We start from the raw sequence: 57,671 nt of genomic DNA, 5'->3' as shown, positions 1-57,671 counted from the left end.
ATCGACAGAATTCACAGAACGGGCAGAACCCCTTGCTAAGGGAGTAGGGAGTAGGGAGTAGGGAGTAGGGGCAGAATTTTCCCCACTCCCCACTCCCGATTCCCCACTCCCCTCTGTACTTAACAAAATAGTCGGGCGACCTGTTTCTTGTGCTACTTGTCCAGCAACTAAGCCCAATACACCCGCAGGCCATTGGGCATCTTCTAAGACGATGACGCTGGTGGTTGATAAGTCTAATTGAGTAAGTTTTTGTGCCACTTGCGCTTGCACATCTTTTTGCAAAGATTTGCGGCGGGTGTTTGCGAGTTCTGTAACTTCGGCTAGTTCGTTACAACGTTTGGCATTGCGACTAGTTAATAGTTCAACGCAAAAACTGGCATCGCCTTGAATGCGGCTGACGGCGTTAATTCTTGGCCCCAAACCAAAGGAAATATCTGTGGGGCGATCGCCACTTTTTTGGCACAATTCTAATAATCGCCCCACTCCCGGACGGCGACGCGCTGCTGCTGGCTGTTGAAAATCTGCTTGCAGTCGTTGAATTCCCATCTGTGCTAAATAGCGACAATCTCCACTTAACTGCACTAAGTCGGCAATTAACCCTACTGCTACTAAATCTAATAAATCTTCTAATGGATGTTTTGCAACATTAGGCAGGGTTTGATACAGTGCTTCCACTAACTTATAAGCCACCGCTACCCCAGAAAGATTGAACAGCTGATGTTCTTTTGGCAAATAACGAGGATTAATAATTGCTGCGACTGGTGGGCGTTCGGCGGGTAAGGTGTGATGATCTGTAACTATTACATCTATGCCTAGTTGTTTAGCGTAGATAATTTCCTCAATGTTTGTGCTCCCTGTGTCGCAAGTAACAATTAATTTGCAACCTTGTTTTGTTAAGTTATCAATCCCTTGATTATTGAGTCCGTGAGATTCTTTCAGGCGATTGGGAATATAGTAAATTAGCTGAGTATTTTGTGTAAAAAATTGCCCTAATCCATCCCAAAGTACAGATGTGGCGGTAATACCATCAGCATCAAAGTCTCCCCAGATAGCAATTTTTTCTGTGGCGTTATATGCTTGTTGCAACCGTGCGATCGCTAAGTGCATTTCTTGCCCAAACTCAAACGGACTCGCTGGTTGATAAGCTTTATGGTTGATAAAAGCTATTAATTGTTGATGATCTTTAATTCCGCGTTGCCACAACAATTGTGCTGCATATATTCCACTTGATGCGGGTGTATGCTGTTTCACCACCTGGATGAACCAATCCGGGGGTTGTTCGGTTGCTGCTATAGTCCATTGCTGTTGTTCTGGCATTGTTAAATAATTCGTAATTCGTAATTCGTAATTCGTAATTAAGTTTTGAAATAGACATCTCCGAAAAAGATTTAGAAACCTTAAAGTCAGGCGCAGACCTAACCCCCCTACCCGCCTTCCCTGCAAGGGAAGGGGGAATTAAAGCCTCTCTCCGCTTCGGGGAGAGGTTTGGAGAGGGGTCATGCAATTAATTTTCGGAGATGTTTAATAGGGAATTAGACTGCACCACAAAACTTGCTGCTTGATAGAAAGGGGGGACATAAACCCACGGAACTTGTTAAATCGGAGATTGATCCTCGGTTGTTTGAGATTCACCTGCTAGGGGATTAAGGACTACTTTATTGGCAACGCTATCGGGTTTCCGGGCGCGAATTGCTGGACGCGTAGGCGTAGCCCGTCGTAGACAGCGCTTGTAGCCTGCTCTTTCAGCTTTTTGGTGTTCGTAATCAATCAATCTGCCATAATATTCATGCTTGCTTAAATTCATCGATAAGAAAATATGCTGGCGAATATTACCAAAACCTTTGCGATTAAAAAACTTTAATGCTGAAGTATTGGTCGGATCAGTGTCTACCAACATAAACCGCGCCCCATCTTCAATCATGCGGGCGACGACTTTATCAACCAACTTGTCTGCTACTCCCCGACGCTGGAACTTCGGACTAACTCCCAACCATAAAATGTAACCGTAAGTCCAGGATGCTTTGGTGATGATGGTTCCCAAAATGAATCCTGCTAATTCCCCGGCTGTTTCGGCCACAAGACAGTATTCTGGATCGGTATTGTAAAGTCCAATCACCTCCCATTCATCCCAGGTACGGTATAAATAAGGATACAAATCGCTGGTAAATAACTCTTCTCCCAAGTGGTAAATAGGAGCAATGTCATCAATTCCTAATTCACGTACATAAATGGTTTCAGTTTCGTCAAAGCTTGACATAAATTTAGAAGTTATAATTTTTTATACCCTTATTGGGCTTGACAAAAATCCTCTACAGGACTCATATTTGATTTTTGAAAAAATTCAGGATAACTCAAAGAGGCTTATTGCCTATTGCCTTCTTAGGCAAATAATTTCAGAAATCAAAGACGCTCGATGACTCGCTACCGCTTCGCTATCGGATCGCTATACTGTATAGAGTTGAGTGATACTTCTTGAATGCTGTCAAAATCTGGCAATGAGTCTTTCACTGCTTCTTCAGGAGCTTGTGTGCGATCGCACCGTTTGGCAAACTGACAATAATCACAGGTTTTGCTACCCTCCACCACTTGAGGAAACTGCTGGTTATTTTGGTAATATTCCAGCCAATTAGTTAACTGGCTTAAAAGTTGATTAAGTTTCTTTGCTATTTGTTTGTGTTGAACAGTATTGTAATTAAATTTAATATTTTGCGGTTTGCCCTCAGATTGGACAAACCAGTAAGTCATCGAAATATTTTCTGGCAAATAGTCGCTAGTTTCTGCCAATACATACAGATAAAGGCGTGTTTGCCAGTTGGATTCTAACTTGCGTTTATTGGGTGGTTTAGGGTAAGTTTTCCAGTCGAGAATTTGTGCTTGTTGGTTATCTGCAATCAATAAATCATAGACAACCGTCAGCAAATAATCCTGAACTTGCAGAGTGCGGTAGTGTTCACTCTCACGGAAAGTTTGATTATCAGATGCAGCCGTTAAAATTTCTGGGGCTGCATCGGCAAAAGCTAGCATCCAGCTTTGCAGTTTGGCATCTGCTTGCAGGAAACTATCAATTGGCAAACCCATTTCTCGCTGTTGCATTAGCAGGTGAAAACGACTACCCAAAGTTTGCCGTTCTTCTTGTTCTGGGTTTGAGGGTGAATTGAGTTGTTCTAGATAAGTATGTTGGAATTTACGCGGACAAGCTTCTAGTAAGTTCAGTTGTCCTTGAGATAGTCGCAGTAGTTGAGTGGGAGTTGACAGCATTCTTCTATTTTAGAAGCAAATTCTAATCTGTAACTCACCATTGGCAGGCTATCTGTAAAAAACAGGTATTTTTTCCTGCATTCACAGATATAGCAATCCTAAATCCTCGTAAAAAAATCTATTGCCTATTGCCTATTGCCTATTGCCTATTCCCTTGCTGCAAATAAAATCTCAGCTTTGAAGCCCCTTTAAAATTAAGTAAATCATCTCATCTAAATCTTCACTCTCAAATAAAGCTCTATTTTCTGACTCCTCTAATTTATTGTTCATGCCCTGTAAACCTGTATCATGAAAAGTCTTAATTAAAGCATTATAATCAATAGCTGAATGAAGAGAACCTAGACGAGAACGCTGGTTATAAAACTCAACTGTCTCAGCATAAGTCTGGCTTTGGGCAGCTTGCTCTTCCCATGTCAATACCAGTGGAGTAGCTCCCAGTAAAGCTTCTCCTACGGCCTTAGCACAGCCACCAAATGCACCTAATACAAACAAAGGCTTATGATTGCTTAGTGTTAGCGCTGCTTCTTCAGCAATACCGGGAAATACTCCCTTATATTTAGTAACCTGACCTCCAAGAATAATTCTTGCATCAATTTGTTTTGCCATTTGTTCTCGCATTGCTGTAAGAGAACGCATCCAAACATAGCAATTTTCTTTGCCTTCTGGGTTCAGGAAAATCTGATCATTAATTTTAAAAGGTTGCTGCTTGATATCTTCTGGAAGAGGAATTACTTTAATTGAAACTTCATTCCTATATTGTGCCTGCCAAGGAAGGTCTGCTTTTAAATGTAGTGGCCAAGCAAGAAAGTTGAGTATCTTCTTTTCAGGCTTATTATTTTCCTGCTGATTGTAGGCTTTGACCATCTCAATCAAATCTTGGGTAAAACCATCTGGGCGAAGATCGCCACCGTATGCTATGCTTGCCCCTTGAGCAAGGAGATGACGACTAATTTCGAGCAAAGCGCGTTTAAGATGATAATCACTAAAACCAAGCCTTTCCAAATCGGGACTATTGGAAACAGAAATCCCAACAACTTTGCCTGAAAGTGGCTTTTTAAAATCATCTGTAGCAATTGAAATTACAGGCTGGGAAGGTGTCCAAGCTTTTATATTTGAATTTACCAAGTTTAGTACGTTTATTTCATTATCCCCTAAAGGAGGGTCAGGATATATTATTAACGTATCCTCTCGTTGTGTATTTTCCTGCCAATATTGTACTAAATTCAAAAGTTCAGGAGCAAAAGGTAAAACGATTATCTCTTCTGGAATATTGCGAAATTTTTGCAAGTTATTCACATATTTTGGAAAATATTGATGCCGCAATACTTCAAGTAATATTTTTCTAATTATTAAAGATATTTGAGATTCTTGCCAAATAAGAGTAGGAACATTTCCTAAATACGGAAAGCTGCGATCTTCTCCTGTTTTGATAGCATTAATTATCAAAATAGGAATTTTATATTTTTTAGCTGTCAAAACTTCCCAATGACACCAATAACGCGAAGCATAGGCATCAGTCTGAAAGACGAGCATAGCACAATACTTTAAAACCTTCTCAATCTCTTGGACAAAATTCTGTCCTGAATGAATATCTTTGGTATCTAAAAAAGTGCTTAGAATCTGATCCTTATCAATCCACTCATGAACTTTTTTTGTAATTTCACGTCCATCATGCCTAGTATAGCTAAGGAATAGTTTCACGGGTGGTGTTAGATCATTATCTACGAAATTATTTTCCTCAAATTGTTTTATTTGTTTGATTTGTCTACAACATATATGTAGAACATTTCTCAGTAATTTTTCTTGTTGATCAACATCACTTTCCCCGTGAATTCCTTCTATAAATTGAATTTTATTAAGTTTTGAACTCAAATTATAGAAATATTCTGTAAACGCTACAGGATAAATCCTATGGTATGGATTTTTTAAATCTTCGTTATCACAAAGTTGCTCAATGTATGTTCGCCAATTGTCGCAAACTACCATATTATTATCTACAAATATGAAAATAGCAGAATTGAGACATTCTTTTATGTTGATTGGCTTGGGTAGAGTAGTTTCGTCTGTAAATGGTACTGAACAAAAGTGAACCGGAATTCCAAGACCCTGTACGAAAGGATGCTCTGGGTCTCCACAGATGTTGCCAAAAAGATATTTTGCAAGCTTCTGACCATTTAAAAAGTTTGGATGCCAAACAATGTATACTCGGAAATACGGCAAATAATTAATATTACTAGACATTATTGTAATCTCCTATCAAATGAGACTTTTAAATATTATCAGAGTTTTGCTTTGGACGCTTTGGTACGGTCGTAAACCAATTTGAACACCCAAAATTTTGAATCTAAACTGAATTTACTACAACTTGGGGAAGGAGGAGCAACCATTAGCTACTCCTCCCTTTAAAAACGATTATTATTATTAAGTAAATTTAAAGAGCCTGAATTACTGGGAGCATCCACTTTCGGCGGATCTACTTTTTTAGATGAACCATATAGTAGGGTTTTCGGAGTATCAGAATTATGTTTCTTCCAAAAGTGGATGCTCCCGAATTACTTGAGTAAGTCTGAGCGAATCCAACCAGCTTTATTGTTAACTTCGACTTGATACCAAGTTTCTTTATTAGAATTTGCTTTTTCACTCAGGATGGTTATAGAACTACCGTCTAGTATCTTCTTGAGTAAAGTTCCTTTAACACTTGGAGTGTCCCGTAAGTTTACAAACCCAGTTGATGTTTTGGTAATTAGAGTTTTGATTGGATTAGAGATATAGCCACATTTTTTATCCTTATCCTCACCCTTGCATACATAAGCCAATCTTTCTGAAAAATTATTAGCTTGAGAAAACTGTGGTTGAATGACAGGATTACCTTGACGGTCAATATAACCCCACTTACCATTCATGTATACAGCAGCTAAACCTTCTGAAAAGTCGTGTTTATTATCTAAATGTTTACACTCAGCCTTGTTACCGATAATATCTGTGGCATCACAGTCAAATCGTCGACGGGTATCTCTAGGTTCATCAAATTGTGGTTGAATGACGATATTACCTTGACGGTTAATATAACCCCATTTATTATCCTGTTTTACAGCAGCTAAACCTTCTGAAAAGTAACTAATCTTATCAAATTTTCCTTGAATTACAGGTTCTCCATCTTTATCAATGTATATCCATTGATTATCTTTTTTTACTGGTGCTAGGCTTTCTCTAAATTGGTAAGCTTCGTCGAAAGATTGACGAATTGAAAAAGCACCAGCTTTATTGATGTACTCCCACTTCCCATCAGTTTTAACTGGGGCAAGCCCTTCAGAAAATCGACCAGCACCTGTAAATTTTCTTTCAATAACTTCGTTGCCACTAGTATTTATATATCCACAAGTAGAAACATGGCATATATATGCTTTACCTTCAGAAAACTGGCCAACCCTATTATAACCATACTGAGGTTTAATTCTGTAGTCACCTTTTTGGTCAATAAAGCCTCTATTCTCTCCATATTTCCATGCTAATGCTAAATTATCTGGTTTAGAAAAGTCTAAAGCCCCATCAAAATTTGGCTGAATTTGAGTATTACCCTCTCTGTCTATATAACCTGCCTTACCATTAATTCTGACTCTTGCGAGTCCATTATTAAAATTGCCACCGCGTTCTGTTCCTTTCTCTAGAGTAAATTTAAATTCAGGGGGAGTTATTGGCTCTTTTATAGTAGTAGCAATTGTTGTTGAATATATACTACCGAATAAAGCCATGACTGCTAATACAAATCCTCCAGATACAAAATAAGGTGTCCTTATATTGATGTCGTTCTTTAAATCATCCTCACAAGCTAATTTAATAGCTTTTTCTAATTCAGTAAAAACCCAAAGCCTCCAAAGAAACAAATGTTTACTAAGTAAATCAATTTTTATCCAATGATTTCCTTTTAAAAAATTTTGAATCTCATTAATTTTTTCTTGTACTTCATCATCATTAATGCTTTCAGATTTTCTTTCTATCCTTAAGATATTACGAACGTTTTCAGGTGATATTTTAACATCTTCAACTTTTTCGATACCTGGGAGAAGAATTGGGATTATTTTTTTACCACTCTTCACTCCTTGGGATTCTTTCACCTCTTTTTGTATATTAAATATCTCTATTGTTTGGTAGTTACCTAATCCATGTTTACTCAAAAAAATAAGACTAATTTTTGATTCAGTAATTGCTTTATTAATTTTTATTTTAAACTCATCTCCAGGAATGAGGCTGTGTTTATCTAGCCATGCGAGTACTTTTATAGATTTAAACAAATTCAAAAATAAACGTTTGTTATTAAGATGTTTATGAAATTTAATTACAAAACTTTTATCGTTGTTATTATGACATAAAAACATAGTTACTGATAGTGGTTTCATGTTTGTATAACTCCTTGAAGTTTCAGTGGTAGTGCTTACTCTCTGTACAAAGCTACAAATGTACAGAGTAGAATTCCAGAAAATATATCAATTTAATTAGATTTTTAATTGCTATTTTATACTTTGAGAAAAGAAAAATATGTCTTTGGTATGAATACATCTTTAGTCAAGAACTTCAGCTTGAAATTAGCAAGTTGCACGCGAATTGCTAATTTCAAACGCTAGGGCAGAGATGGTATTCTCTTTCTAGTGCTCAGTCACACCCAAATAGCGCTCCAGAGGGGCGAGAGAGCGATGAGCGCTAATTGAATAAGTAAACTACTCCCACTTTCCTAATGGCTAAGGTGGGGGTTTTCAGCAGCCGTAAAAGTGGCGAAAGTGTTTCTCCCCCAAAGCCGTTGCTGTTGTTGGATATGATATAGTCTGCAATGAAGAGTTATAAAGCCTTTGACTGAATGAAAGTTAGCCAAAGGCTACTTAGTAAGTTTGAGCATGAGCCTTGAATAGTAACCCTGTTCTATTAACCCCAAGACTCAATAATCATGGCGATCGCAAATAGACAGACTAGAGAAATTGCTATTCTCACAACCCATATCCAAAGACTTTTGGATAAAAGCATCGCAACTATCGTGATAGCCCCAAAAGTGTGAGACACAACAAAGGCTACTGCAAGACCCAGCAGCGCTAGCAAAAAATAGCCTATTTACAAAGTGTGAATTTTGCTAAAGCTGATTGCGTAGGCGTAGCCCGTCGTAGACATCGCCAAGACCCTACGAAGGAATGAACATCACTGGAGTAACGGGGTTAACGGCAGCGCAGTTAGTAACGCTGAAAGCTTTAGGGGCAGTGGAAGATGCAAAGCAAAAATAAAAGGTAAAAGAATGAATTTTGCCTTTTCCTTCATCCTTTTACCTTTTTTATGTACCTGATGCTTATTTCATGTTAGCCCTTGCGTCCTTCACTGCGGCAAAGAAAAATAATCCTGTGAGTGGAATGCTCAATGCCAGGATAATCGCCGTGGCTGTGAAACCAAAATCTGGTCGTCCGTAACTGAGTTCAAAAATCGAACCGACAGCCGCGATCGCACTTACACAAGAACCACCCAGAAATAAACCGCTTTTTGGAGTTAAATACACTACTAGCCCCCTATGTGATTGGTTTCACCGCTTGATACGAGAAGCCATTCTTAGATAGCTCCTGGACTAAAGTCAAGGAGTTTTCCACACGGTCTACAAATACCACGCCATTAAGGTGATCCATTTCATGCTGAATGCAGCGTCCCAGGAGGTCATTAGCCTTTAATGTCCGGGGACGACCGTATTCGTCTTTATAGGCAATTTCTACGACTTCGGGGCGCTTTACGTCTAGATATACATTGGGAATACTCAAGCATCCTTCTTGGGCAACGGAGATGTCGCGGCTGACTTGTTTAATGGTGGGGTTAATCAGCACCAAAGGTTGATTAGCTGCGTTCTCTGGTTCCAGGTCGATGACAATTAGTTGTTTGTGAATTCCCACTTGGGGTGCAGCCAAACCAATGCCATCTTTGCTATACATAGTTTGCAACATTTCGCGCACCACTTTGCGGAGTTCGTCATCCACTTTCGCAACTCGCTTTGCAGCTTGACGTAGGACGCGATCGCCTAAATAATGAAGCTCCAAAGGTGGATTTTTTAACTTTTTTTTCTCTACAGCAATTTCAGAGGGCATGAGTCTTTATGGCTAGATGGTGAAAATTCCTACTACAATTCTATCAATCTCAGTTAGAGGATGTTTAAAAAGTCCTGGAATAGACCAAAAACCCTGCTTCCATTCCTCTCTGTGCTTGCCTAACGGCACGCTGACACCAACGGGGAGAGGCTTTGGAACCCCTATTTCATTCTAAGGAAGGCTTGCTAGGGGTGGTTATGTCATTAAACAGTTACTTTTTAAGCTTCTGAGCCTACCCAATGTGGAATCGATTGTAGGTCAATTAACAGCCATTCCTTATTCACGCCTGATTGCAACTAAGATTCCTATACAATATTTTTTTCTTAGTAAAAGATTTTTTCAATCTATTTTCTATTCATGGAAACCTATGTTTAACAATATTTTCTCGCATCATCACCACATTGATCAACTAAATATATTAAACACTTAAAACGAAGACCAACGACTTGTTCATAAAAAGGGTTCAATTTGCACAAAGGGGGAATGTGAAACAGAGTCCGCCCGAAAAGTGTAACAGTTCTTTCAAAAGGGCAATTGGAAGGAATTATTTTGCACAATATTCGGGCCAGTTTAGGATTATGTATTTCTACGGACTCAAGCTGATATCGAATCTGGTTTAATAAGTTATTATCCAAATTGGCATTGTTTAAGAAGTTCATAAGTTCCATCTCTTTCAATCAATCTGTTCATGCTTTCAAATTACTACGATCCCCACAGAAAAACATCGTATAATTACTAAACTATTTTCCCCCTTTTTTGAAGGCAATTCAAAAGGACAGTAAAATTGCTGAGGAACCAGAACAGCTAGCCAATTGTGATCAATAACTGTTAAGAGCAACAGTGATTATGTCTGTAGTGAATGGCATAAATATAAGGTAAATGGCCGAGACAGCAGCAGGGCAGAGGAGCAGGAAGGAAGCAGCAATATATAAAAGCTGATATATTGGCAAAGTTTGCACGATTGACTATAAATAGTGGTGTTATTGATGCAAAGACGCAAAAGCTGAACTTAGTGCTTTGGCGTTAAGTTCAAATTTTGAGGTGATGTGTGTTTAAATCTTTTACGAAACTTGACTATCTGCTCAAAGAAACTTTCCTGGGTTTAATGCGGGGGGGGTGGATGAATTGGGCAGCGGTGAGTACTGTGACAGTGTTACTATTTTTATTTGGCTTGAGTTTGCAAACCTCTTGGCAAGTCGAAAAACTCCTCTATCAGTTTGGTAGTCAGCTAGAAGTTTCCGTTTATCTCGAACCGGATACGCAAGGCGAAAGCATTGAGTCACTAATCGCAACAATGCCAGAGGTAGCGGCGATGCAAACTATTACCAAAGAACAAGCCTGGACTAAGTTAGTTAAGGAAATGAGAATTTCTGATATTGAGGGTGTTACCCAGCAGCTAGGCGAGAATCCTTTGGTTGATGAGATGAAGGTGAAAGCGCGTAATTCTCAAGTTGTGCCAACCTTAGCAACACAGTTGGCTAAATTGCCGGGAGTTAATACGGTGCAGTATGTGGATGAAGCAGTTAAACGCATTGCCCAATTGCACCAAGGTCTGAACTGGATTACTTTAACAGTTACGATTATTCTGACTTTAACAGCGATCGCAGTTACTACTACGACAATTCGGCTGATTGTCATGGCGCGACGCCAGGAAATTGAAATTATGCAACTCGTGGGAGCAACCTCTGCTTGGATTTACCTCCCGTTTATTTTACAAGGAATTACCTTCGGTTTGGTTGGTGGTGCGATCGCTTGGAGTTTCATTTCAGTAATTCAACAGTTTCTCGGTAAGTTGCTAGCCAATCAACCTGAGTTTATTCAAGCTATCACCAACGGGGTGCAACTCACTCCAGCCGAAATTTTACTATTACCTCTGATTCTCTTAAGTTTCGGTGCAGCTGTAGGATTAATGGGAAGCTTATTCGCTGTCCGACGTTTTGCCAAAGGTTAATCATTAATCATTGGGCATGGGGCATTGGGCATTGGGCATGGGGCATGGGGCATGGGTAAAGGACAAAAACTTATGAAATCGCAATGGGAATGTTTTCTGCAAAATCTCGGTGTATGGGAAGGTTCATTTACTACTTTTTCTCCCGAAGGTAAACTTCTGAACGATACTCCTAGCCATCTTTCCCTAGAAGGTTTAAACAATAACCAGACGGTACGCCTAACTCTGAGCCGTTCAGGGGGAGATGATCTAATTAGAGAATATAGTTCTGTGGGAGGGGGTCTACTATTATTTGAAAATGGTTCATTTTCTGAAGGTTTAATTCAGCTGGGCCCATTTTCAGAATTCGGTGCAGAACTCGCTTTTGTTCATGAAAATCGCCGCTTCCGTCTGGTGCAACTGTTTGATAAAAACGGTCATCTAAATAGACTAACTCTCATTCGAGAACATCTAGCCGGAACCCCAGCAGCAGAACGTCCACCTTTGCAGATACATGACTTGTTGGGTGAATGGCAAGGCCAAGCAGTGACAATATATCGAGATTTGCGATCGCCTGATATTTACTCTACAACTTTGAAAATACAACTTGATGATACTGGGCGATTAATTCAAAGTACCTCTTTTGGCGATCGTACAATTACCTCAACTGCTACTATCAAAGGTTCCATCGTTCTTTTTGACCAAGATCCCGAAAAGCAAGTACAAGTATTATTGTTACCTGATGGCGCTTCTACAACTTCTCCCCTCAAGGTGCAATTACGTCAACCCTTATTCTTAGAAGCGGGTTGGTTAATCCAGTCAAATCTGCGCCAGAGAATGATTCGCAGCTATAACGATAAAGGCGAATGGGTTAGTCTGACATTAGTTACTGAAGAAAAAGTGTAAGGGATTTGTGAGTGCGATCGCTTATCTCAGGTAATTTAGAGTAAATATTCTTCAGATAACTGGGCTAGTTCTAACCTTAAAATCTTGATTGCGATGAATAGTAATTGACAGAATTTTATCTAATTTAGAGTTTTGATAGATATGATGACTGTCAGTAATTCTTCGCAAAACCCAACCTTTTTGCTCTACAATCTTACACAATCGAGAACTTAGCCTTCCTAATTTGTAAACAGTATGAGCAATAACAATTTTTGGCGAACTGCTTACCAGTTATTTAAACCAGAGGAACCTTTAGCGACACCTGAAGGCTTAAAAAGTTTTTACGTCCAGAGAGATAATAGTCCGGTGGATAAGCTTGTTAGCTTGCTAGAAATGGAAGATGACCCAGCTAAATTTTTACTAGCTGGTCATCGAGGTGGGGGTAAAACTACTGAACTGCGACGATTAGAACAAAAATTAGCTGATAAGTACGCAGTCGTTTGGATTGATACACAAACATCGTTAGACAGATATAACATAGGCCATGCGGAAGTTGTAGTTTTAATTGGCTTACAAATTGCACGTCAAGTTATTCAATCTAATTGGCTTTTTAAAAAGGATAAATTATTACAAGCTCTCTTGGAGAGCTTAAAAAGCGTCGTTTATCAAGAAAAAGGAAATCAAACCGAAAGTTTGGGAATGCCATAATTTATCGAAAAGGCAGGAATAATTCTCAAACGTGGTTTAACCACAGAAGTTACAAAAACTCTCAATGTCCGTCCTTTACTGAGTGAAATTATCACCATAGTCAATAATATTATCGAAGCTGCGGAAAAAGAACAAAAGCAAAAATTATTAATTATTGTTGATGGATTAGATAGACATGACCAAGTAACAGCTTTGGAAATGTTTTCTAGCTCTTTGTTAATAGAATTAAACTGTCATATTATCTATTGTATTCCTATTTCGCTGCGATATTCTCCTAGTTTTCGTCAGCCAATGGAAACCTTTCAAAAATGTTTGGATTTAAATAATCCTCCTGTTTTTGATTGTGATGATAACTTACGTCCAACTCATAATCCTAATCACAAAGGTCGGGAAATTCTAATTAATGTCATTAACAAACGGATTACCAGTTTAGGCGATAGCCACAAAGGTTTATTTAATCCTGATGCGCTAGAATTAATTTGTAAAAAAAGTGGCGGGGTGATGCGAGATTTAGTCAGATTAGCACGCACTACCTGTGAAATTGGGTTGCGGAATAAATTGACTCTTATAACTTTAGAAACAGCAGAAGAGGCAGTACGAGAAGTGCGTAAGGAATATAACTTAAATGATTACCACTACCCTGAACTTGATTTAATTCATCGGACTGGAAAATTGACCACTAAGGCACATAGCTTGCCAAGTAAGGGTGAATTTATTATTTGTGACGAACTTTTACAAAATAAATTAGTTTTAGGTTATTATAACTCAATGCAAGAGTCTTGGTTTGATATTAATCCTATTTTAATAGAAGATTTAGAACGTTGGCAAACTGCTAATCATCATCTTTAAGGCTGTGACTTCCCATCAATAGATTACTAATTATACGCTGGTGTTGTGTATGCTTTTCCAAGATAGCTACTCTCTCAGTGAAGCTGACAAAGCAGAATTAAATAAATTAGTCAGCGTATTAGAAATTTCTAGTGGTACAACAATTATCTTTGCTATTGCACCAGAGAGTAGTCCTCAGCATCCAGTTGTGAGACAGCTACAAGAATCTTTAGCAACCAGCGATGAAAAGTTTACATTTGAAAAGTTTTTTTATAGTCAAAACTCCTTCCATAATTTTCTGTATAGCTTAGATGATCATCAGCAGCGTAATCTAGAAACTGGACGCAGGTTGGTAATGGCATTTGGAATTGACCAATTACCGACACCGCGCTTGGTGAAAGAGATGAAGCAGTTAAATTTAGGAAGAGAAGAGTTATTTGGTAGAAATTTAATCTTGATTTTGTGGCTAAATAATGCAGGTTTTTTAGATGAGTTTCGTCATCGTGCGCCAGATTTTTGGGATTGGCGAGAAAAAATAGTGGAATTTGAAACGCGAAATCCTTTACTTTATCCCTATTTAGAGTGGCTCATTGCGGAAAATTCTTATCTAAAAATGAGCGGCGTGATGCAGGTAAATCGCCAAGTTGATATTTTTCTCGACCAAATTTATGTTTCTCTACAAGCACAATGGCGACAACAAGTAGCAGATACTTCTGAACGCAGTCAACGCGAACTTGAGATGCTGACTGTACGGCAAGTTCAGAGTAGTAGTAGATTGAAAGACATGGGTTTTGGTAGCGATGATTGGGATGAACCTTGCGATTACGAACCGCTACCAAAAGAATTTATATCAGCATCAGTTTCCAGCACTAAAACGGTTACACAAAAGGTAGATTTAGCTGATGCTGTGCGGGATAACTTATATAGTGTCATTCTAGGCGCTCCTAGTGCGGGGAAAACTACCCTGCTGCGTTATTTAGCACTACATTTTGCGATCGCAAAAAGAGATAATTTAGAAACAGTCATTGTTGATAATGATGCAGTTGAGGATAATCAGAAGAAAGAGTTAGGTAAAACTGTATTACCTGTTTTCTTTCGGATTGCTGATTACGCAGAAAAATTAAAACAACAACCTGAGTTAACTTTACTTGAATATCTGCGTCAGTTTTACCGCCAGTGGGAAGCTCATTTTCAAGCAGAGGGAGAAATAGAAACCGAGGTGGCGGGGTTGTTGTTGGATGCTATGCGTCAAGGAAAGTGCTTGATGCTACTTGATGGGTTAGATGAGGTATTTGACCAAGAAAGCCGCAAACAGATTGTAGAACGTATTAACAAGTTTGTTGATGAGTTCCCTAGCAACAAATTTGTGATTACCAGCCGTATTGCTGGCTACCGCGATGTGCAACTCAGCAGTCGGTTTGCAGAGTTTACTATTGAAGATATGGACAGCATACAGGTAGAGCGCTTCTTGTATCGCTGGTGTCGAACAGTTGAAAAAGCACAGCAGCCAGATGCTAGCGAGGAGCAATGGCTAAAAAAAGGTACGGAGCAAGCGCAGGATATTTTACTGGCTATTCAAGGTAATCCTGGTGTAGAGCGATTGACAGCAAATCCCTTGTTGTTAACTATCTTGGCATTAATTCACCGCAATGGCGATCAGCTACCTAACCGACGAGTCAAGCTGTATGAGTTGGCGGTGCAAACTTTGACAGAAGATTGGCAACTAAGTAAAAAGTTGCCTGATGCACCAAGGGTAGTTTTAAAAGAAACTGAGGTAGTGGAACTTTTAGCACCCCTAGCGTACTGGATGCACGAGGAGAAGCCTTCCGGTTTGGTAACGCAAAGGGAAGTGGAGGAAAAATTAGCAGAAAAGCTGGCGGAATTCAACGATACCGAACCGGAATCAGACTCCGTGCGTCAAGCCGTAGGGGAATTTTTGCGGAAGGTGCGGGAAACAACAGGTTTATTTGTGGAACGAATACCTGGTTTTTATGGCTTTATGCACCTGACCTTTGAAGAGTATTTTGCAGCGCGTTATATTGCGGATAAAGAACAAAGTGAAATTCTGGAACTAATTCAAAAACATTTGAACGAGCCACGTTGGAATGAGCCGCTTTTACTAGCTTTGGGGTATTACGGAAGTCATTTTTCAGCGCAATTTAAGAAGTTAGCCGAGAAATTGTTTATTAATTTAGACAAATATCAACCTGTGCTGCAACATGGGGAAATAAAAATTACTGCATCTAATGATGCAACTATTATTTATTTAAAGGAAGATGAATCAGCAAATAACTTAGAAAAATTAGAATTTAAGCTTAGAGATTTGTTGTTTGCAGGACAGGTAATTGCTGAAATTGAAATTAATAGTATTGTTATTAGCAAAAAACCAATTTCTAAGTTAGTTATTACCTATCTTGGCATAGATAGAGATTATGAGGATGATATTACTAAGCAACTACTGAGGCTGTTACGCAAAATTGGAATATTTTCTCAAAAAGCTGGAGTAATAAATTTATTAAAAGAAGCAGCTAATGACTTAACGTTGTCTGAAGAAATTCGGATTAAAGCAAAAACTGCTATTCTTTATGTTGCTTGCGGTGAATCAACAGGATTGGTTGATTGCGTAACAGAAATTGTCAACAATTTAGAGCCTTCATTGTTTTGCGGGATAAGGGATTTGGTTCAAGAACTGGGTGATGAAATGACACCTGCTCTTGAAAATACTCGTCAGCATTATAATACTGATGAAAGTTGCCAAACAGCGTTAAACTTTCTTACGGCTATCTCTTATCTTCGTAAAGATAAGTATGATAAATCTATTGAAATCTTGGAACTGATAACTAATAAATTAGATAGCAAGGTCAGTGTTTATATTGATTGGTGTTTTGCTATTTCTTATCGAGAAAAAGAAGTATTTGAACAAGCATTTTTTTATTATCAAGAATGTTCTGAAAAGTTTGAAAAATATAATATTGAACCATCGGCGGTTCTAATTTTTTGGAGAGATCGAGGTATTTGTCATAGATTAGATGGCAAGTATGAGCAAGCTTTAGATTATTTTCAGCAAATGCTGAGTATTAGCAAAGAAATTAATAAACTTCAAAATGAATCATTAGCTTTGTATCACATAGGCAAAACTTATCAAGATTGGGGTAAATATGAGCAAGCCATCAATTACTTCCAACAAAGCCGTGACCTTTATCAACAACTAGGAAAAGATAAAGATGTAGCTGATCTGTGGTACTGGCTAGGGAATTGCTATCGAGAATGGGGTAAATACGAGCAAGCTATTGAGTGTGCAAATCAACACTTAGCCATTTATCAGCAGTTGGATGACCAAGTAAATATTGCTGATGCTTATCGGCAATTAGGATGGATTTATCAAAAATGGGGTAAATTTGAGGAAGCCATCAATTACTTTCAACAAAGCCGCGACCTTTATCAAGAATTAGGCAAAGATAAAGATGTAGCTAATCTGTGGTACTTGCTGGGGGATTGCTATCGAGAATGGGGTAAATCAGAGCAAGCCATCAATTACTTTCAACAAAGCCGCGACCTTTATCAACAATTAGGCAAAGATAAAGATGTAGCTAAATGTTATCGACAACTTGCTTCTTGCCAATGTTTATTAGCAAATAATCATTTAGATTTAACAGAAATAGTTGATTTACTTGCAGAAGTTGAAAAAAATCTTCGCCAAGCTAGAGAAATAAATACCGTAGGTGAATATCAAGAAAACCTTGCTTACAACTATACTACTCTTGGTTTACTCTACTCACAACGTCTACGTTTATTACCTAACCAAGACACATCAATTCCAGAAAAAGCTGCTCTATTTGAAGAGTATTATTCCAGAGGCTTAACCTATCTTGATGAACTAGGGCAAACAGTAAATAAAGCTGAAGAATCTCTCGATATGGCTCGTGCTTACCTAGAGATAGAAGCCTTAGAAAACCTGAATTATAGCGAAGAAATTGCTCAAACATCTCTGCAAATTTTTCAAGAGTATAACCGTCAAAAACTAGAAGCCTCAGCACACAAGTTATTGGGCGAAATTTACCTCAAACGTACCCAAGAAAATCAACTAGGTGCAGAAACAATGGCTACCGAGTTTTTAGCCGAAAGTTTGCAAATTTATCGAGATTTAGATTTACAAGAAAAAGCTGTCGAGGTAGAAGAGTTAATAAATATTAGAAAAAAATAAGTGATAAAACATATTTATGAATTTTGATAATTGGCATAAGTGCAATCACTAATTGTCTGAGATTACAACACTCATAGCAATGCTACTTTACCGATTGTATCTTTAAGGTAGCCCAAGAAACCTCAAACTACGTTACGGTGTAGTAGGTTTGTTAGACTGCGATCGCACTTTGGTTTTAGAATGGTAATCAGGCAATTTGAAGCGTGCTAGGCTCAGGAATAGATTCACCTTCTACTTGCCAAGCTTCCAAGTACATTTCAATCACTTCTTCGCCATTGCGAATAGCTTCCTCACGAGTTTTGCCATGAGTGCAAGGCATAATAACGCGATCGGCAAACTCTGGAATTGTGACTAGGAAAAGCTGATCTTCATCAGACCATTGAAGAATCATACTATATCGATTCATAAATCCTCGTCCTCCCTTAACTCTTGGAGTTCAGTTAATAAACTTGCTAACTGTTTTTCTAGGTAGATTGGCACATCGTCTCCATCCTTACCGGGAATTGTTAGTGTTTTTTTGAGCAAAGGATGACGCCAACGCTCATGACTACCTTTACCACGCTTAGGTAGATAAATGAATCCTTCACGCGCAATCTGAGCTTTTAATTCCCGAACTTTCCTGGGCATGAATGTTATCTAGTTTTCTACCCTATTTTCTCACAACCAAACTCAGCATCACAACTTTCGACCTCTACTGCAACCGTGTTAAAAATTTTACATATTACACCAAAAAACAGCGGCATTGCAATGCTTGCTTAAGTAAGGCTTGATATTCTTCATCCTCAACCCGATAAGCCCCAAACCTCTCCAAATGCGGATTCATCATTTGGGCATCGAAAAACACAAATTTCCTCTGACGCAATCTTTCCACCAACTTGACCATTGCTACCTTTGAGCCTTCGGGAATGCGGTAAAACATCGACTCGCCAATGAAAGCACCGCCAATGACAATCCCTAAAATTCCCCCAGCTAATTCGTCACCCTGCCAAGTTTCAAAACTATAAGCATAACCATTCTGGTAAAGTAGCCAGTAAATCTTTTCCAATTCTGGTGAAATCCAAGTTGTTTCGCGGTTAGCACACCCAGCCACCACAGCTTGGAAGTCCCGATTAATGTCCACTGTAAAACGCTCTTGATTCAAGACACGCTGCAAAGACTTGGGGTAGCGAAACCGATCATCCAATGGAATGAAAGTCCGATCGTTACTTCCATACCAACTCAGGCGATCGCACTCATCAGCCATGAGAAAATAGCCTTGTGCATAACCATCAACAATAGCCGCGATATCATATTCCATAAATAAATATAAAAAAAACACCAGAGAAACGCCATTTGATCCTATAAATCATCCTCCGCGTTCCTCTGCGTTTACCTCCGCGTCCCTCTGCGTTTAAAATAAAAAAAATGACTCAACCAATTCCACCGATCACCTTACCACCGCCTGAAAATCCGCTGCTCGAAGGTGAATGGTTACGAGAGCGTTTACAGCGGTGGCTGGATACAGAATTTATCCCCGAAGCAGTCAACCAAAAGATTGCCCAACGAGCCGCACAGATTTTTGTGCGTCAACGGATGGAAGGAGAAAACGACCTTGGTTCTCTGGTAATTGCCATTGTCACAGAGATGCAGTCGTATGATTTTTCCAATAGCTTCTACGGAGAGTTTGCGATCGCTAACGCCGTCAGCGATCTACTCTTAGAAAGTCTGGGAATTGATAAATGTTGTGGTCAATAATTTTTGTCATTTGTCATTAGTCCTTTGTTATTTACCAATGACTAATGACTGTTGACTACCAACTAGACTTAACAACTCCAGGCAATAGACCTTCATGCGCCCATTCCCGCAGCACGTTCCGAGACAGTCCAAAATCGCGGTAAACACCTCTAGAACGGCCAGTCAACCAGCAACGATTGCGGTGGCGAGTGGGCGCACTATTCCGGGGTAGCTGTTGAATCTTCCGGTGAATTTCCAGTTTATCTAGGGGAGATGCTGCACTTCTGAACTCTTCCAGAAGGGCTTCCCGCTTGTCAGCATACTTTTCTATCAACCTGGTGCGCTTTTTCTCGCGCTCAATCATGCTCTTCTTTGCCATACATTTTTTAATTAATTAAAAGACAGCATTTTCCATTCTACAGTCTATCAATCAATTCTAGGGTTTTTGTGTTGCCCACTGGTCTGTCTGAGTTGAAACTGACTAGAAGAGGGAGGGGAGTAGGGAGTAGGGAGTAAGGGAGCAGGGGAAGCAGGGGAGGCAGGGGAGGCAGGGGGAGAAAAACTGGATAATGACGTTGAATGCAGGAATTGAGTAATTTAATTCTTGGATGTCCCTCAATAAATTTAGTTGCTCTGAATCCCTGTTGGCAGGGGGAACTTAACATCCTTCTCCCCTGCCCCCTGCCTTCCAAAACGATTGATTATTTTTTTAGTTGGAAGTCCCTTAGGGTAATTATTTCTCCATCAACCTAAACCTAAATGCTTTTGCAATGTTTGGCGCATCACTTCTACAGGAACAGTTTCCTGCTGCAACCAAATTTTTAATGCTGCTACCCCTTGTTGAACTAGCATTTCTAATCCATCGATCGCAATTGCACCTTGTTTTTCTGCCCGCTGTAGAAATTGCGTTGGTTTAGGGATATAGATCAAATCATAAGCGATCGCACCCTTTGGTAAATTCGCTATTTCCTCTACACTCAAAGGCGACTCATCAACCTTGGGATACATACCTATGGGGGTTGTGTTTACCAGCAGATTAGCTTGGGGAATTAGCTTTGGCAATTGTTCCCATTGATGAACTTGTAAATTTTCACTTATGGGTGAATTGCTCCAACTATTGCTAAATTCTTGTAATCTCTGCACACTACGCCCAACAACATGAATTTTGGCAAAACCTAGTTGATGACAACCTGCTACAACTGCTCTAGCTGCGCCACCATTGCCTAAAATTACTGCTACCTTTTGACTCCAATCTTGCTTATACGTTGTCTGCAAAGGAGCGATAAATCCTTCTATATCTGTGTTTGTCCCCACCCATTGATTATTTTGGCGACTAACAGTATTCACTGCGCCTATAGCTTGAGCAACAGGGGTAATTTCTGAAAGCAGAGGCATGATTGCCTGTTTGTGGGGGATTGTAACACTAAAGCCGACAACCCCAATAGCCGCGAAACCTGCGATCGCTATTTCTAAATTCTCTGGTGCTATGGGAAGGGGAAGATAAACGTAGTCTAATCCCAAATTAGCGATGTCTCCGACGAGCTTCGCTAACGCAGCATTATGCATCACTGGTGACAGCGAATGCTCCACCGGATATCCAATTACCCCTAATAGCTTAGTTTTGCCTGTAATCATTTTGTTATTTGTTATTTGTTATTTGTTATTTGTTATTTGTTATTTGTTATTTGTTATTTGTCATTTGTTATTTCTCCCTCATCTCCTCCAACTAGTACAGGTCGGCATAAATAAAGCTACCATTTTAAAACTGGCAAAAGCCTTGATATACAACAAAACTTTTGACTTTTGACTTTTAACTTTTGACTTCCGCCTTGCGGTGCTAGCCTACAATTATTAAAAGCTACTTAACAATTCTTTGAATCATGCAGGCAACTACAGCCCTCTCTACAACCCCAATTCCTGGTAAATATTGGCAGTGGCGCGGGCACAACGTTTACTATGTGCGTGCGGGAGAGAAGCAAGGGCAACGTCCGCCTTTGCTTTTAGTACATGGATTTGGTGCTTCCACAGACCACTGGCGCAAGAATATCACAGGATTGTGTCAAGATTTTGAAGTATTTGCGATCGACCTTTTGGGGTTCGGGCGATCGGCAAAACCGAAATTGCAGTATAGTGGCGACTTGTGGCGTGACCAACTCCATGATTTTATCAGTGAAGTAATTGGTCAAAAAACAGTATTAGCTGGTAATTCCCTTGGTGGCTACGCTAGCTTGTGTGTTGCAGCACAACGTCCCGACAGTGCGGCTGGTTTAGTTTTGCTCAATAGTGCAGGGCCTTTTAGTGAAAGCCAACCTACATCGGAGCCTGAAGCTTTACAATCAGAAATTGAGGCTCCCAAACAACCCACTACTTTGCAGAAACTTCTTGGTGACGGCACTAAGTGGATTTTTCAACAACCTTTAGCCCAGCTTTTGTTATTTCAATACGTGCGACAACGTTGGGTAATTCGCCAAACTCTAGAAAAAGTTTATCTTGACAAAAGTGCCATTACAGACCAATTAGTAGAAGAAATTTCTCGCCCTGCTTACGATTCTGGCGCAATGGAAGTATTTGTGTCAGTCTTTAGCAGTCCTCAAGGAGAAAAAGTTGATGTGCTACTAAAGCAATTAACATGTCCATTGTTGATGTTGTGGGGAGAAGCTGACCCTTGGATGAATGCTAGAGAACGTTCCCAGAAGTTTCGTCAATATTATCCTGAACTCAGAGAACATTTCCTAACAGCAGGTCATTGTCCTCATGATGAAATACCTGATAAAGTAAACCAACTTTTAGGCGATTGGCTTTTGTCTATTACTAAGTAATACGAACCTTTCCCTGCCTTGAACTAAAGTTAAATTTTGTCCCTCTCGCTCGTCGGAGAGGGACAAGTTTTGTGTAATAAAACCTCTGAGAGACCTCTCTTCTTCTTTGTTTATAATAATCCCTCCAATTCAGCGAATTTACGCAAGCGTGGTAGACACTGGCGCTGATAAAAACTGCTTAATGTCGGAATTGACAACCCAAATTCTTCAGATAATTCTTTCCAGCTAACTTCTGGGGGTAGGCGTTTAAGAATTAACACCTGACAATTCACATCTGGACGCCCTTTAATATAAGTACTGCACAGTTCTCCTTCAGAATCTGTCTTAACCCATATTTCCAAGTCTTCCAGAATGGGAGGTGCTTGGGGGGTAGCCGGGAGGTTATCTACAGGATCAATGGTTTCTCTTATTCCACCCGATCTAGACTGACGAACCCGAAGAGGAACTGTTGTGGCTTGTTCCCGATTCTGATGAATGTAAAAGTCTTGTAGTCTTCTTTTGAGGTAAGCATTCAGCCAAGTAATGACACTGCCATAACTGGAGTCATAGATTTGACCTGTCAAACCTTCACAAACATTGCGGCAAAAATACAACCAAGTTTGTTGTAGTGCATCTTGATAGTAGGGAGTAGTTTCCCTCCAGAGTCTATTTGCTGTCAAGCGAATAATTTGCGTGAGCAGCTTCTGACGCTGAGGACTTCCAGGTTGGTGTCCACAGGCTTCGGTCACTAAGCGGCGTAGCTGTTCATCGAATTGAACCATGACAATCTTGAGGCACAAAGCAAGAATATCTTAGTATTGCCTATAACAACACTTTAAAAAATCCCCTTTGTCAAGATGGTGTATGTTTTGTCAAAGGGATTGGGGATTAGATGAAATATTAGGGTTCAACTAATTTTTTCCAGTCCCCAGTCCCTAATCGCCTCAATTTAATCCAATCCAAGAAACTAAATTTTCCCACCAGGAATATGTCAGATTACCAACACTCAGTTTCATCTTCTTGCGAATGTCTTGAATATTCCAGTTGGTTAATCTAGCTAGAGTTTGCGCCTCTTGCTCAAAACGCTTGGGCAAAGACTGTTTGTATTTTTTACCTGCCTCACATTGAAGTTCCCCTTGAAATGGATGTTGCAAAATATAACGCCCTTGGAAAGATTCACGGTTGGCAGTTTGTAGGAAAGTCAAGTCTTCAGGGAATGTGTCACGGGTGTAGCGAACATGCAGACGCGAGATGAAGACGTTATTAGTAGGAAAGGGGCGACCAAAACTGGGGAATACTGGCCCATCACTAGGAGGGTTATCAAGTAGCCAAAATACGCCTGCTTCCTTGAGTTCCTCTGAAGTCAGGGGATCAGCAGAACAGGGATCGCAACTACCCATGTCCCAAGCGTATTCCAAAAAACCAACCCTTCTGCCTTCTTTGGTGTAAGCGGTTTGGAACAGGGATTTGTAGAATTCACCAAATTCATTTTTGATAAATATGGGAAGATTGGCGTTGGTGGGGATTTTCACCGTCCGATAGTTAGTGATTTCTGCCCCTCCTTGAGGCGAGAGAATATAGACAATTAAATCCTGCTCTGTCGTAGCATTGATCATGCCTAAACGAATTGGCAGCATGAACTTGGGCGATTGATAGGAAATTTGTAGCGGACGGAGGAACTGGTAGCCAGATTCCTCGAATTTATCCAAGTTGACTTTGGCAACAAAGAATTTCATTGAGGAACGAATATAGGGCTGAAGTAACTGTTTTGCTCCTTGAGGAATTTTGTAGCCATTGCGTGTGAGCCAAGTTTCCAGCCCGCCAGATTCTTTCGCGCTGAGGATCACGATGTCATATTCGCCCACGTTGAAACGTGCTTCCACCGTCACACCCAAACTGCGATCGCTTATCTGAGATGTGATACTATTTCCTGCTGGTGCTCTTGCAAAATTTATTGTGTTTTTGAAAAATAGTGGTAGTGGGGCACAAGGGTCTGGGTCAAAATATTCTACCAATCGCGGCGCACTAAAAGCATCTAGGCGCTCGATAATCTTGGGTTCTGCCACACGAACTTGCTCTTTTTTCAGTACCGTTGGTACAGGTACGACTATTGCAAAATCTTTGACTTCGCCTTGGTAATCGTTTGCCATTGTCAAGACAGTGCGATCGCCATTTCGTGCTATTACCACCTGAGAAGCTTTGTTATACAGTTTCGTATCAGCTTTAGCTACATAAAATCCACAAAATGCCCAGGCTGCGGGTGCAAAGCAAAACACAGCTACAACTGCCAACAGTAATGGCATTAAAAGTCGAAAAAATCTCATTTTATACCTCTACTTTTTTATTTTTTTAATGCTGATTTTTTAATACTGAGTTAGGAGTTAGGAGTTAAAAGTTCTCCCCCTGCTCCCCTATATCCTTCTTGCCAAGAAAATCGTGGGGCTGACCAGAGAACATCTAACAGAATGGTCAATGGTGCAAGGGCAAACAGCGCCCAGAAAACTGCGGTAGAAACAAAGAAGTAATTTCGCAGGATAAAAGTTAATCCGGCGATGCAAAATGCCCAAACCACCCGCCCAATTCTCGAATTGGGAATTGATCGCGGATCTGTAATCATAAATAGGGCGAACAGCAGTAAAGACCCGCTCATCAGCCGATGCCAGTAGACATCCCAAGTCCAACCCAGCCAGAGATTGCGAATCGCTTCTAGCAATGAATAGCTACCCAAAAAAGCTGCTGTGGTATCCCAGCGACCAACGCGCTGCAAAATCATGCCGCCAGTGCCGGCAAATAAGAGTGCATACCACCACTCTTCACCCCATTGTCCTGGCGAAACCCAAGCATCGGGAGTCAGAATCAAGGCGGAAATAATACCAAAATTAGCAGGGTTGAAGAAATGCTTATTACCGAATTGAAAGAGAAATTTGCTAGCGATCGCACTTGTTGCCGCTATTACCATTGTCGTCCAGTGATCAGCCCGCAACAGCAGGCTCAGTCCCAGCGAGGTAATTAAAGCACTGCGAAGATTCGTAATTTGTCCTACCCTGCGGGTTTGCCCTTGACGTTCTCGTTCGCGTAGCGTCTCCGTCAGGAGAAGAGTAGCCGCAGAAGCGTCTATGTTATTAGTTATTTGTCCGTTGTTGTTTGCCAATGACCAATGACTAATGACAAATGACAATAACGATTGGGTTATTAGACAAGTGGCGATCGTTATCCCAATCAACTCTGGTCGCAATGTCCAGTCTCGTGTACCGATTCCCACGACCAGGAACAAGCCCAGAAATGAAATTTGATAATCTCGTATATCTTTGAACAACATTAACTTTTCATACAGTGTTTATTCGTAGTTTTATCCTCAATTTAGACGAGTGGTAGGTCAAATAGTATTGCTCTTACAGATTTTTTACAAAATAGAACATTGAGACTCTCCAGCCGACCTTTTTCAACTAACTTTGAAGTGGTGATTGCCATATCAAAGCGATCGCTCTGATGTTTCAATCTATAAGGAACGCTTGTATCTATAACTTTCTATTTGTACAGTGATTAAGTTTTAGATATAAGCGAGTTAAGCTGTAGTTTCTAGCGCTTAACTGTCTTATATGAAGTAATCAGTATAGTTATGCAAGATTACGCAAAAAATAAAAAATTTTATGCAGCTAGCTCCCCTGTTTCCAATTTTCTACCGCATTCTCCAGCCGAGTTTTCCCAACTGCCTTTGGACTGGAAATCCTAACTCTAAAGCGATCGCACTGACCTTTGACGATGGGCCCCATCCTCAATACACACCCGAAGTTTTGGCAGTGTTAGACCGTTACAAGATTACAGCGAGTTTTTTTTGGTTGGGTGTTTGCGTCAACCGTTCACCAGACATTGCCAAAGCCATTAGCGATCGCGGACACTGGATTGGATTGCATGGCTACGATCATCGCTCTTTTGCCATGCTTTCCCCTAATGACCTGAAGGACAGCTTAGAAAAAACCAAAGTTGCCATCTACAATGCCTGCAATCTGCAACCTGAACAAGTGCGGGATGTCCGCCCCCCCAATGGTTTATTTACACCTGCTACTTTAAAATTGTTTTTGCAGTGGAATTACCGCCCGGTAATGTGGAGCGTTGTACCAGAAGACTGGGTGCGACCAGGCGTAACCACTGTGGTAGAGCGAATTATGCAACAGGTCAAAAATGGTTCATTGATTGTTTTGCATGATGGTGCTTGTGGTGGACAAGATGTTGCTGCCACAATTCAAATTCTCATTCCGCAACTGCTACAACAAGGTTATGAGTTTGTGACTGTTGATACTCTGTGGCAGCAAGCTAAAACTATAGGGAATGGGGAGTAGGGAATGGGGAAAAGAACTTGTCATTGCTCGTTGTGTGCAATATGACCGCACAATGGCATGAGGATTTTCGTCCATTTTCTAGTCGGGAGTATCAGCCTTTGGTGGCTGATATCCCAGTAGGCTTATGCTAGTTCCTAAAGTTGATGTGTGGCTAGAAAAGCTTCGACTTCAGCATCTGTTGGTTGAGAAGCGATCGCACCTGGTTTAATGGTAGTCAGTGCCCCAACAGCACTGGCATAGGTGACGATACGTTTTGCTGTTTCTGCATCCCGCAAGCTGTGGATGCCATGCTGACTTAGTTGGTGGATGAATCCTGCCAAAAAGCTATCCCCTGCACCAGTTGTATCAACTACGGGGATAGAAAATGAAGGTAATTTGCCTTCGTTCTCACCCAGACAATAGGCGCAACCGTTTTCTCCATCTGTTACCAGTACTCCGTCAATTGAAGCCAGGCGGTAAGTGATGGCTCCGGGATCTGCGGTTTCAAATAGCCATTCAGCTTCTTCTTTGGAGAGCTTGAGGAAATCGACTCGCTTAAATAATTCTGGAATTTTTTGATGAGCGATGTTTGGCTCGTCCCAAAATACAGGACGCCAGTTGACATCCAGCACAATCTTCAGGTCGTAATGTTCTGCTAACTCTAGGGCGCGGTGAATTGCCTGTTCACTTTCAGGATAGGCTAATTCCAAAGTACCCAAAACCAGAAAATCTGCATCTTCAAACAGCGAATTTGGTAATTGTTTAGCTTGCAGGCGAGTATCGGCAAATTCTGCTGTGTCATACTGACCAAATCCGGCGAAGGTGCGATCGCCAGCTAGATCCCGTGTAACATAAACTTGCCGCGTTGGTGCTGTAGGATGGCGTTGTACCCCTGTAGTTTCTACACCTACATCTTGTAATAGCTTGACCAGTGCATTCCCTGGTTCATCTTCACCAACGGCTCCGATAAATCCCGCTGGCGTCCCCAGCTTAACTAAAGCACAGGCTACATTAGCTGGTGCCCCTCCTGGATAGGGAGTCCAGGATTTAACTTCTTCCAGCTTTAGCCCTAATTGATCGGCTAAACAATCAAACAAAATTTCACCGAGGCACAAAACACGGGGATTGCTCATTTCATTTTAGATTTTAGATTTCGATTTTGGATTAATAATTTACAGTATAAAATCTACAACAATTATTGCTAATCTGTCGCCAGCCCTTCATAGAATTAAATAGCAATTTTTATTACTACATAACATCTGTATGCTTCTGACTATCGCCTAAATACCCTAATTATTTATACTTGACATTTTTCGTATTTAAGTATAAATAATCACCTTTATCCTTTTATGAATTATATTTTTGCCAACTTTAAATCCAAAGAAAATATTGACAATCGTATTACTGCTAACACTTGAAACCCCTCCCAACAAAAGAATCTTCTAGAATTAGAAAGAGTGATTAAGTACATATACCAAGGGAGGATAGAAATAGTCATGGCTGGTGGCAAGTCTGAGACCCCCGTTAGTCTGTCAGACAGAGAACTGCAAATTATCGACTTAGTAGCCGCTGGCTTAACTAACCAAGAGATTGCAGGAAAACTGGAGATTAGCAAGCGTACAGTTGATAACCATATCAGTAATATTCTTACCAAGACCGAGACAGAAAATCGAGTAGCTCTTGTCCGCTGGGCTTTACAGTGGGGCAAAGTCTGTTTGAATGATGTCAATTGCTGTCTTCTACCAAACCAGATGGAATAAACAATTTACTAGTAGCAACGTAATTGCTTTGGTCTGGTATATTGGCAAGCCAATTTTAAGGTTTACTGATTGTTCCTCTCTTCACGCCTTAGTATCAGTGTGAACACTCTACCAAAAGTTCCGAGTCCTTCACTCAGCCGGAGTTTATGTTAGTGGAGCCAGCTGACCCTCGGACTCGGAAACTATAAAAGATCAGAATTTCTTATTAAGCAGAACAGATGTAGGAATGGGGAATGGGGAATGGGGAATGGGGAATGGGGAATAAGAATTATTGATTAATAACCAATGCCCAATGCCCAATGCCCCATGCCCAATGCCCCATTCCCCATGCCCAATGCCCAATGCCCAAACTCAACAATCATCCACAAAAATTAGCAACAATTCAGTGGTGCAAGCGTTACATTTGAAAGAAATCTATGTTGCTCCATCGGCTTGGAGAGCAGTGTTTCAATGAATACTTCTGCTTCTTTTCAAAGTGGCTCGTCTCCCTTTGAATTTTTTAACTTTGATTTTACGACACCTGTATCTGAGAAAGTTTCAGGCCCAGAATACCGACCCTTAGACTTTCCACAACCAATACAAGATGCCGACTTACTTAGACAGCTATCGTTTATTCCAGGGTTGAAAGAAATTCTGATGATACGGCAGGTTCACGCTTTAGAACACGCTACTGTTTGGGTTCTTAGCGAATCAAAAAGTGCCTATCCTGCCAAAGGAGAACCTAGTAACGTTCAACTAGATAACGAACTATTAGGCGGTTTGTCTACTGAGCAAGGATTCTACCTCTATGGTGAGGTAAATATTAGTGATTTGCGGCGTGCGGTCATACTGGCTCGACATCGCCTCACTAGTGGAGAATGGGATTTGGCTGTACATCCCCGTTGCGGTACAAATTTATCAGTAGCAATGCTCTTAACAGCTGGACTAGCTGTCGGTGTGCATCTATTACTACCATTTCGACCAATCGAGCAACTTATCGGTTTGGGGTTAGCAGCAACGACAGCCGCCGAACTTGCACCTGATTTAGGTTCTATGGCACAGCGTTACCTAACAACTGCCATTCCTTTTAACCTAACAATTGAAAATATTACCCGTACACGCGACGTTTGGGGGCGTGAGGCACATTTTGTTAAAGTGGGTTGGCAAGAGGAAGGATGAGGGGGACAGGGTAAAATTTTCTCCCTTGTCTCCCCCACTCCCTACTCCCCACTCCCCACTCCCCTAAAAAAATTATGAGAAAACTTTACTTCTTACTCCCCGGTACAGATGGCAAATTTGCCTGTGGTGGTCTTTGGGCTGAATTAAAAGCACTTAATCTGGTTCAGCAATTCTGTAGTGCTGATGTTGTAACTTACCGTCAACGAGAAAAAGGTAAGCTTTTTATCGATGATTTGCTAAAACAGAAAAACTTAAGTGATGTAATCTTTGTTATCAGTTGGGGATTCGATATAGCTCAACTCGTGGCTAAACTCAAGCAATACAATGTTGTTTACCATGCACATAGTGCAGGTTATCCATTTACACTACCCGCAAGTATTCCGATCATCACTGTTAGCCGCTATACAATGGGATATTGGGGAGAAAAATCGCCCAATTCTCTGATTTATTATTTACCAAATCAAATTTCTGATGAGTTTCAAAATCTAGGTTTGGAACGGGATATTGATGTTTTAGTTCAGGCTCGGAAGTCTTCTGAGTATTTAATTAAAGAATTGATTCCAGCATTACAAAAACGTTGTAAAGTATTGGTTGTTGACTCTTATGTAGAGGATTTACCTGGGTTATTCAACCGAGCTAAGGTTTACCTCTATGATTCGGCTGAGTACTGGGCACAACAGCGTGTTAGTGAAGGATTTGGTCTACAACCAATGGAAGCTCTTGCTTGTGGTTGTCAAGTATTTTCTAGCGTCAACGGTGGACTAGCTGATTACTTAGACCCTGGATTTAATTGCTATAAAATAGCTGGATATTCTCAAGAATATGATGTCCAACGTATTCTGAAGGTGATTGATTCTTCAGGAGCTTTTAGTTTGTCTGAGGAGTTTTTGGCTGAATATCGAACTGAAAATATTATTAAACGTTTCCAAGTTATTCTGAATGAGTTAAATGAGTTTTTTGACCACAAAATCCAGCAGCCATCTAATATTAAAAGTTTGACGAGAATACGTGTGGCAAAATTACTCGCTCAGAGGATATATGGGAAGCTGAGGAAGAAATATTTTAAGTAATAGAAACGCACCGCAGAGGCGCACAGATCACAGAGAGAAGAGAGGAAACTGAATGAGTCGGCGGTTATTAGTTACTGGCGGTGCGGGGTTTATTGGGGCGAATTTTGTCCATCACTGGTGTCAGGTTTATCCAAATGATCGAGTGGTGGTGTTGGATGCGCTTACCTATGCGGGAAATCGCCTGAATTTGGCGCTAGTTGAGGGAAGAGAGAATTTTCGATTTGTGCAGGGGGATATTTGCGATCGCACCATCATAGACGAGTTATTATCAACAGAAAATATAGATACCATCGCCCATTTTGCTGCTGAATCTCATGTTGATCGTTCAATTCTTGGGCCGGCTGCTTTTGTTCAAACTAATGTGGTAGGAACTTTCACTCTGCTAGAAGCTTATCGGCAACATTGGGAGGCTAAAGCAAAGCCATCCGATTATCGTTTCCTGCACGTTTCTACTGATGAAGTCTACGGTAGTTTAGGCCCAGATGATGCAGCTTTTTGTGAAACTACACCTTACGCTCCCAATAGTCCCTATTCAGCCTCAAAAGCTGGTAGCGATCACTTAGTGCGTGCTTATTATCATACTTACAACCTCCCAACAATTATCACAAATTGTTCTAATAATTACGGCCCTTATCAGTTCCCCGAAAAGCTAATTCCTCTGATGTGCATCAACACTTTGATAGGTAAGCCATTACCTGTTTATGGTGATGGGAAAAATGTGCGCGATTGGCTTTATGTAGGCGATCATTGTCGTGCCTTGGATGTAGTAATCAATCATGGTAAACCAGGCGAAACATACAATATTGGTGGCAACAATGAGGTAGAAAATCTCAATTTGGTGCAACTTTTGTGTCAGATGATGGATGAATTAGCACCTGATTTACCAGTGCGTCCGGCAGAGCAATTAATTACTTTTGTCAAGGATAGACCTGGACATGATCGGAGATATGCAATTAATGCGAACAAAATTAAAACTGAGCTTGGTTGGACGCCTTCAGTAACAATTGCTGAGGGTTTACGTTTAACAGTTGAATGGTATCTCAATCATCGTGATTGGTGGGAACCTCTGCTATCTGCGGAATATCAAGCTTACTATCGCAAAAATTATTCTGTAAAATAATGACCTAAAATTGGGCTAACTTTAACGAGTAATGGTCTCAAATTTTTATGGGGAACTGATTTGTCATAATGTAAGCGACCAAGAATTATGCCTGGATGTCTATTTTGATTGTGAGCAAATTCTTCAATCGCTTTCCGATAAAAGACTTTTTTACTTCTGATAATAAATTCATTTAATGTCTGAGAATTTATTAACCAGTTAGCGGCTCTTTCATTAGCTGCTCTTTCCTCATCATTCTCTTCTAACGCATCCAAGTTGTCTAAATAAGCTCCTTGATGTCCTAAAACAATGTGTGCTAACTCATGCATGAGGGTGAACCAGAATGAATCTATCCGGTCATATCTCAATGTCAACGCGATAATAGGATTGCTGTTTAAATAAAAGGCTGCACCATCCAAGTAGGTTTTGCTTAAATGCGGCACGATTAGAAAATGTACACCTAAATCTGCCAGCAATTTAGGAATATGCACAATACTGTCTACTTGTTTAGCACAAGCAAGAATTTCAGGGATAGCAGTCTCTAGTTTTTTGCGTTCAAAACTAGCAACTGTTTGTTGTCTTGCTAGGTTTTCAACTCGTTTTACCCAAGCTATGCGAGAAGTTTCCTCTGGCTCTCGATGCTCGGAACAACGGAAATTAACGGCTAACTGGAGTGTTTCATCTAAGGAAGATATGCCGAAAAAATTACAGATTTGCCGTTCTAAGTCATCAATCGAATCTGTTGCTTGAATCCACTTATTTTTGATTAGTTCAGAGATGGGGGCAATTGTATACAATCGGCTTTTACGAGCTATATCTTGCTCCTTTTTTTCTTTTCCTACTAGATGAAGTTGATACTTTACTTCAAGATTTGTCCAAAACTCTGGAGAAGTACCCAAGGCTTGGGAGAGTTCGATAGCTATTTCAGGTGTAATTTGCTTGCTTCCCAGAATAATTTCATCGATATCTTGAACTGGACACCCCATAATTTCTGCTAAATCTTTCTGTGTCCAGCCACGGGCTTCTAATTCTCTACTTAAAATTTTTCCTGGTGTTGGTACTTTTGCTGGTGCTAGCTTATGGCTCATATTGCTGTCTCCCCTGCTGCCTTGGTTAGTGGTAGTCGGGGTGAGACAATATCCGAGCGCCTTCATGATGGAATTGACGTTTTCAAGGCGCGGGTTGCCATTGCTGGATAAGGCTTTTTGCAATCCCCGGCGTGTCATGCCTATTTGCTCGGCTATCTCACTAATTCCTCGTACACGAGCAACGACGCGCAAGGATGCCAATAACGCACCAGAATCGTTGTCTTCTGCATATTCCTGAAATATCTCGGTCAAATAATCATCGATTTCTTCCGGGTGCTTGCGGAAGTACTCTTCTTCAAATTCATCAAGTGTTCTAAAATTTCTCATGGCTTAGGTACTCCTTCCAGTAAGCTTTTGCGTCTTCGATGTCCTGATTCTGTGTGCTTTTGTCGCCTCCACACAGTACGACAATAATATTTTCAGCATCTTCGCCGAAATAGACGCGATAACCAGAACCAAAGAACATCCGCAACTCGCTCAAACCATCCCCTATCGGTCCAACATCGCCGTAATTACCTTGTTCAAGGCGGCGTAAGCGTTGCAGTATGCGTCGTTTTCCTTGTTGGTCGCGTAAATTATCCATCCACTCTGCAAACGGCTCGTAACCATCTTGATTGGCATAGATGATAATCTGTTTTGGTTGTGCTTCTTTGGCCACTTTTAATCTCTACTATAATATTTATAACATATGCGAACAATAATTCGCACTAATTTTCTAGAGAACCCCAAAATTGGAATCTTCACCTGCTTTCAATAAATTATCAGGCTGCCACAATTTCTATAGATAATGACTATCCTTGAATATAAGGGAATCAGAGTAAATTGCCAGCAGGTGTAAGATGCTGCAACCAGAACAGATATTACAAGATCGTTATCAAATCCAACGCCAACTCGGCAACAATGGAATTCGTCAAACTTGGCTAGCTAAGGATTTACAAGCCTCTAATGGCGAAAACTCGACCGTTGTGGTCAAGCTTTTAGCCTTTGGTGGTACTGTGCAGTGGGATGACTTGAAACTCTTTGAGAGGGAAGCACAAATACTTAAACAGCTAAATCATCCCCGCATCCCTCAATATATAGATTATTTTTGTATCGACGATCGCACACTCTGGTTTGCCTTAATACAAGAATATATTCCTGGTGAGTCGCTCAAGGATAAACTTGCTGTTGGCAAAAGGTTTAGTGAAAAGCGAGCGAGAAAAATTGCTGTTGAGGTTTTAAATATTCTCACGTATCTACATGAGTTGAATCCAGGGGTGTTGCATAGAGATATTAAACCGAGTAATTTAATCTGGGGCGAAGATAATCGGATTTATTTAGTTGATTTTGGCGCAGTTCAAGATAAAGCGGCGAAAGAAGGCGTTACTTTCACAGTTGTGGGTACTTATGGTTATGCCCCAATGGAACAATTTGGTGGTCGAGCAGTTGCGGCTTCAGACCTCTATGCACTGGGAGCGACTTTAATCCATTTGTTAACTGGAACTTGCCCTTCTGATTTACCCCAGCAGGATTTACGGCTGCAATTTACAGACCGAGTTAACCTGAGTCCCAGTTTTGTCAGTTGGCTACAAAAGTTGATTGAACCTGCTCCAGAACAACGGTTTATTAGTGCATCCGAAGCGCTGAATGTTCTCAAATCTGGCCTGGCTGTCAAATCTGCAAACAAGAATCAACTTTTGCCGCTAAAAGAAATAATCAACAATTCTGGATGCGGGATAAATAATTACAATGAAACAGTCCCAGAGGAAATTCTTGGTTGGAATTGGGGGGCATTTTTGATGCCTTGGTTGTGGATGTGGCCTAATCAAGTGTGGTATGGGCTATTCTGTTTTATACCCCACGGTTGGTGGTTAATGGCGATCGCACTTGGTGCTAAAGGCAATGAATGGGCTTGGAAAAGTAGGCCGTGGCGCAGTATTGAACAATTCAAAGCGCATCAGAGAGGCTGGGCGATCGCTGGTATTCTAATTGGAGCGCCTATTAGTATTATGTTGTGGATTCGAGCGATCGCTGTACTCAAATCTGTATTTTAAATAAAAGCGCACAGATGTGCGCTTTTACTATATTTTTGGCGTTGCTGAATTAAAGTATGAATCTGGATGTAGAGACGTAGCAGTGCTACGTCTCTACAAGGATTTTGGTATTATGCAAAATCATTTTCATACATGGAATCAGCAACGCCATATTTTTAACTACTAACTTGCGATTCAACTACACCAACGGGACAAGATACGTTTGTCCCTCCTAAACCACAATACCCATTAGGATTTTTAGCCAGGTATTGCTGATGGTAAGCTTCAGCATAGTAGAATTCCGGCGCATCCAAGATTTCTGTAGTAATCTTGCCATAGCCTGCATCGTTGAGAGCTTTCTGATAAGCTTCCCGCGATGCTTCTGCTAGCTGCTTTTGGCTTTCAGAATATACATAAATTCCCGAACGGTATTGAGTGCCAGCATCATTACCTTGGCGCATCCCTTGGGTGGGATTGTGGCTTTCCCAGAAAACTTTGAGCAGTTCGGAATAACTAATTACTTTGGGATCAAACACAACCAATACCACTTCATTGTGACCGGTTCGCCCACTACATACCTCTTCGTATGTGGGGTTAGGTGTGAACCCAGCAGCGTAACCTACTGCGGTGGTGTAAACTCCTTTAAGTTGCCAGAATTTACGTTCTGCGCCCCAAAAACAGCCCAAGCCAAAAATTGCCTTCTCTAAGCCATCGGGATAAGGAGCTTTTAAAGGATTCTTGTTGACATAATGAGCTGCGGGTACTGACATAGACTGTGCCCTTCCTGACAAAGCTTCTTCAGGTGTGGGCATAACTGACTTTTTGCCAAATCCGAATAGTCCCATTGATTTTGACTCTGATATATATCTTTACCTTATTTACTATTGTAAAGATTCTAGCGATCGCTTGGGTTTTTCTCAGAGTCCTGACTGGATTTTGTTGGCCTTGTGGCGCTAGCCCATGCTATTTATCAATGTTATGAATACTTTTTAAGGGTAAATTGACGTCAGAAGATACTCATGGATAAAATACCAAAAATTGATCGCCAAAGGGAGCATCAAGCGAATGAACGTACTTTTCTGGCTTGGCTACGCACTTCTATTGCATTGATTGGCTTTGGTTTTGCTATTGCGCGATTTGGTATATTTCTCCAACAGTTGAATATTGCGATTACTCAACGAGAAGCTCCGGTAAATCCATTATCCAACTCGGAAAATTTGGGTTTGGCTTTGGTAATTTTTGGAATTTTGGCTGTTGCGTTAGCCGCGTGGCGATACAATCAAGTTTTCTGGCAAATTGAACGAGCAGATTATAAACCGAATAGGTTAATGGTTTGGATAATGACCGGAGTAGTAATTATTTTGGGACTTTTCAGTATTCCTTTGCTCTTAAGGCGTGATAAGAATGTGCCTTTTCGTTCTCCTGTTCCAATTCAACCACAGTCCCGAAATTTGCAAAGATTAACCTCAAACGCCAATGTTAACAAGGGGACAATTACTACTCTATATAAACAAATATTTTTGTTTTTGAAATAGCTCATTAGTCACTCGTACTATTGTGTAAAAATGTAGACCTTTACCCCACATCAGTAACATTTAAGGTAGTTTTTATGAAAATAGCATATATAATTTTGGCACATAAATATCCGGAACAATTAGTACGTCTTATTTATAAACTAAACACAAATGATGTTTCATTTTTTATACATATAGATAAAAAAGCGGATTATAAAATTTATCATCACGTACTAACTCAACTTAAGGATTTTAAAAATGTCTCTTTCATAAAGAGATACGATTTAGCATGGGGAAGTTTTGATATTGTTAGAGCTAGTCTTAAAGGAATAAAAGCAATAGTTGAAACAGGTAGTTACTTCGATTATGTTATATACTTATCGGGTCAAGACTATTTGATTAAGTCAAATGAACAGATTAAGAAGTTTCTCGAAGAACATAAAGGTAGAGAATTTTTAGAGTATTTCCCACTACCTTGTAATAAATGGTACGAGGGAGGTTTAACAAGATTAGGATCTTGGCATATTCGTTGGAAAGATAAGAATTTTTGTATCCCAGAAAAGCGTGAGTTTAAATCTCCCATTAACTCTTTTTTATATTCATTGTTGATTTTGCTTTTACCGAAAAGACATAAATTTCCTGAAGGCTTTGCTCTTTATGGAGGTTCAGCATTTTGGTGCTTAACAGGAGAATTAATAAACTGGATAAATGATTTTGTGAAGCGAAACCCTAAGTTTGTTAATCGTTTTAATTACACTTATTGTCCAGATGAATTGTTTTACCATATCCTAATTGTAAATTCACCTTTTAAGGATAAAGTTATTAACACTCACTTGACGTATTTAGAGTGGTCTAACGCTAATGCCCTTCATCCCAAAATTTTAGAAAAAAATGATTTTGATAAAATTAGAGAATCAGAAAAATTATTTGCCAGGAAGTTTGATATGACTATAGACTCGGATATATTAGATATGATTGATACAATGATATTGAGCCAATCTTAACTTACAAATAAATTATAAACTGCTAAATTAGCGGATGAATATGCGAATTTATAAAACATTAAATAAGTTTTATATAACTGAATGCGTTACACAAGCATTCACTAAGGGTAACAGTGGCCCCAATTGCTCTTGTCCATTTACGGCTAAATCGCTGTGACACAAATAAACTCTCTCGGATACACGAGACAATAAATCTGTCAAAATCCTTTGCAGTCGTTGTTCTTCTGCCAATTTCTCATCTTCTGCTGTCCAAGGTTCGCCTAACCTGTCTTGCAGGAAAAACGGCGCACCAAACAAAGTCGCTGCACCACCTTTCGCCCATAGAGGTGAACCAGCATCCAGCCAAAAATGCCAACGGTGCGATCGCCTACTAGATCGGTATTGAAATATAGTTGCTAAGGTGACGGCCTTTCTGGCTCCACCAATGGGGCGCACAGGGTAAGGGTTGGCGGTAATCGTACCACGTCGTAATAATTGAATGAATTCGATAATAGTTGTGTGAGGCGTTGTCTCAGCTGGGGCAATTTGTCGTAATCTGGTGTCAATTTCCCAGTAGTGTTGGGCGGTTTCTAATAATTCTCGCAATGCTGCTAGTTGTTCGTAGGGGAGATTGCTGCCATTCCACAAAAAACGTTGAATTGCTCTGTCTAAAAGGGAAATGGGACTAGGAATTAACCGCAGTTCTTGTTGCGATCGCTGCTGTTCCAACCACTCTAATATGTCATTATAGGCTGTAGTAGCTGCATAGCCGATTCTATCCCAGCGCTCGAAGGCTGATACTGGTAGCAAATTGGGGCGATCGGGATGGGGTACAAAGCAGTAATCTGCAATCAAACCAGCACGTACCGGATCAATATTTGTAGAGACGCGATTCATCGCGTCTGTTCTAGATACCCGATTCATCGCGTCTGTAGAGTTCTCTAGTGGTTGTTGTTTCCTACTCAAGACAACTAGCATTTCTGCCACGGCATCCCGGTCTACGAGGCGTCCCAAGCCAGGATAAACTAGCGCCAGCATGGTGAGTAATGCACGAATGACGGGTGAACTAACTAAGGGTCGTTGGTCATTCAACGATTCTACTTGGATGTTTTGCTTAACGAGGATTTCTACTAGAGTATAACGAGCGATCGCATCTAAACCTGGTGCAATAATCGCCACTTGTTCTGGTTGTACTTGCTGTGATTGGATGGCATTAGCAATTACCTCGGCTGTTTGTCGCAATAGTTGGGCGCGGGAGGTGGTTTGAATTGAATGCACAATCTCAGGTAAGCTCAACAGCACCATTGGTTCTGTAACCAATTCCACCATCTGTTTAGTGAGTTGCTCACCAAGGGACTCTGGAGGCGGCCCGGTCAAGATTTCTACCCGACAACGCTCTGCCAACCCTTCTAGATAATTGGGGTCTGCTCCCAATCCCAATCGCACTGCACCGTCGGGATTGTAGCTAAAGGCCCCGACTGCGCCTTGATCTAATAACAATTCAAACAAAAGACGCGCTACGCTAGGATAATCATCTACATCATCCGCCAGTACTGCCTGATAGCGTTTAATTAGGTGTTGTTGGTAATTGCGATCGCTTAATAAATATTGACTATAAAGTTCGGTAATAATGCCATAAGTTAGTAACCCCCTTTCTAAACACCAGTTACGCCAATCTAAGAGCAAAGAGGCTATAAATTCCGGCTCTAAAGTTGTAGTATTTTCTGCCAGACCTTTTGCCAAAATCTGGGCAATATCTTCGCAAGGTATACCACTGTAAGCTGCTAATTGCAATAAATCTAGGATGCGACGCACCAAGCGAGACTCATTCACTCCCGCAATCCGTAAAATTTCTTCGTCTAATTGGGGACGCCAGAGTTTGGTTGCTAACTCTTGTTCGGTTTCTGGCCGTAATCTTACCGGAAACTGTGCCTTCAGGCTCAACGAGTTAATTAGCAATGGCCAAAATAAAATAACTTCATCCTGGAAAAAACCTAGCGGTGTCTTGGCACGCACTGGATATTTCCCTAGTGTAGATGTAACAATTATATCTCCTAATTCTCGACGATTATCGTCATTGGCAGCTAAGACTAAAACTCCTGGCTCTGTTTGTTTAAGATATAAAAATTCGGGTATATGAACGCCTTTTTTACGCCCATGATATTTAGTATCAATTGTTTCAGTATACTGTTTTTCAGGTTGCACCCAACTACAAAATTGCTCTACCAAGCGAACCGTCTTACCACTGCGGCTAGTGCCAACAATCCAAACCGAATGAGAAACCACAAACTCTCTCCTTGTAGATTTGCTAAGATACCTCGTGCGTTAACTTAAGGTTAAGAATCACCAAATAATGCTAAATGATTGTCTCCAATGAAAAACTTTGTTTTTAGCCAAAAAATCTATTCTTTCTTACTTGATACTTATCGATGGTACTTACAAACTCCTGAACGTTCTTTACATCAAGCTTACGATGCAGCATTAAAAATCAAGGAAATAGAAAATAAGCATTTTAATGGTAATAAAATAGACATTGACTCAGCCATGTACAGTAATAGTGTGATGGATTATTTTGAGTCAGACTTAAATAAGCTATTAAAAACTGCCAAGATGCGGCTGACAGAGTTTAGAGCAAGCCGTTGGTTTTTAAATGAAGAGAATCAAAAAGCTGCTCAAAAAGCAGGTATAGAGCATCCCAGTCCTTCTTTGGTTTTGGAAAAGCTTAACTTTATCGATCAAGTTATATCCAAATACACAACAATTACTGAACAAATAAATTCTAAAGCTTTGGTGGTCAAACCTGCAAATATACCAGATGACTCTGCAATATCTGACGATAATCTGTTGCCTGTTAATGCTCAACCGTTACCACCGAAAATACCAACTCAAGGCTTAGAAAAAAAACCAAAACGGAAAGCCGATACGATGGGCGTTCTACCCCGCTCTATTTTAAGTACTATCACTCGTCTACAAGTTGAATTAGATCCTAATTCTGAACAAGAGGTAATTCATAATTTTCGTCAAGCTCAAAGAAGAACAATAATATCTATTAGGTTTATTTTACTACTAATTATAGTACCACTTTTGACGCATCAAATAGCAAAAGCTTTCGTAGTAGGACCACTTGTTGAGGAGTTTAGAGAGACTGAGCAAATGCAGATATTCCTTAATTCCGAAATGGAAGAGGAAGCTCTTGTAGAATTACAAAGATTTGAAGAAAAGCTCAAGTTTGAAAATCTTATTAGAAATGCCCCTCCACTGTTACCTGAGCAGATGGAAATTGAAATGAAAAAGAGGGCTATTGGGATTGCGGAAGAATTTCGTCACGAAAGCTCGAATGCTATCAAAAATGTTTTTGCAGATATTTTTTCAGTTATTGCTTTTATCTGGCTTTTAATCGTCAGCAAATCTTCTATTGCTGTAATCAAAGATTTCTTTGATCATATTGTGTATGGACTTAGTGATAGTGCTAAGGCATTTATCATCATTTTATTTACCGACGTATTTGTAGGTTTTCACTCTCCTCATGGCTGGGAAGTACTCCTAGAAGGTGTATCGCGTCATTGGGGATTACCAGCAAATCGAGACTTTATCTTCTTATTTATTGCTACATTTCCAGTGATTTTAGATACCATTTTTAAATACTGGATATTCCGATATTTGAACCGGATATCGCCTTCAGCAGTTGCGACTTACCGTAATATGAATGAATAAGGTATTGGTCATGGGTCATGGGTCATGGGTCATGGGGCATTGGGCATTGGGGATTGAGCATGAGCGAAGTTAGATAATATCAAAAATTTTGAATTTTGATGAAAAAGACACTTACTGTGTTGGGAAGGTTTAACAAAGTTATCGCTATCAGCTTACCTGTAACTTTGTTAATTTTTCTGGTGCGGATGCAATCTTTGGGAAATCAAGAACTCAGTCCGCCAGAATGCCGTGTGAAAAAATGGAATATACCAGTATCATTAACTGCTGAAAATCAAGATGCATTTTCACAAAAGCAAAAAGCACCATTGATTAAGAGGTTACCAGTTACTTGTTGTCAGGATGATACCTCTTGTTTAGATCAAGTTCTATTTAGAGAAACACCAGACAAAAAGGCGCTGGTGACAGCTATCGATCGCAGTCTCCAATACCTGCAAACGGCTAATGCTAGGGCTGCTTATCAAAACTATCCGATGGCTGGAATTACGGGCGATGATGCCTTCGGCGGCTTGCCCCTTCGCGATCGCATCTTCAAAAGCTTGAAAAGATTCCGTGAACTCCTACTAAAAACTAATTCTGCAACAGAATTACATCAAGCCACCCTGCGGGAATTTGTTCTTTACCAGTCAGTTGGTAAAGATAACAAAGGTTCAGTTTTATTCACCGCCTATTATGAGCCGCTTTACGCAGCCAGTCGTGTCCCCACAACAGAATACCGTTATCCTGTTTATCGATTACCTCCTGATTTAAACTCTTGGACTAGGCCTCATCCTACCCGCGAAGAACTAGAAGGAGCAGATGGTTTACAAGGCGCAAAAGGAAAATTGCGAGGATTAGAGTTGTTTTGGTTTCGCGATCGCCTTGAACCATATTTAGCTCAAATTCAAGGTTCAGCCAGGCTTCAGCTTCCCGATGGGACTCAGACAACAATCGGCTATGCGGGTAATATCGCTTATAACTACAAAAGCATTGGGCGAGAATTAATCAATGATGGCAAGTTACCACTAGACGGTGTAACTATGCCAATTATTCTCGACTATTTCCAAAAGCATCCCCAAGAATTAAATATTTATATTCCGCGCGATCGCAGTTTTGTTTTTTTTCAAGAAAACCACGGTGAACCAGCCCAAGGTTCTATCAACGTACCACTAACAGCAGAGCGTTCTATCGCTACAGATAAATCTCTCATGCCTCCTGGTGCTTTAGCCTTAATTCGCGCTTCTATTCCCTTTGCTAATCCTACCGGAAAAATGGAGGAGCAGATTATTAGCCGTTATGTTCTTGATCAAGATGCCGGAGGCGCAATTAAAGGTGCAGGTAGGGTAGATTATTTTTTAGGCACTGGGAAAATAGCAGGCGATGCCTACGGCGGGCAAAGCCAACGCGCTGGTGTCACAGTCAGCAATGGACAATTATTTTATCTATTACTTAAGCCTAAGAATTAAATACACTTGCATTTTAGTACTAAGAATCCCAACTTCTCTAAAAAGTCGGGATTCTTAGCCTTTGGGCGTAAATAAATTACACATTCCAAATCAATGGAACGTTTGGGGTAAGTAATTACGAATTACGCTATTAGTACAGCGCGGCGGAAATAAACAACCCATTCCAAATCAACAAAACGCTTACGCTCTATTCATCTTGACTTTTAACTTTTGACTTTTGACTTTTGACTTCCGCCTTGCGGTACTAGGCTTCTATATCCATGTCACCATCATCATCGTCATGATCATAAGGAATATCGTCAAGGTCTATCATTTCTGAAATTTCTTCTACTTCATTTAAATACTCAGATTCTTGATGTTCCCGCTCTATCAGACGACCAGTTGACTTTAACCATTCCAGGAGAATAAATTCATTACTTGTACGAATTACAGGCGCTCGCTGGTTACGAGGTTCTTCACGCAAAGGACTTGTAGGCATAAAAAAAACTCACTTTGAATTATGGGTCACTGTGCAAAAACAGCAAAATTGTACACTAGGGTTAAAAGCCTTGTATAACAAGTCTTTTTTCAACAAATGGAGTATGAACCATTGAGTTTTTTATTCTCTTGTCCGTCTAGTTATTTACCATTAAAGTGTCTTCGCGTCAGTCCTAATAATAAAACTTCAAGCGGACGCTATCTCACAAGGCATTTGGTAGCTTGGCGAGAGTTTCATACATATTAGAGGGTAATGCAGACAATCTGTTCGCTACAGCGACTGCATCAGCTAAGTTGCTAAATTGACACCGGACAATCTCTTGCCCATTTCCTGAGGGAAATCGCTTCCTAGCTTTGTTAGAAACAGCACAAATGATCGCTAAAGCTTTGGCAAAGCCATCTTTTGTCAATATTGTTTCTTGAGCGAACCCTTCAACTGGGATAAGGCAAACCTCAAATCGATAGCCGGGCCTAGGAGAAACAGCTATGTCGATATAAGGTTTATCTTCTTTCCTGATTCTGCGTAAATATTGGGCTGTAGAATTAGTATCGTGCAAATCAGTCCCAAGGGCATAAGTAAAAAAGCAATCTTCTGTGAGTGACTCAGGACGGGTAATTATATCCGTTGGCATAAGTTCAAGTACTAACCGTATATTATCTGGGCTTGCTACACCCTCCACTTGTCCACATTTTTGGACAATGGGATGTATCAGTTTTACACGAAATATTCCAATAGAGTTGCGCCAACTAAAAATTTAAATTTTTGCAATGCTGAACGCTCTCATCTCTAAAGAATAGATTGGCAATATCAATTGACATAAAACACCTCCAGAATCAAACGATGTAGAGATTTAGATTCGGAGAGGCGTCTATATAGTCAGTTACATGACCGAAAATATTTCTCAACTATATCTAATTATAACATAGTTGACGGTTAAACTGTTCTCAACTATTCTAACCCATAGATATTAGGCATATTAGTCCACTAACAATAGTAAGGTTGTATTGAATTCCAACTTTTAGATGACTGAATACCCTTATAATCTAGTTTCAATTTTTACCAAAATGCTTTAAAAGTAGAGAATAAATACTTAGTGCAATCATCTTAATATGTAATAGTGTCTATACAACTTAAGATATGTCAGTATTAGATATAACTATAGGAATCCGGTTTGATTTTTGAAAAGATACGTAGGGTGCGTTAGCGACAGCGTAACGCACTATTACCAGGGATTCGGTGCGTTACGGATTTCATCCTAACGCACCCTACAATACTTAACTTTGTTCAAAAATCAAATAGTAATCCTATATCTAGTTGCAAATGTCTGTAAGAATAATACTACTAACTTTGCTAGGTCTTACTTACACGGTCTGATGAAGGTTAAATACAAGCTCCCAAACATTACCTCCCATTTTTACCACATTCTCCAACCTCTAAGTGAGGCTAAATCGCTCACAGGGCAAAGCTTGAGGAGGACTATGGGATTTCTGGTTTAAGGCTCAAAACTTAGCTTCTCAAACCATGCATACTTGCTTTTAAATAAATATTAATATTTATTTAACCAAATAATAGTTGTATATAATGTAAGACTTTACTGCAAGTTTAGAGATTTAATCAAAAATAAATGTTAATCATGTTAAATTGATTTGGTCGTTGTAAACTTTTAGACAAACAACACTCAAGTACACCATAGGAAAATTAGCAATGTCTAGGCAAAGTTCTCACGAGAGAAACTTTTTCAAAGCTTTAACTGGTAGCGCAGTCAAAGGAACTCATAAGTTAAGACTGGGATGGAAAACCAGCTTGATTATTCTGGTGGAATCTGTACCCTTTTTGATTGCTTGTGCTGTATTTGTAAGCGTTATCAGCCTAAAAAGTCCTATCCTGCTTTTTTGTTTACTAGTTGGTAGTTTAATTACAGTCATCACCCAGCAAATTGGGCAGCAGGTAAATTTACCAAGGCGATCGCTAATATTATTACAAATTTTAGCAGCAGCCGTCATTCTGAGTTTGTATTGGTTAGACTGGTTTGCAGCCCCCGCACAAGCGCAGTTTTTTGGGGAAGCTGAAAGGTTCTTCAAAAGAAACTTAGGTGGTGCAGCAACAGCTGGTGGTGGGAGTGAGACAGCAATAAGTTTGATATTTAATGTATTGCGGGCAATTTACTTGCTGTATATTGCAATTTCTTTAGTTGGTGTGATTAACGCAGTGCGTAAAGATGAAGATTGGCAAAGCATTGCCAGAACTCCCCTATTAGTCGTTGTTGCTGTTACCATTGCTGATGTACTTACACGCTTTGTAATTGGCCCACAAGGGCAGTAAATAATTCAGATATTTCAGATGTCTCAAGAGCGGGAACAAGAATTTCGTCCAGTCAATCAGGTTCTGGGAAGCCAACCCTCACTAGGACCAATCCCTGCCGATCAAATTCTTCCTTGGACGGTAATTGCCTTAGCCTCCTACTTTATTATCAATGGAATTTTTGGTGGGATTTTCCAAGAAGAGTTTCAAAAGTGGTTGTGGACAATATTAATGACTGGTTGGGGCATAGGAACTTGGTGGATCTTAACTGGTGGTAGGAGTTGGAGTTTTTTAAGCAAATTTATTGGCGTTCCCGCTTGGACAAGAGGCTTTGCTCGTTATCAAAGCTTATTGGAAGTTAACCATGAAGCAAAAAATCGGAAAACAAAGCGTCGGCGTCGCCGGAAATGAAAGTAGTAGATTAACACCATTTGAAGATGCCTTGCACTTGGCGACAATGCTACGTGTCGCAATGAATGGACGTGATGTTGGTGCTTACCTTTTGACAAAAGGCACTCAAAGAGATCGGTTTTGCTTTGTTTTTGGTTTTGACTGTAAGGGGATTCATACCACTTTAAGACCCGAACAAATCGATACACTTTTTAATAATATTGAAGCAGGATTGAAAGACATTCCTAGCGGTGAAAGGATGACACTGCATTTAGGATCTTTTAGTTCAGACAAAGAGCGCCAAAAAGAATTAGCATCACTAATCAGGAATGCGCCATCACGAGATATCAAATATTTGTTGATGGCAGAAAGAGCCAGAGTCAAAGAATTGACTATTTCTGGTGTTCGTAAGCCTAAATTTTTGCGGATTTATGTCACTTACACCGTTGAATCCAACTCGGCACATGCCGATGATTGGATAGAGAAGCTTTTAGTCAAAGCTGAATCATGGTGGTTGAAATTTAAAGGTGATCTTTCAGAAGTAGAAAACCAGCGCATTGAAACGCTAATCACAAATGCTTACAAGCAGGGTTTTCTCCGCTGGGAACAAATTTTATCTAACCAAATGGGATTGGATGTCAAACCTTTGAAAGCTGATGAACTCTGGGAGGGCATCTGGAAAAGGTTTAATGATACGCAGCCAATAGAAATTCCCCAGTTGATGACTTTAGATGAACAAGGATTGCACGAGCAAGTTAATTCAGATTTAGCTAGTACTAAATTGCTTCTAGACAATATCCACGGCACAACTTTACTGATGGAGTCTAGCGTACCTTGTGCCGATCGCCGCTGGGTGAATGTTAACAATCGTTATATTGGCGCACTGTCATTTCTCGAAAAACCCGGAGGCTGGCCGAATAAATCTGCCCAACTGCGCTATTTATGGGAATTATTGGCTAGAGAAAGAGTAGTAGATACAGAGATTTTTTGTGAGTTGACTGCGGCAAATCCGGCATTGGTGAAAACGACTTTGCAACGAGTGCTGAAGCAGTCAAACATGACGACAATCATGGCTCAAGAAAAAAGTAAAACTATTGATGTCAACGCTCAATTAAAGTTGAAGAAATCGGTAGCAGCACAAGAACAATTATTTGAAGGTGCAGTCCCGATTTATACGAGTATCGTTATTTTGGTACATCGTTCAACTGTCGATAAATTAGATGAGGCAACAAGATATATTGAAAACTGTTTTCAACGTCCAGCGAGAGTAATTAGAGAAACTGAGTATGCGTGGAAAATCTGGCTGCAAACTCTACCGATAGTTTGGGAAGGTTTATTGGCAACACCCTTTAACCGTCGTCAGCTATATTTAACCAGTGAAGTTCCTGGATTAATGCCTTTAGTTATAACTAAACAGGGTGATAAACAAGGCTTTGAGTTGATTGCTGAAGAAGGCGGAACTCCCGTACATTTAGATTTGTTTAATCAACACAAAAACTTAGCTTTGTTTGCTACAACTCGTGCTGGTAAATCGGTATTGGTATCAGGGATTTTAACTCAGGCTTTGGCGCATGGCATTCCGGTTGTGGCGCTAGATTTCCCTAAACCTGATGGGACATCTACTTTCACTGATTACACAGAGTTTATGGGGGCCAATGGAGCGTATTTCGATATCTCCAAACAATCGAATAACTTATTTGAGCAACCAGACTTACGATCGCTAGATCCAGAACAACAGCGCGATCGCTTTAACGATTATACCGCCTTCCTAGAATCAGCTTTAATGACAATGGTTTTAGGATCGTCCACCGAAAGTCAAATTTTATCGCAAACCGTGCGATCGCTGCTCAACTTAGCATTAGAAGCATTCTTTGCTGATGAAGGCATACAAGAGCGATATCGACAGGCGATGACGGGAGGATTTGGTACTCTTGCTTGGCAGAAAACCCCTACCTTAAAGGATTTTCTGTATTTCTGTTCATCAGAACACTTACAACTAAGTTCTTTAACTGGCAGAGTAGAAGACGCCCTCAGTCAAATTCAGCTACGCTTGCGGTTTTGGCTTTCGAGTCGCGTGGGACAAGCGATTTCTGCACCATCTAGCTTTCCTACGGATGCACAACTTTTAGTTTTTGCTCTAAGAAACCTATCAGATAGTGAAGATGCAGCCGTACTATCTCTAAGTGCCTATTCAGCAGCATTACGACGCGCATTAAGTAGTCCAGCTTCCATATTCTTTATTGACGAAGCACCAATTTTATTTGAATTTGAGCAAATTTCTGACTTAGTTGGCAGAGTTTGTGCAAACGGCGCTAAAGCCGGTATCAGAGTCATCTTATCAGGACAAGATCCTGATACTATTGCCAAATCTAAAGCTGCATCTAAGATTTTGCAAAACTTGACAACACGATTGATTGGACGCATTCAACCAGTTGCAGTCGATAGTTTTGCAGAGATTTTAAAATATCCGCGCCACATTATTTCTCGTAATGCCTCTGAAAGCTTTTTCCCGCGCAAAGAAGGCGTTTATAGCCAATGGCTGTTAGATGATAACGGTATTTATACATTCTGTCGTTATTATCCAGGTTATGAACAATTGGCAGCAGTTGCTAACAACCCCTCTGAACAAACTGCACGCAGTAAAATGATGCAACTTCATAGCGATAAATATGAAGCGATTTCTACATTTGCACGTCAGTTAGTGGCTACTCTACGTAGTAGTTAATCTGGTTGTGTAAGCAGTTAACAGTGATTCAAAAAGTTATAAATCATAGTTAAAAAGCTGAATTTCTGACTTGATACTTAATATCGTCTACCTTTTTGAGGCACAAATGTATGCGAAAAACTACCATTTTTACTCTTACGTTGCTATCCCTGGCAATCCTACCAGCAATGGCACAAGTTCAGCTAGGATCGGGATTAGGCGAGGTTTGGACTAATTTTAAATTATATTCGGCAGATATGGGAAAATACTTTCAAAATAATCTGAGCGAAAACTTAAAGCCTGTAGAAGTACAAAGTCGAAATGCCCTTGATAGTGCCAAGGGAGATACAGAATTGAAGATACCTAACCCCGTCGCTGCGGGACAAAAGGTTCGTGAGAACATTATCAACGAATCTTATCGTTCAGAGTCTAAAGCAAGCCGCTTTGAAAATAATCCAGCAGTACGGGCAAATGGAGTTAGTAATGAAGTCAATCGTTTAATTACTCGTGGAGCAGCGGAAGCTATTCTTGGTAAAGATGGACAAAATCGGACACAAGTAAAGTTAGAAAATACTCAAAATACACTAGAAGAAATTGACGCAATTAGTGAAATGGCGGGGTCACAAAACAACCTAATTAACAGCAAATTTGGCCGATTAATAGGTGCAGGACAAAATAGAACAACAGGTGGAATAGCAAATACAGCAACAAATGCAGCAGCAAATTTGGCTACAGGGAATATTACTGAAGCCTTATCATTAATAGGAGAAATACTAGGTGAAAACCAATTGCAAACTATTAAGATCCAACGGGCACAATCAGCAATTATAGGTGAAACATTTGCTCAGACAATACAAACGAATCAGTCTTTACAATATTCTAATTTAAATTTAGCAAATATTTCTCAACAGTCAGAAGAGGCGAATCGCGCTCGGAGAGTAGATACATCTACAGAAGCTGCGCGACTTTTACGAGCTACTTCTCAACTAGATTTGTTTGGCAGAGAACTTAGGAAGTAGGCTTTTAAAATAAAAAAACTTTAAAAGGATGTTATGTTTTAAACCGAAAACATCCTGGATGGCGCGTTACGTTCCTAACGCACCCTACTAGCGTGGCAAGACTAAAGTACTGCATTAGGAAAAAAGCAAAAAACATTGATTTATCTCGATTTTATCAAAAATCTATTGCACTATTTTAAGCTTGCCACGCCACTACGAAATATAAAAAAACAGCCCATCGATTCAAAATGCAATTTGCTATTCAACTAATTTTTGCCCAAGTAGGAACTCAACTAGGCATTGATGAGGTTCTCGATAATGGTGTCGCAACTTCCCAAAGTATTGCCGAAGGTTGGAACAATCAATGGAATGATTTATTAGTAAATAACACCAGTGAGAACTTGTATGGAGCGCTGACAAATCTGGGTATTTTTTTTGCGGTAGGAACCCTGTTATTTTTTATGATACAATTCCTCAAAGACTTAATATCCTACGAATATAGTCGTCCAATATCAGCGTTAATCTGGCCCTTTGTGGTAGTGATTCTCTTAAGTAATTCAGGGAATGGAAGTATCCTTTCTAATCTGACATTGGGATTACGGGGTTTTTTAAACACTGTGAATGGGCAAGTATTAGAAACAGCAGATGCGGATAAAATCTATCAGCAAGCGCTGAATATGAGTGTAGCTGAAGAAGTAACTGGTTCTTTTCTACGTCCTTGCCAATCGCTTACTGGCGCTCAACAAAGTCAATGCTTTGCCAGCGCTTCTGATAAAATCAACATTCTCTTGCAGAAATATAGAAATACATACAGAAATCAAAACTGGATAATTAGACTACAAACTAAGATAGATAATATTAGATATGGTACTGGCTTTGTATCAGAAACCTCATTTAATTCTTTGTTAGGTTCTACAGTCCAAACAAGCATCAAAAACTTTTTAATTTCCTTACAATATGCCTTTCAAAATCTCATAGAAGCGACTATGTTGCTGATAGCACTTTTAGGGCCAATAGCCTTAGGTGGGTCTTTATTGCCTGTAGCTGGTAAACCAATTTTTGCATGGCTGACAGGATTTTTATCTATTGGAATCGCCAAGATTTCATTCAATATTATTGCTGTGCTGACTGCCGCAGTTATTGTAAAGGGGCCAGGTCAAAATATTAATGCTGATCCAGATTTAATGTGGTTCATAATCTTTCTGGGGATTTTAGCACCAATTTTATCGCTACTTGTAGCTGCTGCTGGCGGTTTTGCAGTCTTCAGCGCTATCAGCAATACGGCTTCTTTAGTAAAGGAAAAGATATAAGAAATTCCCAATGACGTTCTGATAAGTCTTGTAACTGCTGACTATATACAAATCATAATTAATATAGATAGAATAGCTGAATCTTTTTGCAGAAGAGGTGAGTAAATGGTGCGTTTACTAGAAAAAAGACAAAGAACGGCAAGTGTTTTGACAGTTTTTGCGATCGCAACCTTCAGTTTACATATAATAGTTTTATTTTTATTCTTATTACAAGGGCTAAATATTCGCCAACTCAGTCAGAGAAGAGCTCCTAACTTTGTACAATTAATCGATGGTAAAACAGTAGGTAATATTGATGATTTAGCAAGAGAACCAGAAGCAATTCGCCAATTCATCAGCAAAACGATGATATCAATGTTTAGCTGGTCTGGAACCTTACCACCACAAAATATTGAAGAAGTTGCAAACCCCAAATCAGATTTAGGAGTTCTTATTCAAACACCTCAAGGGAGTAGCCAAAAAGTTACTACCAGCAGTTGGATAGCTAGTTTTGCCTTATCAGAAGACTTTCGCAAAGGTTTCTTAAGCACAGTTGCAGAAATGACACCGACAGAAGTTTTCTCTGAAAATCCCAACCTAGTTATGACATCACAATTAGTTATTAAGCGGGTTTATCCACCAAAACAAATTGCACCAGGCAAGTGGCAAGTGGGTATGGTAGCGGACTTAATTCAAAAAAACCGAGTCGGTGGTGCACAACTTATCACTCCTTTTAACAAAGATTTACTTGTACGTGCAGTAGATTATTTTGGTAATCCCTTAGGTAATAGTGGTACAGACCTGCAAAAAGCAATTTATAGTGTCCGCGCTGATAGATTAGAAATTTATGAAATTCGTAACTTATGTTTGCTAGATGGCTACGACAATCAAGGTAAATTAACACAATGCGGGACTGGACAAACATCTGATAGCTTTATAAGGTAATAGATTTCTCATTCACTTGCTCATAGTTCAACTTATATAATCAATTATTAATGCAATTACTCAAACCAGAAAATAGGAAAAATAATCCCTTGCCACTTTTGGCAGTGGGAACATTTGGTTTACATGTATTTACCTTGCTTTTAATACTATTTCACGGGTCTATGTTACAAGAGTTAGGCCGGCAACTCACACCTCAAAGTTTAGTGCAACTTGTTGATGGTCGCACTATAACTGTAGACCCCCAACCAAATTTAGAGCGACAGCCAGAAACTATTCGGCGCTTTGTGGGTGAGACTATGAGCTTGATGCTTACCTGGTCAGATCAACAGCCGCCAACACAAGTCTGGGAAATTACCTCCCAACTGGTAGCTGATGATTTTAAACAAAAACTTAAGTCAGAAGTTACCAATTTAAATCCAGATAGCCAATTTGAAAATGTTAATAGAGGAGCAGAAAATGTATTAGTAATCCAAAAAATTTCTCAGCCAACAGAAATAGGTAATGGAAAATGGAAAGTGGAAATGCTTGCTAATCAATTAGTTTTTAGCGGTTATGATAGGTTGGGGAAATCAGTTTCCTTTAATAAACAAATTTTAGTTAGAGTAATAGATGAACCCGCAACTTCGCTACCCAATGCAGCACTACCATTGCACTTCGCAGCTTACCGCCTTGGTGAAGCCAGACTAGAAATTTATAATGTATGTGATATCAAAGATAAAAATTGTTCTGGAAATCCTAACCAAGCTTTACCATGACTAGATACTCAACTCCTGCGGAAACACCTCCTCAAAATGGATTTACTCTAACTCCCGACGATCGCCAACAAGATGTAGAATCTTTTGATTGGGAATCGCGGATGTCAAGGTTAGTCGGCTTTGAAGAAGAATCTTCTACCGATAGCCAAGGATTAGAAGACTCTGGAACGCCGCAAGAGTCGCTATCTCTTCCACAAGAAGTTCAGACTAAGCAACCCCTCTCATCTAATCCCTTTGCAAAATTAGGCTTGGTAGGGGCTGCTACCTTAGCGATCGTTTTGGTAGGTGGTGTGTTTTTGTCTCAGTTGATGAGTAACAATCCAAAGCCAAAAACTATTGTTTCTCCACAAGTGCCTCAGCAGCCAACTAATGAATCTAGCTTTCAACAGCGAGAATCCGAAGTAGATGCTCTCAAAACGAAATTAGCCCTGACTGAACAAGCGCAGATGGTGAAAGCTGCTCAACAACAGCTTAGAACTGCCAAATCAACGCCGACAGTAGCCTTACAAAAGCCGTCGGTTTCTTCCAGAGATAGACAGAGAGTGATACCAACACCTCCACCAACAGCTTACGTACCTCGGACAGTGACAGTTGAGCGTATCGTTCAAGTACCTGCTCCTGCTTCTCAACCTTTGCCATCACCCCAACTACCAGTTGTGCAGCCAAACACTCAACCCGTAGTCAATATAACTCCACCATCTCCACCAAACCCATTTGAAGAGTGGAGAAGGTTAGCAAAATTAGGTAGCTACGGTCAAGTAACTGCTACAGATCAACCTAGTAACGTTGCAGCTGCTCCTGAACCTGCAAACAATCCACAGCCGCAAGAAGAGACACCACAACAGGAAACTCCTGCTCCTGCTCCTGCGGTGAGCCAAGCGCAACCCCTGGGACAAAAATCCTTAGCAATAGGGACTACTGCTAAAGCTGTGTTAGCAACAGCGATATTTGGGGAAACTACTAGATCAGGCGGTGGTGATGAAACAGGTGAAGGTGGAGCGAAAAACGTATTTGTGATCCGATTGAAAGAACCACTAAAATCTACCGATGGTGCGATCGCTTTTCCCGCGAATACAGAATTTCTAGCTGAAATTGGTTCCCTTTCCGAACAAGGTCTTTTGCAGATGAACGTAACTAAAGTTATCTCGCAAAATGGTGGCAACCCTACCGAACAAAGCTTACCCAACAATGCAATGATTATTCGCGGTACCCAAGGTAAACCTTTAATCGCCAATAAATATCCCGGTCAAAGTTCTTCCATAGCATCAATGGATCTAGGACTATTCGTTTTGGGAGGTCTTGGTAAAGCGGCAGAATTAATAAATCGCCCTGATACCAAACTTGTGCCTTTATATGGCAACTATAACAACAACGTCGTCAATCCCGACGGTACTCCTCCCGAAAACGAAGGCAGCACTACCAACTCCAACCCCGGTTTCATTACTGGTTATACTACCATCACTGAGAACAGACGCAACCTTGCAGCTGGGGTTGCAGAAGGTGGTTTCAACTCTGTAGTACCCCAAATTGCCCAACGTAATCAACAGGCGATCGCCCAAATGTCACAACCAACTAATATTTGGTTTATGCCAGCCGGGTCAACTGTTGAATTATACGTTAATCAAGCAATCTAGTTTTAGGAGGTAGGATTTATACCAATTTTAGATTTTGGATTGGGTAATGGTAATTGGTAATTAGTTTTCTTCCCAACTTTCCCATATTCTTCTGTTCTATCTACCAATCTCCCCATTTACAACCATGAAAAATAATCCTAACTTGTCAGGAAATACCCCAGGTAATTCTTATTTACTACCTATAGCTTCCTTTATTTTCTCAGTTGTTATGTTCTTGTTGGTAGGCCGCGCTGGCGCTAATAACGCTGTTCTGCGTTCCATATTTTCCTGTCAAGCACAGGGTTTAGGGGGACTAATACCTACAATCAAAATTTGGTATCAACAAGGAACAAACTTAAGCTTTATTCCGGCTGGAGAAGTAATTAAAAAAGTTTGGTTAAACGATCCATCACAGGTAACTATAGACTTTGATGGGCCGGTGTGTATGCAGTTTGGTCAAGACTCTAATAGTAATGCAGGAGATTGTAAAAACTCCGCAGCCAATGTAATTCAACTCAGACGAATTCAAAAACTGGATATTCCTGGGCTTCCTCCCACTGACAATACACTTTTAACAGTTGTTACCGAAGCACAAGGAAGAAATAAGTTGTACACTTTTCGAGTGTTATACGGAACAGATAACCCTGAATATCACACTTTAGCAATTTTTCCCGATCCTTCTGGTCAGGAAGGAGCTTGTGCGATAGTTTCACAATAAACTTATCAGCAAAGACAACTGAAGCTTCCCTCCACAAAAAGCGCTGATGTTTATATATATCTGCATTGTGGCTTCTCAAAAACCTTTCTCTAATTCCCTCCTTAGAAAAAAGGGCGTTGCTGAATTAAATAGAGACGTAGCAGTGCTACGTCTCTACAAGGATTTCGGTATTATGCAAAATTATTTTCATACATGGAATCAGCAACGCCGAAAGAAGAGTTAGAGAGTATCTAAGTCTTTGGGCAGTTTTCTTACTGTATAAAGCTAGGTTAGGCTACCACTTAGGTACTGTCGTAGTTCAATGAATTGAAAAACGCCATAACTTAACTGATTTGACTGACTCAGGCATTTTTAGCCTATATGTTTATAAATCTTCAGATAAAAACTAACGACAAATTCCAAATCTGTGTAAATATAAAGAAAAGCTTAAGAGGTTACAGACTCATGGTCACCGCCAAAATGATGCAACAGCTTTGGGCTGTAATCGAGTCTACCCAGGTCAGCACCCTGCTCCAGTTTGACGATGCTGCTTTAGTACAAGTGCTTCTCCAGCAGTTAAAAGCGAAGCAGGCTATTGATCCTCAGGCAGATAGCACTCTCAACACTTATATAAAATCTAAACTGCCCCTGATTCGTGATACGGCTGAAGGCCGATTATCCTTTGGGCAAGGCAGCAATAATTAGTGCGAGAAATCAAATGATTCCTCACCACCAAGCATACGCTCAGAGTTCAAACAGTTGAATATTATGAATAACTGGCTAGTAATTGCCCTAGTAGCTTATCTAATTGGAGCAGCGATTGAAGGGGTGACTACAGCCAGTCAGCTATCTCATTCAGTGCCAGAATTAGCTAAAAGCACACAAGCTCACTCTTCAGATTCTGCCACTGAATCTAGTTCGACTTGGCGAGTTGTGGCCGCCATCGCCTCAGTAAGTATATGTGGAGCTTTTTGGTGGCCTTGCCGCCTTTTCCACCGTTTAATTAAAGGTAAGGTTAATTCGTAAGCTTAATCCTCATCTGTAGAGTAAAACTGTTGGGCATAAAAACGGGCATAGCGTCCTTCCTGAGACAGCAGGGAGGTATGAGTACCAGCTTCAACCAAATGTCCTTGTTCTAGTACGAGAATGCAGTCAGCCCTACGAACGGTGCTTAAGCGATGAGCGATAATAAACACGGTACGGTTTTGCATGACTCGCTTGATCGCTTCTTGAACTAGTGCTTCTGACTCCGAATCTAAGGCAGAAGTAGCTTCATCCAGGATGAGGATTCGCGGATCGTTGACGATCGCTCTGGCGATCGCTAATCTTTGTCGCTGTCCTCCAGATAGGTTAACTCCGCGCTCGCCAACCCAGCTATGATAACCTTGGGAAAACTGGCTGATAAACGAGTGAGCGTTGGCAATCTTTGCTGCTTCTTCAATTGCTGCCAAATTTAATTCTTCTTGACCATAACCAATATTTTGGGCGATCGTTCCTGAAAAAAGCGTAATATCTTGGGGAACAATGCCAATTTGATGGCGCAAACTGGTGAGTGTGACATCGCGGATATCAATATTATCGATTAGAATTTCGCCCGCCTGAGGATCGTAGAAGCGAAGTAAAAGGTTAATTAAAGTCGATTTGCCTGCCCCAGAAGAACCAACTAAGGCAATGACATTACCAGGAGAAGCGTGCAAACAAAGATCCTTAAGCACTGGCTCGTCGGGATTGTAAGCGAAATTGACATGACGATACTCTACCTTACCAGCAATTCGTGGCAGTTCCTTTGCATTTGGTTTTTCAATTAAACTAGGCTCCTCCGCCATCAATTCAAAGATGCGTTCGACAGAAGCTTCGGTCTGTTTATACTCGTTGTAATTGCTAATCAGCAAGTCGATTGGCTGAATCAGTAAAGCCACAGCAGCTAAGAAACTGATAAAGCCTTGAGATGTCAGCTGATTCTGAGAAATCTGCCATCCTCCCAAGAGAAACAGCAGCATAATGCTAACTGCTTCCAAAAAACCAACAACGGGAAACTGAAGAGATTTGAGTTGTTGAGTCCGATACTTAGTTTGGCGATTGCGTTCTGCTTCCTGATTGAATCGCTTGACTTCATACCCTTGTGCTGCGAAAGCTTGAACAACGCGAATTCCGCTAAATACTTCAGTTAACAGCGCCGACAAATTGGAAACTTGATTTTGACTCTGGCGAGATAGCAAGAGTAATCGCTGACCAAATACCCCGATTAACCAAGCCATCAAGGGAGCCAAAATCAAACCCGCAAGGGTAAGTGGCCAATTCAGGTAGAGCATGTAAATGGGAATCGCAATTAACTGCAAGAGATTGGAAAGAAACTGATGGGATAACTTGTCTACAATCTCGCCTACGCGATCAATATCTTCAGTCAGCCGATAAGTGAGATCACCCGTCTGTGTGGTTTCAAAGTAATCCAATCCGAGTTTGTGCAGGTGAGCGTAAACCCGCTTACGCAAATTTAAAACCATGTTAAGGGCGGCAGCGATCATAAAGACATTCTGCCCGTATTGACAAAGCCCTCGAAATAAAAATACTACAGTAGCTACTCCGAGCCAGTAGGCAATCTGGTTAACATTTCCCTGACCGAGAAAAAAAGCGACCTGACCTGCTAGGTAGGGCACTGCTAGGGTGAGCAATACAAATCCTAAGATACAACCGAATCCCCGAACTAACAGAGGCCATTGGGGCCAAAGATAAGGTAACAGTTGCCAGTAGCTAGAGCGGACTTTCATAGTTCAATTCTTTATTGTTATCCTTACCGAAAAAAGGCAGGGGGCAGGGGGCAGGAGGAAGAAAATAACGCCGTGTGCAACTTTCTCTCAGACCTAACCCCCAACCCCTTCCCTACAAGGGAAGGGGAGCAAGAATCAAAGCCTCT

The 57,671-nt window shown here is 40.4% G+C and carries 54 protein-coding genes (1 of these 54 running past the window's edge); 29 read left to right on the top strand and 25 right to left on the bottom strand.

Annotated elements, in window-relative coordinates; all coding sequences use genetic code 11:
* The 8 genes from VB740_RS02420 to VB740_RS02385 form a co-directional block, all read right to left on the bottom strand.
* On the bottom strand, nt 1–1,317 hold the 5' portion of the coding sequence (locus tag VB740_RS02420; protein WP_323198491.1) for a single-stranded-DNA-specific exonuclease RecJ. The gene continues 1,077 nt to the left of window position 1, outside the view; the window shows 1,317 of its 2,394 coding nt (coding positions 1–1,317); it begins with the start codon at nt 1,315–1,317; its stop codon lies beyond the left edge, outside the window.
* 277 nt (nt 1,318–1,594) lie between these two features.
* Nucleotides 1,595–2,257, bottom strand: coding sequence for an N-acetyltransferase (locus VB740_RS02415; protein WP_323198490.1), 663 nt, complete (start codon nt 2,255–2,257; stop codon nt 1,595–1,597).
* A gap of 164 nt (nt 2,258–2,421) precedes the next feature.
* The gene (locus VB740_RS02410; RefSeq protein ID WP_323198489.1) at nt 2,422–3,258 is read right to left on the bottom strand and encodes a PD-(D/E)XK nuclease family protein; all 837 of its coding nucleotides are present in this window, start codon (nt 3,256–3,258) and stop codon (nt 2,422–2,424) included.
* Nucleotides 3,259–3,429: 171 nt separating this feature from the next.
* Entirely contained in the window at nt 3,430–5,499 is a 2,070-nt protein-coding gene (locus VB740_RS02405) for a TIR domain-containing protein (RefSeq protein WP_323198488.1), read from the bottom strand.
* 311 nt (nt 5,500–5,810) lie between these two features.
* Complete coding sequence (locus tag VB740_RS02400) at nt 5,811–7,655, bottom strand: WG repeat-containing protein (RefSeq protein ID WP_323198487.1); 1,845 nt, start codon at nt 7,653–7,655, stop codon at nt 5,811–5,813.
* Nucleotides 7,656–8,587: 932 nt separating this feature from the next.
* Complete coding sequence (locus VB740_RS02395; protein ID WP_109011114.1) at nt 8,588–8,791, bottom strand: hypothetical protein; 204 nt, start codon at nt 8,789–8,791, stop codon at nt 8,588–8,590.
* Between the two features lie 10 nt (nt 8,792–8,801).
* Nucleotides 8,802–9,365: a peptide deformylase gene (gene def / locus VB740_RS02390; protein WP_323198486.1), complete on the bottom strand. Its 564-nt coding sequence runs from the start codon at nt 9,363–9,365 to the stop codon at nt 8,802–8,804.
* 371 nt (nt 9,366–9,736) lie between these two features.
* The gene (locus tag VB740_RS02385; protein ID WP_323198485.1) at nt 9,737–10,024 is read right to left on the bottom strand and encodes a Mo-dependent nitrogenase C-terminal domain-containing protein; all 288 of its coding nucleotides are present in this window, start codon (nt 10,022–10,024) and stop codon (nt 9,737–9,739) included.
* 389 nt (nt 10,025–10,413) lie between these two features.
* Between VB740_RS02385 and VB740_RS02380 the strand changes: the two genes are divergently transcribed.
* Complete coding sequence (locus VB740_RS02380) at nt 10,414–11,316, top strand: ABC transporter permease (RefSeq protein WP_323198484.1); 903 nt, start codon at nt 10,414–10,416, stop codon at nt 11,314–11,316.
* A 72-nt stretch (nt 11,317–11,388) separates the two neighbouring features.
* The gene (locus VB740_RS02375) at nt 11,389–12,198 is read left to right on the top strand and encodes a DUF3598 family protein (protein ID WP_323198483.1); all 810 of its coding nucleotides are present in this window, start codon (nt 11,389–11,391) and stop codon (nt 12,196–12,198) included.
* Between the two features lie 51 nt (nt 12,199–12,249).
* On the opposite strand, the gene VB740_RS02370 is transcribed toward VB740_RS02375, so the two are convergent.
* Nucleotides 12,250–12,399, bottom strand: coding sequence for a type II toxin-antitoxin system HicA family toxin (locus VB740_RS02370; protein ID WP_416289050.1), 150 nt, complete (start codon nt 12,397–12,399; stop codon nt 12,250–12,252).
* A 33-nt stretch (nt 12,400–12,432) separates the two neighbouring features.
* Between VB740_RS02370 and VB740_RS02365 the strand changes: the two genes are divergently transcribed.
* The 3 genes from VB740_RS02365 (at nt 12,433) to VB740_RS02355 (ending at nt 17,917) form a co-directional block, all read left to right on the top strand.
* Nucleotides 12,433–12,885, top strand: a complete 453-nt coding sequence (locus VB740_RS02365) for a hypothetical protein (RefSeq protein WP_323198482.1) — start codon at nt 12,433–12,435, stop codon at nt 12,883–12,885.
* Between the two features lie 198 nt (nt 12,886–13,083).
* Nucleotides 13,084–13,734, top strand: coding sequence for a hypothetical protein (locus VB740_RS02360; protein WP_323198481.1), 651 nt, complete (start codon nt 13,084–13,086; stop codon nt 13,732–13,734).
* A gap of 49 nt (nt 13,735–13,783) precedes the next feature.
* The gene (locus VB740_RS02355) at nt 13,784–17,917 is read left to right on the top strand and encodes a tetratricopeptide repeat protein (protein WP_323198480.1); all 4,134 of its coding nucleotides are present in this window, start codon (nt 13,784–13,786) and stop codon (nt 17,915–17,917) included.
* 187 nt (nt 17,918–18,104) lie between these two features.
* Here VB740_RS02355 and VB740_RS02350 read toward each other — a convergent pair whose 3' ends face one another.
* From VB740_RS02350 to aat, 3 genes are all read right to left on the bottom strand, one after another.
* Nucleotides 18,105–18,323, bottom strand: coding sequence for a type II toxin-antitoxin system HicB family antitoxin (locus VB740_RS02350; RefSeq protein ID WP_100899697.1), 219 nt, complete (start codon nt 18,321–18,323; stop codon nt 18,105–18,107).
* Entirely contained in the window at nt 18,320–18,544 is a 225-nt protein-coding gene (locus VB740_RS02345; RefSeq protein ID WP_323198479.1) for a type II toxin-antitoxin system HicA family toxin, read from the bottom strand. Before VB740_RS02345 ends, VB740_RS02350 begins: the two co-directional genes overlap by 4 nt.
* Nucleotides 18,545–18,638: 94 nt before the next feature.
* Nucleotides 18,639–19,214, bottom strand: coding sequence for a leucyl/phenylalanyl-tRNA--protein transferase (gene aat / locus VB740_RS02340; RefSeq protein ID WP_323198478.1), 576 nt, complete (start codon nt 19,212–19,214; stop codon nt 18,639–18,641).
* A 107-nt stretch (nt 19,215–19,321) separates the two neighbouring features.
* Between aat and VB740_RS02335 the strand changes: the two genes are divergently transcribed.
* Nucleotides 19,322–19,651, top strand: a complete 330-nt coding sequence (locus tag VB740_RS02335) for a hypothetical protein (RefSeq protein WP_229553787.1) — start codon at nt 19,322–19,324, stop codon at nt 19,649–19,651.
* Nucleotides 19,652–19,706: 55 nt separating this feature from the next.
* Here VB740_RS02335 and rpsN read toward each other — a convergent pair whose 3' ends face one another.
* Both rpsN and VB740_RS02325 read right to left on the bottom strand, forming a co-directional pair.
* Nucleotides 19,707–20,009, bottom strand: coding sequence for a 30S ribosomal protein S14 (gene rpsN / locus VB740_RS02330; protein WP_012410383.1), 303 nt, complete (start codon nt 20,007–20,009; stop codon nt 19,707–19,709).
* Between the two features lie 365 nt (nt 20,010–20,374).
* Entirely contained in the window at nt 20,375–21,265 is an 891-nt protein-coding gene (locus tag VB740_RS02325; protein WP_323198477.1) for a shikimate dehydrogenase, read from the bottom strand.
* Nucleotides 21,266–21,510: 245 nt separating this feature from the next.
* Here VB740_RS02325 and VB740_RS02320 point away from each other — a divergent pair, with 245 nt between their 5' ends.
* Entirely contained in the window at nt 21,511–22,449 is a 939-nt protein-coding gene (locus VB740_RS02320) for an alpha/beta fold hydrolase (RefSeq protein WP_323198476.1), read from the top strand.
* 110 nt (nt 22,450–22,559) lie between these two features.
* On the opposite strand, the gene VB740_RS02315 is transcribed toward VB740_RS02320, so the two are convergent.
* The 3 genes from VB740_RS02315 to VB740_RS02305 all read right to left on the bottom strand — a co-directional run bounded on the left by VB740_RS02315 (nt 22,560) and on the right by VB740_RS02305 (nt 25,747).
* A complete protein-coding gene (locus tag VB740_RS02315) occupies nt 22,560–23,210 on the bottom strand; it encodes a sigma-70 family RNA polymerase sigma factor (protein WP_323198475.1) in 651 nt (216 codons plus the stop codon).
* A gap of 162 nt (nt 23,211–23,372) precedes the next feature.
* Nucleotides 23,373–24,752 (bottom strand): DUF2330 domain-containing protein, encoded by a 1,380-nt coding sequence (locus VB740_RS02310; RefSeq protein ID WP_323198474.1) that lies wholly within the window; start codon nt 24,750–24,752, stop codon nt 23,373–23,375.
* A 50-nt stretch (nt 24,753–24,802) separates the two neighbouring features.
* The gene (locus VB740_RS02305) at nt 24,803–25,747 is read right to left on the bottom strand and encodes an RnfABCDGE type electron transport complex subunit D (RefSeq protein ID WP_323198473.1); all 945 of its coding nucleotides are present in this window, start codon (nt 25,745–25,747) and stop codon (nt 24,803–24,805) included.
* A gap of 331 nt (nt 25,748–26,078) precedes the next feature.
* On the opposite strand from VB740_RS02305, the gene VB740_RS02300 reads away from it, so the two are divergent.
* Complete coding sequence (locus VB740_RS02300; RefSeq protein ID WP_323198472.1) at nt 26,079–26,768, top strand: polysaccharide deacetylase family protein; 690 nt, start codon at nt 26,079–26,081, stop codon at nt 26,766–26,768.
* A 134-nt stretch (nt 26,769–26,902) separates the two neighbouring features.
* On the opposite strand, the gene VB740_RS02295 is transcribed toward VB740_RS02300, so the two are convergent.
* Nucleotides 26,903–27,880 (bottom strand): carbohydrate kinase, encoded by a 978-nt coding sequence (locus tag VB740_RS02295; RefSeq protein ID WP_323198471.1) that lies wholly within the window; start codon nt 27,878–27,880, stop codon nt 26,903–26,905.
* A gap of 363 nt (nt 27,881–28,243) precedes the next feature.
* Between VB740_RS02295 and VB740_RS02290 the strand changes: the two genes are divergently transcribed.
* The 5 genes from VB740_RS02290 to rfbB all read left to right on the top strand — a co-directional run bounded on the left by VB740_RS02290 (nt 28,244) and on the right by rfbB (nt 31,855).
* Nucleotides 28,244–28,507, top strand: a complete 264-nt coding sequence (locus VB740_RS02290; protein ID WP_323198492.1) for a helix-turn-helix transcriptional regulator — start codon at nt 28,244–28,246, stop codon at nt 28,505–28,507.
* A gap of 271 nt (nt 28,508–28,778) precedes the next feature.
* On the top strand, nt 28,779–28,961 hold the full coding sequence (locus VB740_RS02285; RefSeq protein ID WP_323198470.1) for a hypothetical protein: 183 nt from the start codon (nt 28,779–28,781) through the stop codon (nt 28,959–28,961).
* Nucleotides 28,958–29,665: a DUF6391 domain-containing protein gene (locus VB740_RS02280; protein ID WP_323198469.1), complete on the top strand. Its 708-nt coding sequence runs from the start codon at nt 28,958–28,960 to the stop codon at nt 29,663–29,665. The genes VB740_RS02285 and VB740_RS02280 overlap by 4 nt, the downstream gene beginning before the upstream one ends.
* Before the next feature lie 74 nt (nt 29,666–29,739).
* Nucleotides 29,740–30,735: a glycosyltransferase gene (locus tag VB740_RS02275; RefSeq protein WP_323198468.1), complete on the top strand. Its 996-nt coding sequence runs from the start codon at nt 29,740–29,742 to the stop codon at nt 30,733–30,735.
* A gap of 52 nt (nt 30,736–30,787) precedes the next feature.
* Nucleotides 30,788–31,855, top strand: a complete 1,068-nt coding sequence (rfbB, locus tag VB740_RS02270; protein WP_323198467.1) for a dTDP-glucose 4,6-dehydratase — start codon at nt 30,788–30,790, stop codon at nt 31,853–31,855.
* On the opposite strand, the gene VB740_RS02265 is transcribed toward rfbB, so the two are convergent.
* The gene (locus VB740_RS02265; protein WP_323198466.1) at nt 31,840–33,249 is read right to left on the bottom strand and encodes an addiction module antidote protein; all 1,410 of its coding nucleotides are present in this window, start codon (nt 33,247–33,249) and stop codon (nt 31,840–31,842) included. The genes rfbB and VB740_RS02265 overlap by 16 nt on opposite strands.
* Entirely contained in the window at nt 33,236–33,580 is a 345-nt protein-coding gene (locus VB740_RS02260; RefSeq protein WP_323198465.1) for a type II toxin-antitoxin system RelE/ParE family toxin, read from the bottom strand. The genes VB740_RS02265 and VB740_RS02260 overlap by 14 nt, the downstream gene beginning before the upstream one ends.
* A 181-nt stretch (nt 33,581–33,761) precedes the next feature.
* Between VB740_RS02260 and VB740_RS02255 the strand changes: the two genes are divergently transcribed.
* Nucleotides 33,762–34,955, top strand: a complete 1,194-nt coding sequence (locus VB740_RS02255) for a serine/threonine-protein kinase (RefSeq protein WP_323198464.1) — start codon at nt 33,762–33,764, stop codon at nt 34,953–34,955.
* A gap of 155 nt (nt 34,956–35,110) precedes the next feature.
* Here the strand turns inward: VB740_RS02255 and msrA are convergent, their stop codons facing one another.
* Nucleotides 35,111–35,779, bottom strand: coding sequence for a peptide-methionine (S)-S-oxide reductase MsrA (msrA, locus tag VB740_RS02250; protein ID WP_323198463.1), 669 nt, complete (start codon nt 35,777–35,779; stop codon nt 35,111–35,113).
* A 174-nt stretch (nt 35,780–35,953) separates the two neighbouring features.
* Here msrA and VB740_RS02245 point away from each other — a divergent pair, with 174 nt between their 5' ends.
* Complete coding sequence (locus VB740_RS02245) at nt 35,954–36,469, top strand: YidH family protein (protein ID WP_323198462.1); 516 nt, start codon at nt 35,954–35,956, stop codon at nt 36,467–36,469.
* A gap of 74 nt (nt 36,470–36,543) precedes the next feature.
* Nucleotides 36,544–37,452, top strand: coding sequence for a beta-1,6-N-acetylglucosaminyltransferase (locus VB740_RS02240; RefSeq protein ID WP_323198461.1), 909 nt, complete (start codon nt 36,544–36,546; stop codon nt 37,450–37,452).
* A 69-nt stretch (nt 37,453–37,521) separates the two neighbouring features.
* On the opposite strand, the gene VB740_RS02235 is transcribed toward VB740_RS02240, so the two are convergent.
* On the bottom strand, nt 37,522–39,717 hold the full coding sequence (locus VB740_RS02235; protein ID WP_323198460.1) for a recombinase family protein: 2,196 nt from the start codon (nt 39,715–39,717) through the stop codon (nt 37,522–37,524).
* Nucleotides 39,718–39,804: 87 nt separating this feature from the next.
* Here VB740_RS02235 and VB740_RS02230 point away from each other — a divergent pair, with 87 nt between their 5' ends.
* Nucleotides 39,805–41,145, top strand: a complete 1,341-nt coding sequence (locus VB740_RS02230; RefSeq protein ID WP_323198459.1) for a proton extrusion protein PcxA — start codon at nt 39,805–39,807, stop codon at nt 41,143–41,145.
* A 98-nt stretch (nt 41,146–41,243) separates the two neighbouring features.
* On the top strand, nt 41,244–42,587 hold the full coding sequence (locus VB740_RS02225) for a murein transglycosylase A (RefSeq protein ID WP_323198458.1): 1,344 nt from the start codon (nt 41,244–41,246) through the stop codon (nt 42,585–42,587).
* Between the two features lie 244 nt (nt 42,588–42,831).
* Here VB740_RS02225 and VB740_RS02220 read toward each other — a convergent pair whose 3' ends face one another.
* Together VB740_RS02220 and VB740_RS02215 are read right to left on the bottom strand one after the other, a co-directional pair.
* The gene (locus tag VB740_RS02220) at nt 42,832–43,065 is read right to left on the bottom strand and encodes a DUF3134 domain-containing protein (RefSeq protein WP_109011723.1); all 234 of its coding nucleotides are present in this window, start codon (nt 43,063–43,065) and stop codon (nt 42,832–42,834) included.
* Between the two features lie 202 nt (nt 43,066–43,267).
* Nucleotides 43,268–43,696 (bottom strand): hypothetical protein, encoded by a 429-nt coding sequence (locus VB740_RS02215; protein ID WP_100900011.1) that lies wholly within the window; start codon nt 43,694–43,696, stop codon nt 43,268–43,270.
* A 1,073-nt stretch (nt 43,697–44,769) separates the two neighbouring features.
* Between VB740_RS02215 and VB740_RS02210 the strand changes: the two genes are divergently transcribed.
* From VB740_RS02210 to VB740_RS02160, 11 genes are all read left to right on the top strand, one after another.
* Complete coding sequence (locus VB740_RS02210; protein WP_323198457.1) at nt 44,770–45,387, top strand: hypothetical protein; 618 nt, start codon at nt 44,770–44,772, stop codon at nt 45,385–45,387.
* Between the two features lie 18 nt (nt 45,388–45,405).
* Nucleotides 45,406–45,777, top strand: a complete 372-nt coding sequence (locus VB740_RS02205) for a hypothetical protein (RefSeq protein WP_190729596.1) — start codon at nt 45,406–45,408, stop codon at nt 45,775–45,777.
* Complete coding sequence (locus tag VB740_RS02200) at nt 45,731–48,481, top strand: hypothetical protein (protein WP_323198456.1); 2,751 nt, start codon at nt 45,731–45,733, stop codon at nt 48,479–48,481. Before VB740_RS02205 ends, VB740_RS02200 begins: the two co-directional genes overlap by 47 nt.
* Nucleotides 48,482–48,591: 110 nt before the next feature.
* Nucleotides 48,592–49,479, top strand: a complete 888-nt coding sequence (locus tag VB740_RS02195) for a hypothetical protein (RefSeq protein WP_323198455.1) — start codon at nt 48,592–48,594, stop codon at nt 49,477–49,479.
* Between the two features lie 227 nt (nt 49,480–49,706).
* Nucleotides 49,707–50,768, top strand: a complete 1,062-nt coding sequence (locus tag VB740_RS02190; protein WP_323198454.1) for a hypothetical protein — start codon at nt 49,707–49,709, stop codon at nt 50,766–50,768.
* A 105-nt stretch (nt 50,769–50,873) separates the two neighbouring features.
* Nucleotides 50,874–51,692 carry a hypothetical protein gene (locus VB740_RS02185; protein WP_323198453.1) on the top strand — a complete coding sequence of 273 codons (819 nt, stop codon included), beginning with the start codon at nt 50,874–50,876 and terminating at the stop codon, nt 51,690–51,692.
* A 50-nt stretch (nt 51,693–51,742) separates the two neighbouring features.
* Nucleotides 51,743–52,447, top strand: coding sequence for a hypothetical protein (locus tag VB740_RS02180; RefSeq protein WP_323198452.1), 705 nt, complete (start codon nt 51,743–51,745; stop codon nt 52,445–52,447).
* Entirely contained in the window at nt 52,444–54,081 is a 1,638-nt protein-coding gene (locus VB740_RS02175) for a hypothetical protein (protein WP_323198451.1), read from the top strand. The genes VB740_RS02180 and VB740_RS02175 overlap by 4 nt, the downstream gene beginning before the upstream one ends.
* Nucleotides 54,082–54,205: 124 nt before the next feature.
* The gene (locus VB740_RS02170; RefSeq protein ID WP_323198450.1) at nt 54,206–54,778 is read left to right on the top strand and encodes a hypothetical protein; all 573 of its coding nucleotides are present in this window, start codon (nt 54,206–54,208) and stop codon (nt 54,776–54,778) included.
* A 444-nt stretch (nt 54,779–55,222) separates the two neighbouring features.
* The gene (locus tag VB740_RS02165; RefSeq protein ID WP_323198449.1) at nt 55,223–55,462 is read left to right on the top strand and encodes a hypothetical protein; all 240 of its coding nucleotides are present in this window, start codon (nt 55,223–55,225) and stop codon (nt 55,460–55,462) included.
* A 63-nt stretch (nt 55,463–55,525) separates the two neighbouring features.
* The gene (locus VB740_RS02160) at nt 55,526–55,783 is read left to right on the top strand and encodes a hypothetical protein (protein ID WP_323198448.1); all 258 of its coding nucleotides are present in this window, start codon (nt 55,526–55,528) and stop codon (nt 55,781–55,783) included.
* Nucleotides 55,784–55,785: 2 nt separating this feature from the next.
* On the opposite strand, the gene VB740_RS02155 is transcribed toward VB740_RS02160, so the two are convergent.
* Nucleotides 55,786–57,525: an ABC transporter ATP-binding protein gene (locus VB740_RS02155; protein WP_323198447.1), complete on the bottom strand. Its 1,740-nt coding sequence runs from the start codon at nt 57,523–57,525 to the stop codon at nt 55,786–55,788.
* Nucleotides 57,526–57,671 lie beyond the last annotated feature (146 nt).

The organism is Nostoc sp. UHCC 0251, assembly GCF_034932245.1.
Lineage (GTDB): Bacteria > Cyanobacteriota > Cyanobacteriia > Cyanobacteriales > Nostocaceae > Nostoc.
The sequence above is the reverse complement of the archived record's forward strand: the minus strand, read 5'-3'. Positions and strand labels throughout refer to the sequence as shown.

What these genes read in the sequence shown, in the direction of transcription:
- VB740_RS02415 (WP_323198490.1), bottom strand. Translation starts at nt 2,257, where the DNA reads ATGTCAAGCTTTGACGAAACTGAAACCATTTATGTACGTGAATTAGGA.
- VB740_RS02410 (WP_323198489.1), bottom strand. Translation starts at nt 3,258, where the DNA reads ATGCTGTCAACTCCCACTCAACTACTGCGACTATCTCAAGGACAACTG.
- VB740_RS02405 (WP_323198488.1), bottom strand. Translation starts at nt 5,499, where the DNA reads ATGTCTAGTAATATTAATTATTTGCCGTATTTCCGAGTATACATTGTT.
- VB740_RS02400 (WP_323198487.1), bottom strand. Translation starts at nt 7,655, where the DNA reads ATGAAACCACTATCAGTAACTATGTTTTTATGTCATAATAACAACGAT.
- def (WP_323198486.1), bottom strand. Translation starts at nt 9,365, where the DNA reads ATGCCCTCTGAAATTGCTGTAGAGAAAAAAAAGTTAAAAAATCCACCT.
- VB740_RS02385 (WP_323198485.1), bottom strand. Translation starts at nt 10,024, where the DNA reads ATGAACTTCTTAAACAATGCCAATTTGGATAATAACTTATTAAACCAG.
- VB740_RS02375 (WP_323198483.1), top strand. Translation starts at nt 11,389, where the DNA reads ATGAAATCGCAATGGGAATGTTTTCTGCAAAATCTCGGTGTATGGGAA.
- VB740_RS02365 (WP_323198482.1), top strand. Translation starts at nt 12,433, where the DNA reads ATGAGCAATAACAATTTTTGGCGAACTGCTTACCAGTTATTTAAACCA.
- VB740_RS02360 (WP_323198481.1), top strand. Translation starts at nt 13,084, where the DNA reads ATGTTTTCTAGCTCTTTGTTAATAGAATTAAACTGTCATATTATCTAT.
- VB740_RS02355 (WP_323198480.1), top strand. Translation starts at nt 13,784, where the DNA reads ATGCTTTTCCAAGATAGCTACTCTCTCAGTGAAGCTGACAAAGCAGAA.
- VB740_RS02350 (WP_100899697.1), bottom strand. Translation starts at nt 18,323, where the DNA reads ATGAATCGATATAGTATGATTCTTCAATGGTCTGATGAAGATCAGCTT.
- VB740_RS02345 (WP_323198479.1), bottom strand. Translation starts at nt 18,544, where the DNA reads ATGCCCAGGAAAGTTCGGGAATTAAAAGCTCAGATTGCGCGTGAAGGA.
- aat (WP_323198478.1), bottom strand. Translation starts at nt 19,214, where the DNA reads ATGGAATATGATATCGCGGCTATTGTTGATGGTTATGCACAAGGCTAT.
- VB740_RS02335 (WP_229553787.1), top strand. Translation starts at nt 19,322, where the DNA reads ATGACTCAACCAATTCCACCGATCACCTTACCACCGCCTGAAAATCCG.
- rpsN (WP_012410383.1), bottom strand. Translation starts at nt 20,009, where the DNA reads ATGGCAAAGAAGAGCATGATTGAGCGCGAGAAAAAGCGCACCAGGTTG.
- VB740_RS02325 (WP_323198477.1), bottom strand. Translation starts at nt 21,265, where the DNA reads ATGATTACAGGCAAAACTAAGCTATTAGGGGTAATTGGATATCCGGTG.
- VB740_RS02320 (WP_323198476.1), top strand. Translation starts at nt 21,511, where the DNA reads ATGCAGGCAACTACAGCCCTCTCTACAACCCCAATTCCTGGTAAATAT.
- VB740_RS02315 (WP_323198475.1), bottom strand. Translation starts at nt 23,210, where the DNA reads ATGGTTCAATTCGATGAACAGCTACGCCGCTTAGTGACCGAAGCCTGT.
- VB740_RS02310 (WP_323198474.1), bottom strand. Translation starts at nt 24,752, where the DNA reads ATGAGATTTTTTCGACTTTTAATGCCATTACTGTTGGCAGTTGTAGCT.
- VB740_RS02305 (WP_323198473.1), bottom strand. Translation starts at nt 25,747, where the DNA reads ATGTTGTTCAAAGATATACGAGATTATCAAATTTCATTTCTGGGCTTG.
- VB740_RS02300 (WP_323198472.1), top strand. Translation starts at nt 26,079, where the DNA reads ATGCAGCTAGCTCCCCTGTTTCCAATTTTCTACCGCATTCTCCAGCCG.
- VB740_RS02295 (WP_323198471.1), bottom strand. Translation starts at nt 27,880, where the DNA reads ATGAGCAATCCCCGTGTTTTGTGCCTCGGTGAAATTTTGTTTGATTGT.
- VB740_RS02290 (WP_323198492.1), top strand. Translation starts at nt 28,244, where the DNA reads ATGGCTGGTGGCAAGTCTGAGACCCCCGTTAGTCTGTCAGACAGAGAA.
- VB740_RS02280 (WP_323198469.1), top strand. Translation starts at nt 28,958, where the DNA reads ATGAATACTTCTGCTTCTTTTCAAAGTGGCTCGTCTCCCTTTGAATTT.
- VB740_RS02275 (WP_323198468.1), top strand. Translation starts at nt 29,740, where the DNA reads ATGAGAAAACTTTACTTCTTACTCCCCGGTACAGATGGCAAATTTGCC.
- rfbB (WP_323198467.1), top strand. Translation starts at nt 30,788, where the DNA reads ATGAGTCGGCGGTTATTAGTTACTGGCGGTGCGGGGTTTATTGGGGCG.
- VB740_RS02265 (WP_323198466.1), bottom strand. Translation starts at nt 33,249, where the DNA reads ATGAGAAATTTTAGAACACTTGATGAATTTGAAGAAGAGTACTTCCGC.
- VB740_RS02255 (WP_323198464.1), top strand. Translation starts at nt 33,762, where the DNA reads ATGCTGCAACCAGAACAGATATTACAAGATCGTTATCAAATCCAACGC.
- msrA (WP_323198463.1), bottom strand. Translation starts at nt 35,779, where the DNA reads ATGGGACTATTCGGATTTGGCAAAAAGTCAGTTATGCCCACACCTGAA.
- VB740_RS02245 (WP_323198462.1), top strand. Translation starts at nt 35,954, where the DNA reads ATGGATAAAATACCAAAAATTGATCGCCAAAGGGAGCATCAAGCGAAT.
- VB740_RS02240 (WP_323198461.1), top strand. Translation starts at nt 36,544, where the DNA reads ATGAAAATAGCATATATAATTTTGGCACATAAATATCCGGAACAATTA.
- VB740_RS02230 (WP_323198459.1), top strand. Translation starts at nt 39,805, where the DNA reads ATGAAAAACTTTGTTTTTAGCCAAAAAATCTATTCTTTCTTACTTGAT.
- VB740_RS02225 (WP_323198458.1), top strand. Translation starts at nt 41,244, where the DNA reads ATGAAAAAGACACTTACTGTGTTGGGAAGGTTTAACAAAGTTATCGCT.
- VB740_RS02220 (WP_109011723.1), bottom strand. Translation starts at nt 43,065, where the DNA reads ATGCCTACAAGTCCTTTGCGTGAAGAACCTCGTAACCAGCGAGCGCCT.
- VB740_RS02215 (WP_100900011.1), bottom strand. Translation starts at nt 43,696, where the DNA reads ATGCCAACGGATATAATTACCCGTCCTGAGTCACTCACAGAAGATTGC.
- VB740_RS02210 (WP_323198457.1), top strand. Translation starts at nt 44,770, where the DNA reads ATGTCTAGGCAAAGTTCTCACGAGAGAAACTTTTTCAAAGCTTTAACT.
- VB740_RS02205 (WP_190729596.1), top strand. Translation starts at nt 45,406, where the DNA reads ATGTCTCAAGAGCGGGAACAAGAATTTCGTCCAGTCAATCAGGTTCTG.
- VB740_RS02200 (WP_323198456.1), top strand. Translation starts at nt 45,731, where the DNA reads ATGAAGCAAAAAATCGGAAAACAAAGCGTCGGCGTCGCCGGAAATGAA.
- VB740_RS02195 (WP_323198455.1), top strand. Translation starts at nt 48,592, where the DNA reads ATGCGAAAAACTACCATTTTTACTCTTACGTTGCTATCCCTGGCAATC.
- VB740_RS02190 (WP_323198454.1), top strand. Translation starts at nt 49,707, where the DNA reads ATGCAATTTGCTATTCAACTAATTTTTGCCCAAGTAGGAACTCAACTA.
- VB740_RS02185 (WP_323198453.1), top strand. Translation starts at nt 50,874, where the DNA reads ATGGTGCGTTTACTAGAAAAAAGACAAAGAACGGCAAGTGTTTTGACA.
- VB740_RS02180 (WP_323198452.1), top strand. Translation starts at nt 51,743, where the DNA reads ATGCAATTACTCAAACCAGAAAATAGGAAAAATAATCCCTTGCCACTT.
- VB740_RS02175 (WP_323198451.1), top strand. Translation starts at nt 52,444, where the DNA reads ATGACTAGATACTCAACTCCTGCGGAAACACCTCCTCAAAATGGATTT.
- VB740_RS02170 (WP_323198450.1), top strand. Translation starts at nt 54,206, where the DNA reads ATGAAAAATAATCCTAACTTGTCAGGAAATACCCCAGGTAATTCTTAT.
- VB740_RS02165 (WP_323198449.1), top strand. Translation starts at nt 55,223, where the DNA reads ATGGTCACCGCCAAAATGATGCAACAGCTTTGGGCTGTAATCGAGTCT.
- VB740_RS02160 (WP_323198448.1), top strand. Translation starts at nt 55,526, where the DNA reads ATGAATAACTGGCTAGTAATTGCCCTAGTAGCTTATCTAATTGGAGCA.
- VB740_RS02155 (WP_323198447.1), bottom strand. Translation starts at nt 57,525, where the DNA reads ATGAAAGTCCGCTCTAGCTACTGGCAACTGTTACCTTATCTTTGGCCC.